Below are 54,370 nucleotides of genomic sequence, written 5' to 3' on the forward strand. Positions count from 1 at the left end.
CCGGCAAGCGGGGCGGCAAGCGGCCAAACAGGCAGGGATTTGAGCATTTTCATTATGGGCCTGGCAAGAGTAAAAAAGGGGAACTGCAGTGCGGACGACAAGAGGGGCCCTAAGCAACCCCACAGCATAACTTGCTTAGCTTAAATGAAAGTTAGGGAATACACATTTCAGGTGCCGGCGACCCGCGCCTGGCCCGCTGTTCAATCACTTTGCCACAGCGCACCTGCTTGCTACCAGTAACTATAGTCCCTTTGGTAACATGCCGTTGCAATTTCCTTGTCTTTTTACAGCCTGAAAGCGTCATACTGCAGGGCACGCCCTCCCGCCACCGACCAAGGACACACCATGAAACGAGCAAGCAGCGCAGCCGTGCGCACCGTATTCGCCATCTTCGCGGGCAGCCTGCTGTGCGCCGCCGCGCACGCGGACACACCGCCAGCGCCGCCAACGCAGGTTGACGCGAACTGGGCCTCCCCGCCCGCGCCCGCCGCGCAGGCACGCTGGCAAGACAGCCTGCCGCCCGCGCCGCCCGTGCAACCACGCGAAGAAAATATCCTGCCCAAGAGCGAATGGATCACCGTCGAGCCGATGAAGGCGCCGGACCGGCGCTGCGATCCCGGCCTCGATGCGCTGTTCTTGCCCAAGGAATGCGGCAAGGAACCCAGCTGGCTGGGCTCGCGCAAGAAATAATCCGGTTTAGATATCGAGGGTGCTGGCGCCCTGCGCCTCCACCACCCTGTTGCGGCCCGCCTGCTTGGCCGCCTGCAGCGCCTCGTCGGCCCGCTTGAACAGGCTGACGGTGCTGTCTTCGGCGCGGATGGTGGTCACGCCCAGGCTGGCCGTCAGCTGCAGCACGGCGCGCTCCGTCTTGACGGGCAGCGCCTCGACGGCGGCGCGGATGCGCTCGGCCACCATCAGCGCATCGGCCAGGGTCGTGCGCGGCAATTGGATGGCGAATTCGGCGCCGCCCAGGCGGCCCATCAGGTCGCTGTCGCGCAGCTGCTGCCGGCACGTGTCGACGATGGTTTTCAGCACCGCATCGCCCACCGGATGGCCATAGCTGTCGTTGACTCTTTTGAAGTGGTCGATATTGAGCACCACCAGCGCCGTCGGCAAGCCGGGCCGGCGCGCCAGCGCCATCCATGGCGCCAGCGCCTGGTAAAAGCCGCGCCGGTTCGGCACGCCCGTGGCCGCGTCCAGCACTTCCAGGCGCGCCAGTTCGCCGCCCAGTTTTTCGCGCGACAGCAGCAGGTAGCCGAAGGCGTTCGTCAGCATCATCAGGTACAGGGCGCCGAAGCCGGCCAGCTGCATCAGCTCCGCATCGAAACCGGGCACGGCGGCGGCCAGCACGCCGCGCGCGGCGATCAGCAGCGACAGGATACCCATGCTGACGACGAGGAAGCGGCGCAGCATGCTCGCCTCGCGCCATTTCAGACACAGCGCGGCCACGCCAGCGAGGAAAAAGCCGGCCACGATGAGCGAACCGCCGGCGCTGCGCAGCAGCGGCGCCACGTCGAACAGGTAGCAGGCGGCAAACAGCCCGATCGCCGCGCCCAGCGCCGGCAATATGTAGCGGCGCCAGCCGCTGCGCCCGGCCGCCTGCCACAGCGCGCCCGCGTCCAGCGCCATGCCGGCAAACAGCAGGCTGTTGCCAAGCAGGATGGAGAGGAAATCGGGCAGCACGCCGCGGAAATACAGCAGGCACCAGGCCACGGCCTGGCATTGCTTGGCCACCGCCCAGGTGGACATGCTGAGCGACTTCTTGCGCTCGTATTCGAAGAAGAACAGGGCCGCGCACAGGCTCAGGTTGCCGAGCGCCAGGGCCAGTACCAGGGTCTTGATATCCATGGGCTACGCCATCGCCGCGCCGCCGCGGCACGCTGTGTCAGATTTCGTGTTCGACATTCGTGCTGCCGTCGCCGATCTTGCTGGCCCACGCCTGCACGAAATACTGCTTCTCCACTTCGCTGGGCGCTTCGTGCCAGAACACGATGAGGGTACCCTTGTGGTCGTGGATCTGCGCCACTTTTTCAATGAAGCCGAGATTGGCGGCCTGGTCCGCCAGCGCCGCCGCGTAACCGTACACGCGCGTCAGCCGCTCGATGCGGTCAGGCTCCGTAAAACTGTTCGTCGCCGTAATGATGGGGTGATCCAAAAACATGCTTGTCTCCATGGTGCCCGACTGCGCGGCCGTGCCGCCGCGCGCCATATACATAGTATACGCAGCATGCTCGGCGCGGATTAATCGGGTATGCTCACGGGAGCTTATCAGATTTCTCTGAATGCAACAAAGCATCTCCCCCAGTCCACTCAGCGAAGTCGTCCCATGCCGGAAAACAGAAGCACCACCCCGCTTGCCCCGCAGGTGCATACCTGTGGCGACCGGCGCCGCCTGGAATTCCAGCCAGGCATGATCCAGAGCGAAATGCTGCTGTCGCGCCCCGACCATCTGCTGCTGCGCTATGCGCGCGCCATGATGTGCTTTACCCTGTTCGTGCCGCGTCCCCGGCATATCCTGATGGTGGGCCTGGGCGGCGGTTCGCTGCTGAAATTCTGCCACCGCCACCTGCCCGACACCCGTATCACGGTGCTGGAATTGCGCGCCGACGTGATCGCCCTGCGCGAGCAATTCATGCTGCCGCCCGACGACGCGCGCCTGCGCATCATCGAAACGGATGCCGTCAGCTATATCCGCCAGCATCCGGGCTGCGCCGACGTGCTGCTGCTCGACGGCTACGACGAAACGGGCTTGCCGCCCGCCCTCGGCAGCGCCCGCTTCTATGCGGACTGCCTGCGCACGCTGCTGCCCGGCGGCGTGCTGGTGGCCAACCTGTTCAGTTATGACGAGCACTATCCCGCCATGCTGGCGCGCCTGATGCTCACCTTCCGCGGCGCCGTGTGCCACTTCGACGACATCGCCGGCAACAACCGCATCATCTTCGCCGCCAGGCCGGACAAGCTCGGGGCGGGCCGCGCCCTGCGCGTCGTGCGCCTGGTGCGCTGGCGCCGCGCATGCGGCCTGGCTTGCCTGAACCGGCTGCTGCCGGCATGGCAGTTGTGGCGCTTGCGCCGGCAATCAGGCGCACGCGACAACTGATAGTCGCCCGCCATGGCCATAGATATTGTTGCTTATTAGCAGCGATCTGGTGCAAAATTCGCATGATGGATGTGGTTTATGACAAACTACGGCCTGCGCGGGCCCGCAGGTGCTGCCGAGCAATTGTGTCCATGAAGTGAGATAGGAAAACCCATGCTGCGTGGCCGCCTGCCATTGTCGATTTCCGCCGCGGCCGCGCTGACCTTCGCCTGCGGCGTCAGCGTGACGGCCGTGCTGTTCGCCGCCATCAGCCAGCTCGAATACGACAAGATGAGCCTGAGCCTGCAGCAGCGCGCCGGCGCCAGGGTGGCCGCCATCGAGCAGGGGCTCGATGACGCCGTCGAGGTGCTGACGACGACGAACCAGCTGTTTGCCGCCGTCGTGCCCGTCACGCGCGAGCAGTTCCACGCCTTCACCACGCCGCTGCTGCAGCGCCACCCGTTCATCCAGGCCTTCAATTTCCACCGTATCGTGCCGCATGCCCAGCGCGACGCCTTCGAGGCCGAGCTGCGGCGCATCGCACCCGATTACGCCATGACGGAAATGCGCGATGGCGTCATCGTGCCCGCGACGACGCGCGCCAGCTATCTGGTGGTCGATTACCTCGAACCCTTGCAGGGCAACCGCCCCGCCTTCGGCCTGAACGTCAGCCCGAACGGCGTGCTGGCGCGCGCGCTGGAGCAGGCCATCATCAGCGGCCAGACCACCGCCACCGGCCTGCTGGCCCTGGCGCAGGGACCGCAGCAGGGCTTCGTCATCGTGCGTCCCGTGTACCGCCACGGCGTGCCGCTGCAAACGGTGCAGCAGCGGCGCGCGGCACTGATCGGCGATACGGCGGTCATCGTGCGGGCCGGGGAGCTGGTGCAGAAGATCCTCGCCGGCGCCGACCTGCTGGGCGACCCGCAGCTCGAACTGAGCGTCTACGCCGACGCCGGCGCCGACCCGCGCCAGATGATCTTCCGGCATGGCCAGGCGCCTGTAGACGAAGCGGGCGGCGCCTGGGAATCGCTGCCGCGCTGGCTGCAATTTGCCTACCACAGCCACTATGACCGGGCCTTCGTTTCCGCCGGCCGGCCGTGGCATGTGCGCGTGGTGGCCCATCCGCGCCCCTTCCTGGCCGACCACCTGGGTTCCCTTTTCACGCTGATCATGGGTCTGCTGTTCAGCATGCTGACGGCCGCCTTCGTGCAGTCGCTGACGCAGCGCTCGCGCCGCGTGCAACTGCTGGTGGAGCAGCGCACGGCCGACCTCAAGCGCAGCAACGAGCTGCTCAGCGCCGACGTGCGCGCGCGCCAGCGCACCGAACGCGCCCTGCAGGAAAGCGAAAAACGCTTCCGCCGCCTGCTGGCCCTGTCCTCGGACTGGTACTGGGAACAGGACGCCAACTTCTGCTTCACCCACATCACCAGCGGTTTCACGGACAAGTCGAACATGCCGCTGGAACGCTTCATCGGCATGACGCGCTGGGACAACAACCCGGAAATGCGCAATTCGCGCTGGGGCAAGCAGCATATCGCCAAGCTGGAAGCGCACCTGCCCTTTTCCAACCTCGAATATGCGATGCAGGACCGCGACGGCCAGCTGCGCTGGTTCAGCATCAATGGCGAACCGCTGTTCAACGAGCTGGGCGAATTTCGCGGCTACCGGGGCACGGGTTCCGAAATCACGGAGCGCAAGCTGGCCGAGCAGCAAATCCAGCACATCGCCCACCACGACGTGCTGACGGGCTTGCCCAACCGCGCCCTGCTGCGCGACCGCCTGGCGCAAGCGATGGCCCTGTCGCGCCGCAAGAACCGCGCCCTATGGGTGCTGTTGATCGACCTCGACCGTTTCAAGTTCGTGAACGACAGCCTGGGTCACAAGGCCGGCGACCTGCTGCTGAAAACCATCGCCACGCGCCTGCAGGCCAGCCTGCGCGAGACCGATACGGTGGCGCGCCTGTCGGGCGACGAATTCGTCGCCATCCTGTGCGAACAGGCCGACGAGGTGCTCAGCGCCGCCATCGTGCAGCGCGTGATGGATGCCGTGGCCCAGCCGGTACTGTTGGATGGCAAGGAATTCTTCGTCACCTGCAGCATCGGCGTGGCCGTCTACGACATGTCGCGCTACGACGCCCCCGGCGACGTGACCCTGAATGGCGAGACGCAGAACCTGATCGAGCAGGCCGACATCGCCATGTACTGCGCCAAGAAACAGGGGCGCAACAACATCAAGTTCTATACGACAGCCATGAACCAGGCCACCCTGGAGCGCCTGCGCATCGAGACGGCGCTGCGCAACGCGCTCGAACGCGAGCAGTTCGTGCTGCATTACCAGCCGCAGGTGGACCTGGCCAGCGGGCGCATCGTCGGCGTGGAAGCGCTGCTGCGCTGGCAGCACCCGGACCTGGGCATGGTGGCGCCGCAGCGCTTCATCGCGCTGGCGGAAGATACGGGCCTGATCGTGCCGATCGGCGCCTGGGTCATGCGCGAGGCGTGCGCGCAGGTGAAACGCTGGCATGCGGCGGGACTGGACACGCTGCGCCTGGCCGTGAACCTGTCGGCGCGCCAGTTCAACGAGCCGAACCTGGTCGCCTCGATCGCCGAAGTGCTGCTGGAAACGGGCCTGCCGCCCGCCTGCCTGGAACTGGAACTGACGGAAAGCCTGTTCATGCACGACGTGGCGCTGGCCGTCAGCCAGCTGCACGACATGAAGGCGCTGGGGGTGCAGCTGTCGATCGACGACTTCGGCACCGGCTATTCCAGCTTCGCCTACCTGCGCACCTTCCCCATCGACGTGCTGAAGATCGACCGCAGTTTCGTCGGCGACGTGGCGCGCGACGCGGACGACGCGGCCATCGTCGTCTCCATCATCGCCCTGGCGCACAACTTAAAACTGCGCGTGGTGGCCGAAGGCGTGGAAACGGCCGAGCAGCTGGACTACCTGCGCCAGCACGGCTGCGACGAGGCGCAAGGCTATTACTTCAGTCACCCGCTGCCCGCGCACGAGGTGGAACTGCTGCTGCGGGCCGAAACGAAGGAAGTGAACGCCGCGGCCTGACGCGCGTGCGCGCAGGCTAGCCCGCCGGCAGCCTGGCGAGCAGCGCCAGTTCCTTCCAGTCGTCAGCGAGGCCGGCTGCCGCCAGAAACTCCGCCACGCCCTCGCTGGCGTCGATGTCGGGCGCGCTGCCCGGCTTGGCCCACAGATTGTCGCACTCGGTGCAAACGACCACCTCCTGCCCCGTCTTTCTGACTTTCGCAAGAATCAGGTCGCCGTATTCGCCGCAGGTAGGACACTCCATTTCCGTCTCCTTCATGCCCGGCCTACAGCTTGTGCTGCAGGAATTCGAGGAAACAGCTGATGCGCTGCGCCAGCTGCGTGTTGCGGTAGTAGACGGCGTGGATCTGCTGGCGGTAGCCCGTGTAGAACGGCTGCAGCACTTTCACCAGGCGGCCGGCGGCGATATCGTCCTTCGTCATGAAATCGGACAGGCAGACGATGCCCTGGTCGTGCAGGGCCAGCTGGCGCAGGGTTTCGCCGCTGGAGGCGGCCAGCGCGGGCACGATCTGCAGGCTGTTGCCCGCTTCGTGGCGCAGCGGCCAGTTGTTGCCCAGGTCGTACTGGGCAAAGCCCAGCAGCGCATGGCCGGACAGCGCTTCCGGCGTGGCCGGTTCGCCGTGGCGCGCCAGGTAGGCGGGCGTGGCCAGCACGTGCAGCGGACTGGCAGTCAGGGCGCGCGCATGCAGGGTCGAGTCGACCAGGGCGCCGATGCGGATGGCGATATCGGTGCGGTGCTCGAGCAGGTCGGCGATCTGGTCGTTGCTGGTCAGCTCCAGGCGGATGTCCGGGTACATGGCGCGAAATTCGGCCACGTGGGGCACCACGCAATGGAGCATGAAGGGCGAGGCGGCATCGACGGACAGGCGCCCGGCCGGTTTCTGGCGGCGGATGCGGATCGACTCTTCCACGTCCTCCATCGAGGCGAGGATGGCGCGCGCCTTGTCCAGGAACAGCTGCCCCTCTTCCGTCAGCTCCATGCGCCGCGTGGTGCGCGTCAGCAGCGACGTGGCCAGCTTGTCTTCCAGGCGCGACAGGGCGCGGCTGACGCCCGACGTGGTTTGCCCCAGGTGCCCGGCGGCCGCGCTCAGGGTGCCGCTGTCGATGACGGTGACGAAAATTTTCAGGTCGTCCGAATTGATATCCATTGCTGCCTTATTGTTGCCTGCATTTCACATATCCCGCCATTATAATGGAATCATGGCAACAGTGAGAGCAAGCAGGCAACGTCAGGCAACGTAAAACAAAATGGCGATAAAATGGCAGCTGCTGCCGGCCAGCACGAACAGGTGCCAGATGCCGTGGCCATGGCGCAGCTTGTGGTCGGTGGCATAGAAAGCGATGCCGCCCGTGTAGCACAGCCCGCCCGCCACCAGCCATAGGAAACCGTTCCACTCGAGCGCCGCCAGCAGCGGCTTGATGCCGATGACGATCAGCCAGCCCATGGCCACGTAAATCACCAGCGACAGGATGCGCGCGCCTTTCGCATACACATATTCCTGCACGATGCCAAACAGCGCAAGGCCCCAGACGACGCCGAACAGCGACCAGCCCCACGGCCCGCGCAGGGTCACCAGCATGAAGGGCGTGTAGGTGCCCGCGATGAGCAGGTAGATGGCGCAATGGTCGAGCCGCTGCAGCACGGCCTTGGCCTTGCCGCGCACGCTGTGGTACAGGGTGGAAGTGAGGTACAGGGTCAGCAGCATGGCCGCGTACACGCTGCAGCTGACGATTTTCCAGGGATCGCCCGTGCGGGCCGCCGCGACGATCAGGATGACGCCGCCGATGGCCGCCAGCGCGGCGCCCACCGTATGGGAAATGCTGTTGAACCGTTCACCGTGGTACATGCTTGACCGCCCGCTGCGTTAAAAACAGGCTCATCCTACACGCTTGGGGAGATCGGGGTGCGCGGTTTGCGCAAGGCAGGCACAGGAAAAGCCGGGGCGCATGCGATTGCCGCCCCGCTTGTTCCTGCTCAAACTATCAAGCCGCTTCCGCCTTCTTGCGCGCGGGACGGCGCGCCGGGGTCTTGCGCGGCGCCTTGGCCGGCTTGTCTTCCGCCACGACGGCCGCTTCCACCGGCGCCGCCTCAATCACGGGCGCCGCTTCCGCCACGGCGTCGGCCGCCTTCCTGGCCGGCTTTTTCGCCGCTGCCGTCTTGCGCGCCGGCGTGCGCTGCTTGGCCTTCGGCTTCGCTTCGGCGGCCGCTTCCACGATCGCTTCGGCTACAGGTTCAGGCACGGGCGCAGGCATGGCTTCCACCACCGCCACCTCGACGGCCTCGGCGCGCGCTTCGCGGGCGCCATCGCCATTCTTGCGGCCGCCACGGCCATTGCGGCGCGAACCACGCTTGGCGTTGCCCTCTTCCGCTGCCACCTCGACCACCGCTTCCACGGCTTCGGCCACTTCATGCACGATCTCCGGCTGCGGCGCGGGCGCATACTGCTCGACGACAGCCGATTCAGCCTCGGCCACCGGCACGAAAGCCTGTGGCGCGGACTCGCCGCGGCGCTGCTCGCTCTGCTTGCGGCCGCCACGGCCGTTGCGGCGCGAATCGCGGCGGCTGCCGCCTTCACGGTGACTGCCCTCTTCCGCCGTCGCGCCCGTCTCGCCGGCGACGATGGCTTCGCTGGAAGCTTCCCCGTTCACGGGCGCAGCGACAGGCACCAGGCCGCTGCTGCGGTAGACATAGGCGCCCGATTTTTCATCGCGGCCAAATTCCAGCAAGCCGCGCGCCTGCGCTTCTTCCAGCAGGTTGCCGAAGGTGCGGAAACCGTAGTAGGACTCGCTGAAGTCCGGCTTGCGGCGCTTGATCGCTTCCTTCAGCATCGAGGCCCAGATCTTGCCGCTGTCGCCCCGCTCGGACACCAGCGCGTCGAAGGTCGCGACGGCCATTTCGATCGCTTCCGTCTTGCGCGACTCGTATTTTTCCTTGCGGCGCACTTCTTCGTCGGGCGAACGCTTGGCCGCCGGGGTTTCGCGCGCGTCGCGCTTGGCGGCCGTGCGGCGGCTCTCGCGCACCAGGTCGTCGTAGAAAATGAATTCGTCGCAGTTCGCCACCAGCAGGTCGGAAGTCGACTGCTTGACGCCCACGCCGATCACCTGCTTGGCGTTTTCGCGCAATTTCGACACCAGCGGCGAAAAATCGGAATCGCCGCTGATGATGACGAAGGTGTTCACGTGGGCCTTGGTGTAGCACAGGTCCAGCGCATCGACGACGAGGCGGATGTCGGCCGAATTCTTGCCGGACTGGCGCACGTGGGGAATTTCGATCAGCTCGAAGTTCGCCTCATGCATGGTGCCCTTGAAGCTTTTATAACGGTCCCAGTCGCAATAGGCCTTCTTGACGACGATACTGCCCTTGAGCAACAAACGTTCCAGGATGGGTTTGATGTCGAATTTTTCGTAATTTGCATCTCGCACGCCGAGCGCGACGTTCTCGAAGTCGCAAAACACGGCCATGCTGAGGTTTTCTGGGGATGACGCCATAAGGGTGAATTCTCGCTGATGATAAGGGCGGACGGGAAGCGCAACGCCTCCCTTTTCGCCTAGTATATTCGCCCATCCCCCGTTTCGGCGACAACTATCGTGCGCGGCGGCCTATTGCGCGCCGCCGGCGGCGCTCGCGCTGGCGCCGGCGACCGGCCAAACGACGCTTTCATCGACCGAATACAGCTGGCATGGCAGGCTGCTGCGGCGCTGGCACGAAGCGAGCGCGCGCACATCGGGACTTTCGCCCTCCTCGGCCCAGCCCCAGGCGCCGCTGGCCGACAAGGCAAAGGCGCGCGGCGCGGTTTTCTCCAGGAAGTCGCGGTAGGCGGCGCGGCCCTGCTCTTCCAGGTAGGGCACGGCGGCGATATCGTCCTGCGGCGCGAAATGCGTGGCGGGCGGCGACGGCGCATCGGCCACGCGGTAGACCTGGCGCACCGGCATGCCGATCTTCTGCAGGAAGCGCTCGGTGGCGGGCAGCCACACGGCCACCCCGTCGCGGCTGCCCAGGGTCAGGTGGGCGTCGCGCTTGAACGGGCCATACGCCAGCAGTTGCGCCCGGCCGCCTGAACCGGTAAAGGAATTGAACAGCCGCCGCGCCAGCGCCGGCGAAAAGTACGAGTCATTCGCGCCATACAGCCACAGGCTGGGAATGTGGTTGTAGGCGCCCAGGGTGGCAAAGGACTTGGCCAGCGCTCCTTGCCAGTCGCAGCCGGGCATGTCGACGCGCAAGCCGCCGGAAAAATTGAGCACGCCGCGCACGCCGGGCAGCACCCGGGTGGCCAGCGCCAGCGCCGCCATGCCGCCATACGACTGCCCCGCGACGACGATGCGCTGCGGGTCGACCCAGCCCTGGCGGCGCGCATACGCCAGCGCGGCGAGCATGTCGCGCGCCTGGCCCTGGGCGTTGCCCAGCATGTCGCAGCCGAAATCGCGGTAAGCGCCAGTGGAGCGCGCAAAACCGGCGCGCATCGGCAGCATCACGGCATAGCCGCGGCGCACGAACTCGGTCGCCATATAGATGAAGCGCTCGCGCTGCTGCAGCCGGGCCGGGCCGGCCTGCTTGCCGTGGTTCATCAGCAGCAGGGGAAACGGGCCGGGGCCGGGGGACGGAACACCGTCGTTTCCAGCGTTTCGCGCAAGCCATCGCCCGCCGGCACCATGATCACCTGCTCGTTCAGGCGCGCATCGAACGGTAGCTGCGAGGGAACAAGCTGGGCTTTCAGGGGCAGGCAAAGCAGGCTGAGCAGCATACCCAGCGAAATGGGGCGAAGCAGGTGGAAAATGGCGCACTCCGTGGATGACTTCCCTGCCAGTCTAGACAGTGAAATAGCACAGAACAATATAAAAAAATTACGTGACACACATATTTTTTGCGGCAACCACCTGCGGAAAAAAATTATTGCCTTGCACCAACCAATTTTCCGTCTGGCGGGAGTAAACTGGAAGCCTTCTGAAGGAGCCGCCATGTCCATCTCCGCCCTCACCACCGGTACCTCGGGGCTCACCGCCAACCAGCGCGCGCTGGATGTGGCCGCCAACAATATCGCCAACGCGAATACGCCGGGCTTCCAGCCGCAGTCGGCCGATTTCCAGGAAGCCAGCCCGGCCGGCACGGGCGTCACCCTCTCGGTCGAAGGGCGCAAGCTGGCCGCCAGCGAAAGCGTCAGCGGCGCCAATGCGACCGCGGCCAAGGCGGCCGAAAGCCGGCCGAACGGCGTGGGCCTCGCTTCCGAACTGACGGATAACCTCGTCTACAAGGCCGGTTTCAACCTGTCGGCGAACGTCGTCAAGGCGGCCGACCAGGCACTGGGCAGCCTGATCGACGTCAAGACCTGAACACAGTGACTATCGGCAAGATAGTCTAGTTTTTCATTTCCAGCGCCAATGGCGCCATCGCCGGCGTGATCAGCGCCAGCAGCCGTTCGGCGGGAATGCCGTCGCGCGCCTGCACCGACAAGCCATGCAGCAAGGCCGCATAGTAGTCGCCCAGCGCCTGCACGTCGGCTTCCCCTTTTAATTCCCCTGCCAGTTGCGCCGCGCGCAGGCGCTCGATGACGGCTTGCGTGCGCGCGCGGCGGTGCTGCGCCAGCCAGTCGGCGATGCCCGCGTTTTCCGCGCTCGTGTTCGTGGCGGCCGTGACCACCATGCAGCCTTGCGGCTGGCCGCTGCGCGTATACAGCAGCACGGCTTCTTCCAGCATGCGCGCCACCGCGTCGCGCACGTTCAGGCTGGCCGCCAGCGCGTGCACGGCAAATGCGCCTTCTCCCGTTTCATACAGCTCCACGGCTTCGCGGAACAGCTGCTCCTTCGAGCCGAACGCCGCATAGATGCGCGCGGAGGCGATGCCCAGCGCCGCCACCAGGTCGGCCATCGATACGCCTTCGTAGCCGCGCGTCCAGAACGCGTCGCGCGCTTTTTCCAGCGCCAGCGCGCGGTCGAATTCCCTCGGTCTTCCTGCCATTTTTATCCTCTGCTTGCGAAGTGGCGGCCAGTATAACGCCTGGCGCCCGCGGCGCGTTCGCGATTTATTTTGCATCCCGGGCTTGACCGCGCCAACAATTTCGCCTATTCTTTGTCGATCGACAAACAATAGGAGCCGATATGAAAACCATCCAAGGACCAAGCCTGCACCTGGCACAATTCGCCGCCGACACGGCGCCCTTCAACACCCTGCCCGCCATCGCCGAGTGGGCGGCAGGCATGGGCTTCAAGGCCCTGCAGATTCCCGCCTGGGATGCGCGCCTGTTCGACGTGGCACAGGCCGCGCACAGCCAGCAATACTGCGACGACCTGGTCGCCATGCTGGCCAGCCATGGCCTGGTCATCAGCGAACTGACGACGCACATCCTCGGCCAGCTGGTGGCCGTGCACCCGGCCTACGACGCGCTGTGCGACAGCTTCGCCCCGGCACATCTGCACGGCCAGCCGGCCGCGCGCACCGAGTGGGCCATCGAGCAAGTGAAATTGGCGGCCATGGCGTCGAAACGCCTGGGCCTGACCGACATGGGCACCTTCTCCGGCTCGTTCGCCTGGCCCTACCTGTTCCCGTTCCCGCAGCGCCCGCCCGGCCTGATCGAGGCGGCCTTCGACGAACTGGCACGCCGCTGGCTGCCCATCCTCGACGTGTGCGAGGAACAGGGCATCAACCTGTGCTACGAAATCCATCCCAGCGAAGACCTGCACGACGGCATCAGCTTCGAGATGTTCTACGAGCGCGTGGGCCGCCACCCGCGCTGCAAGATGCTGTTCGACCCCAGCCACTTCGTGCTGCAGCAGCTGAACTACCTGGAATTCATCGACATCTACAAGGACCATATCCGCATGTTCCATGTGAAGGATGCGGAGTTCAATCCGACGGGTCGGCAAGGCATCTACGGCGGCTACCAGTCGTGGGAAAACCGCGCCGGGCGCTTCCGCTCGCTGGGCGACGGCCAGGTCGACTTCAAGGCCATCTTCTCGAAGATGGCGCAGAACGACTACGCGGGCTGGGCCACGCTGGAATGGGAATGCTGCCTGAAGGACCAGGAAGTGGGCGCGCGCGAAGGCGTGGCCTTCATCAATGCCCACATCATTCCCGTGACCGACAAGATCTTCGACGACTTCGCCGGCGCCCCCGTCAGCGCACAACAGATCAATACCCTGCTCGGCATCGAGCATCACTAATCAAGGAAACATATGAACGACTTCATTCACGACTACGTGCGCATCGACGGCCAGCGCCTGCATTGCGTCATCGCCGGCGAAGGCAAACCCGTGCTGCTGATCCCCGGCTGGCCGCAAACCTGGTATGCGTGGCGCCACGTGATGGCGGCGCTGGCCGCCAGCGGCTACCAGGCCATCGCCATCGATCCGCCGGGCAGCGGCCATTCGAGCCGCCCGGCCGATGGCTACGATACGGGCACCATTGCCGCCACCCTGCACCGCGCCATGCTGGCCCTGGGCCACACGCAGTACGACGTGGTTGGCCACGACATCGGCATGTGGGTCGGCTATGCGCTGGCCAGCGATTTCCCGCAGGCCGTGACGAAACTGGCGCTGACGGAAGCCGTGATTCCCGGCCTGGCCCCGGCGCCGCCGATTTTCGTCGCGCCGTCGGATAACATCTTCCTGTGGCACTTCATGTTCAACCAGGTGCTCGATTTGCCGGAAATGCTCACGGCGGGCAAGGAACGCGAATACATCCGCTTCATCCTTGACCGCTGGTCCTACCGCCGCGACAAGGTGGCCGTCGACGTGTATGCGGACGCGTATGCCACGCCGGGCGCGCTGCGCGCCGGCTTCGCCTACTACCGGGCGATTCCGGAAACCATCCGGCAAAACCTCGAACGGGCGAAGACGCGCCTGGCCATGCCGGTGCTGGCCATCGGCGCCGACCACGCCACCAACGACGCGCCGCTGCTGACCATGCAGGGCAAGGCGGACATCCTGCAAGGCGCCATCGTTGCCGAATGCGGCCACTTCATCATGGAAGAACAGCCGGAAGCGTTCATCGCCCACCTGCTGCCGTTCCTGGCCGGAGAGCCCGCATGAGCCTCGATCCGCTGATCGCCGCCTGGCTGGACCAGACCAGGGATGCGCCGCCGCCCGCCTCGCTGGCGGACCTGCGCGCGGCCACGGAAACGGGACTGCGCCAGCTGCACGGGCCATTGGAAGACGTCGCGTCCGTCACGGATTACGTGCTGCCGGGCGAGCATGCGCTCACCGTGCGCGCCTACGTGCCCGCCGGCGCGGACACGGGCCAGCCTTTGCCGGCCATCGTCTTCGCGCATGGCGGAGGATGGTGTCTGTGCTCGCTGGAGCTGTACGACAATCCCTGCCGCGCGCTGGCCAACGCCACCGGTTGCGTGATCTTTTCCGTCGACTACCGGCTGGCGCCCGAGCACAAGTTTCCCGTGCCGCTGAACGACTTTTACGGGGCCCTGTGCTGGGTCGCCGAGCAGGCGGAGATGCTGGGCATCGATGCGAAACGGCTGGCCGTGGGCGGCGACAGCGCAGGCGGCAACCTGGCGGCGGCCGCCGCCCTGATGGCGCGCGACCAGGCGGGACCCGCGCTGGCGCACCAGTTGCTGCTGTACCCGGCGCTTGATTTCGCCTTCGACACGCCGTCCTACCAGCGCTATGCGGAAGGCCACTCGCTGACGCGGGAAGCGATGCGCTTTTGCTGGTCGGCCTACCTGAACGAGCCGGCTGACGGCGCGCAGCCCTACGCGGCGCCCCTGCAGGCCGCGTCGCTCAAGGACCTGCCGCCGGCGACCGTGCTGGTATGCGAATACGACCCGCTGCACGACGAAGGCGAAGCCTATGCGCGGTATTTGCGCGACAACGGCGTGGCGGCGCAATGCGTGCAGCTCGACGGCATGATCCATGCATCGATACACATGCTGGGCCTGACGCCAGCGGCGCGCGGCTTGTTCGACGTGGCGGGCAAGGCCATGCGGCAAGCGCTGGCGGCATAGAAAAAACGCGCCGGGGATGGCTCCACGGCGCGTTTTTTAGTATCAGCTGCGCATCACTCCACCAGCTTGCGCACCTCGATGGCGTTCAGCCACTTCACATGGCGCGGACCCGTACGGATATCCTTGGCCGAGATGAGGGCGATTTCGCCATCGCTGTCGTCGAGGGCCTTGCCGTTTTTTTCATAATAGACGATCACGCCCTCGCCGGCCGGCGCGTTATACAGCTCGCCCCAGGAAAACACCACCGCATAGCCATCGGTGGCCGTGGCGATGATGGCGAGCTTCTTGACGTCGTTGTGGCCGGGCGCGTCCAGCGCCGCCTTGTCGAGGATGTCGCGCAGGCGCACGCCCTTGTAACTGGTGATGGTTTCGGCCTTGTCGCCATTGTGGCGCGTGACGGCGATGTCTCCGCCATTGGCCGGCGGCAGCTGGCGCAGGCCGGCCACTGTCAGGGTCAACGGCGCTGCCACCTTGCCCGTCACGGTGAGCGTGTGGCTCATATTCTCGCGCGCCGGCGCCGGGCCGGCCCATGCGGGGGCCGCCGCCAGCAGCGCCGCCGAAACGAGGCTCGTCAGTATGGTCTTCAACATGCTATGTCCTTTCATGGAACAATCAAAAAATCAGAACTGGTATTGCGCATTGGCCAGCCAGGTGCGGCCCGCGCCGGGAAAACCGTCGGCCAGCGCGTAGTTGCGGTCAGCCAGGTTCGCCACGCCCGCTTCCAAGGTCAAGGCCGGCAGGGGACGGTACACGGCCTTCAGGTTCACTGCCGCAAAACCGCCCAGCTCCAGCGTGTTCGAGACCCAGCGCCCGCTGTTCGCTTCCGCGATGGCCACCACGTCGACCTGGCGCGCCGCGTGCAGCACGGCGTGCGCCGTCAGCTTGTGGCGCGGCACGTCCGTCAGGCGGATGGCGCGGTCGCTGACGTTCTTCATCTCCGTGTACGTGTAATTGCCGCCGAAATCGAGCCAGGCGCCGGCGCGGCCGCGCACGCCCAGTTCCACGCCGCTGATGTGCGCCCTGCCCGCGTTGCGCATCTGCGAACGCACGCCCGCCACGTTCGCCACGCTCTGGATCTTGTCCTTCACGTCGCTGTAGAACAGCGCCGCTTCCAGGCTGGCACCCTGCATGCTTCCTTGATACCCCAGCTCGTAATTCATCGCCTGCTCGGCGCGCAAGGCCGGGTTTTCGATATACGTGCCCAGGCGCTGCGAGTAGCGGTCCTTCAGGGTCGGCAGGCGCGACTTGCGCGCCACGGTGGCATACACACGCGAGTCAAGACCGGTCTTGTGGAACAATCCCGCCTGCAGGTCGGTGGCCGATTGATTATCGGGCAAGGTGTAGGCATTGCCGGCGCTGTAGACCGTGTCCGGACGCAGTGCGTTGCGCGAGGCGCCCAGCGACAGTTCCGTCGCCGCATTGAGGGCGATGCTGTCTTCCGCGCCCAGGGTCCACAGCGCGTCCTTGTACCAGGTGGTGCGCACGCCCTTGCCATCGCGTTCCTGGTGCTCGTCGGCCTTGTAGCTGGCCACAAGGCGCAGGCTGTGCGCGGCCAGGCGGAACGATTCGAGCTCCACCGCGCCGCCGTTCGTGCGGTCGTTATAGATGCTGCTCCCGCCGCTGACGCTGCCCTGGCCGCTGGTCTTGATCGTGCTGTAGCTGCCATTGGTGAACGAGGTGATTTCATTGTCATAGCTGTCGTGGTACAAGCGCAGTTTCAGGCGTTCCTGCCGGCCCAGGCGCGTCTGCGAGACGAGATACACGCTTTCCTTGTTCCAGTATGGCCATTGCCAGTAGCGCGCGCCAACGGGATTCGTCGATGGCGGCTGGCCCTTTTCGCCATGCTGCTTGTAGTAACTGAGCGCATACTCGTCGCCCGCCTGCGCACCATCGGGCGTGTAGCCCACCTTGAACGACAGCTTGTGGTCCTTGCGATAGGCGTTATTGCGCATGCCGCCGCCTTCCGTGGCCGTGGGGCGGAAATCGGACGACAGAGGAAAGCCGTCGCTGTCGATATACGACACGCCCGCCTGCAGATACCACAGGCCTTGGTTCGTGCCCGCGTTGGCCGACACCTGGCGCTCGCTGCCCGAACCGAATCCCACTGACGCATCGCCTTCCATCAAAGCCGTCGGTTTGCGCGACACCAGGTTGATGGCGCCGCCCAGGGTATTGGCGCCGTAGGCCACGGAACTGAAGCCCTTGGCCACCTGGATGGCGGCCAGGTCGGACGTCGTGAAGCGATTGAAATCGACGTAGCCGTCATACGGCACGTAGACGGGAATGCCGTCGATGTACAGCGGCACCTGGCGCGCATCGAAGCCGCGGATGGCCACGGTTTTCTCGTTGCGCGCATTGGTCGACAGCGACACGCCGGACAGCAAATTCAATGCGTCGCCCACGTTGTCGCGGTTAAAGCGGCGCATCTCGGCGCGGCTCACTTGCGCGCCCACCTGCTGTTCCATCTGGCCTGCCTGTTCACGCTGGCCTACCACCGTCACCGTGCCCAGCACGAACGCCGCCGCCTCATCCTTGCCGCTTGTCTGCTGCGCCTGCGCCATCTGCGCCAGCGCCAGCATCACGGCGCCTGCCAATACCTGTTTCACCATCGTCATCTTGCTCTCTTCCGTTATATATCGTCTTATATAGCGATATGCAAAAAAAGCGGCCACGCATGCGGCGGCCGTCATCCAACGGCGCAATATACAGATGTATATAACGATACTCAAGCGGCAAGGGAAAAAGCCCTCGCGCAAGTCAATTCCTCACGTTTTTTCATGCACCGCAGCATTTCGCTGTGCGAACGAATGTTTCACAAAACGATTGACACGTCCAATTTGGCTAGGCAAACTGATTTCCAGGGAGTTCGAAAATGAATGCAAATATGACAAATATTCAGGCCGCAACGGATCCGGAAATCATCGTCTTCGGCGATGACGAGGAAGGCAAGGACCGCCAGTTCGTCAACGCGCTGGCGCGGGGCCTGGAAGTGCTCCGCTGCTTTCGCCCCGGCGAAGTATTCCTGTCGAATGCGGACATGGCCAAGCGCACGGGCATCCCCAAGCCCACCATTTCGCGCCTCACCTACACCCTCACCAAACTGGGCTACCTCAATTATTCGGACAACCTGGGCAAGTACCAGCTGGGCGCCGGCGTGCTGGCCCTCGGCTACCGCATGCTGTCGAACCTCGACGTGCGCAAGATGGCGCGTCCGCTGATGGAGGAACTGGCCGAACATGCGCAGGCGTCCGTGTCGCTGGGTACGCGCGACCGCCTCAGCATGGTCTACGTGGAAACGTGCCGCAGCAGCGCCAACGTCACCCTGCGCCTCGACGTCGGCTCGCGCATTCCCCTGATGACGACGGCCATGGGCAAGGCCCTGCTGTGCATCCTGCCGCAGGCCGAACGCGACTACCTGATGGACCACGCCAGGGTACATGAGACGGAGCGCTGGCCGCGCATCAAGGCCGGCATCGAGCAAGGCTTCAAGGATTACCAGGACCGGGGCTTTTGCATCTCCGCCGGCGAGTGGCAGAACGACGTGCATGCCGTGGGCGTGCCCATGCTGGGTGCCGACGGCGAACAGGTGATGGCCTTCAATTGCGGCGGCCCCGCCTTCCTGCTGTCGCGCGAAAAACTCGAATCCGACCTGGGACCGCGTCTGGTGGCCCTGGTCAAGACAGTGGAAAAAAACCTGGGCCGCGGTTAGACTGCGCGCCCCCTCTCAACGACAGATCAACTCAAAGCGCCGAGGAAACCGATGATACGCGACGAAGAAACCCTGAACATCCTGCTCGACAGCATCGCCCGTTTCGTGCGCGAAGTGCTGGTGCCGAACGAGGCGCTGGTGGCCGAGACGGACACGATCCCGCCCGCCATCGTGGCGCAGATGCGCGAGCTGGGCCTGTTCGGCCTGTCCATCCCTGAAGCCTACGGCGGCCTGGAACTGAGCATGGAAGAGGAAGTGCGCGTCGCGTTTGAGATCGCCCGCACCTCGCCCGCCTTCCGCTCGCTGATCGGCACGAACAACGGCATCGGCTCGCAAGGCATCGTCATCGACGGCACGGAAGCGCAAAAACAATACTATCTGCCCAAGCTGGCGGCCGGCGAGATCATCGGCTCGTTCGCCCTGACGGAAGCGGGATCGGGGTCGGATGCCGCCTCGCTGCGCACGACGGCCGTGCGCGACGGCGACTTCTATATCCTCAACGGCAGCAAGCGCTACATCACCAATGCGCCCGAGGCCAGCATTTTTACCGTCATGGCCCGCACGGACCCCGTCAAGCGCGGCGCCTCGGCCATTTCCGCCTTCATCGTGGAAAAGGATACGCCAGGCCTTTCCCTGGGCAAAATAGATAAGAAAATGGGCCAGCAAGGCGCGCATACCTGCGACGTCATCTTCGAAAATTGCCGCGTTCCCGCCGCGAACATCATCGGCGGCAAGGAAGGCGTGGGTTTCAAGACAGCCATGAAGGTGCTCGACAAGGGCCGGCTGCACATCGCCGCCGTCTGCGTGGGCGCGGCCGAACGCATGCTGGCCGACGCCCTCGCCTACGCCATGGAGCGCCAGCAGTTCGGCCAGCCCATCGCCGAATTCCAGCTGATCCAGGCCATGCTGGCCGACAGCAAGGCGGAAATCTACGCGGCGCGCAGCATGGTGCTCGACGCGGCGCGGCGGCGCGACAACAAGGAAGACATCTCGACGGAAGCGTCGTGCTGCAAGCTGTTCGCCTCCGAAATGTGCGGCAGAGTCGCCGACCGCTCCGTGCAGATCCACGGCGGCGCCGGCTACATCAGCGAATACGCGGCCGAACGCTTCTACCGCGACGTGCGCCTGTTCCGCATCTACGAAGGCACGACGCAGATCCAGCAGATCGTCATCGCCCGCAACATGATCAAGGCAGCGCAAAAGTGAAGGAGGCCGCGATGGACATTCCCGCCCTGCTGGCCCACTTGCCGGCGCGCCTGTCGGCCATCCCCATCTATTGGGCGGCGCGCGCGCCGGACGCGCCCGCGCTGCATGAAGGGGGCCGCAGCTGGACCTACGCCCAGCTGCGGCACAGTGTGGACAGCGCCGCGCAGCTGCTGCGCCGACTGGACGTGCGCGCCGGCGACCGCCTGATGGTGGTGGGCGAGAACTGTGCGCTGCAGGTGGCGCTGATCTTTGCCGCCGCCAGCATCGACGCCTGGATCGTCAACGTCAATGCACGGCTGTCGGCGCGCGAGATCGACACCATCGCCATGCATTCCAGTGCGCGGCGCGTGCTGTTCCTGTCCGGCGCTTCGCCGGAAGCGGCCACGCATGCGGCGCGTCTGGGCGCGGCCAGCGCCACGGTCGACGGCATGGGCGAGCTGCTGGCGGGCGACTTGAACGAGGCGGCCATCGCGGAAGACACGGTGCCCGGCAACGAACAGGTGGCCGCGCTGATCTACACGACGGGCACGACGGGGCAATCAAAAGGCGTGATGCTCACGCACCGCAACCTGCTGTTCATCGCCGCCGTCTCCAGCACCCTGCGCGGCTTGAGCAGCACCGACCGCGCCTACGGCGTGCTGCCGATTTCCCACGTGTACGGCCTGGCATCGGTGGCCCTGGGCACCCTGTATGCGGGCGCCGCGCTGTACCTGGTGCCGCGCTTTTCCGTCGACGGCCTGCTCTCGGCCCTGAAGGACGACGGCTTGACCATCGTGCAGGGCGTGCCCGCCATGTACGCCAAGCTGCTGCAAACCCTGGGCGGCGCCGACACGCCGCTGCCGACCCGGCTGCGCTTTGCGTACGCGGGCGGCTCGCCGCTGGCGCCGTCGCTCAAGCGCGACGTGGAGAAACTGCTGGGCACCGCGCTGCACAATGGCTACGGCATGACGGAAAGCGCCCCCACCATCAGCCAGACGCGCCTGGAAACGCCGCGCCGCGACGACTCCGTGGGCATGCCGATCCCCGGCGTGGAAGTACGCGTGGTGGACGTGGCCGGCAAGGATGTGGCGCCGGGCGAGCCGGGGGAACTGTGGATACGCGGGCCGAACATCATGGCCGGCTATTACCGCGAGCCGGCCATGACGGCGGCCACCATGCGCGACGGCGGCTGGCTCAATACGGGCGACATGGCGCGCCAGGACCCGGACGGCGCCCTCTTCATCGTGGGTCGCACCAAGGAACTGATCATCCGCTCCGGCTTCAATGTGTATCCGCTGGAAGTGGAAACGGCGCTCAACGCCCACGCTTCCGTGGTGCAGTCGGCCGTGGTGGGACGCACCCTGGCCGATGGCAACGAGGACGTCATCGCCTACGTGGAGCTGGACCCGCGCCAGCCTGCCAGCGTGGCAGAATTACAGGCCTGGCTGGCGCAGACCCTGTCGCCGTACAAGTGCCCGTCCGCCATCATCGTCATGGAAGCGCTGCCGGCGGCCGCCACGGGCAAGATTTTAAAGGGGCAGCTGCGGCAAATGGCGCAGAATGCACGATAAGTTGACCATGCAGTACCAGACCCGACAATAAAACCAAGCCACATCACCGGAGGAGACACGATGAAACGCACCTACACACGCATCGCCATGGCAGCGCTGGTCGCCAGCGCCTGGATGGCGCACGCCAGCGCCGACGAATTCCTGGTCGGCGCGGAAATCCCGCTGACGGGCAACCTGGCGCGGGTCGGCGCCGGCATGCAGGAAGGGATCATGGTCGCGGCCGAGGTATTCAACAAGACCAACGGCAAGCACACCATCAAGATCATCACCGTCGACGACGAATCGGCGCCCGCCAAGGCCATCGCCGCCGTGGAAAAGCTGGCCAGCCAGGGCGTGGTGGCCATCACGGGCGGCTATGGCTCGAACAATATCTCTCCCGCCTCGGACACGGCGAATAAACTGGGCCTCGTCTACATCACCTCGGGCGGCGTGGACGACAGCCTGGTGGCCAGCGGGCGCAAGAATTTTTCCGCATCAATAACACGGCCGGCTATGAAAAAGCCATGCTGGGACTGCTAGCCGACGTGGGCGCCAAATCCGTTTCCATCGTGTATTCGACCAAGGACGCCACCACGGGCCTGGCGAAAGACGTGGAAAAGGCCCTGGCCGCCAAGGGCGTGAAGGTGACGACGCACTCGTTCGACCCGGCGATCACGGACTTCAAGCCCATCATCAACAAGATCAAGCTGCAGGATAAATCCGAAGTGGTGGCCATGGTCGGCTACGAAAACGATTACGTGGGCATCATCCGCGCCGCCCGCGTGCTGAAACCGAAGATCAAGGCCATGGTGGGCGTGTGGTCGCTGGCCACGCCGAAGATGGCGGCCGACTTCCCCGACCTGATGCCGAATGTCTTCGGCACTGCCCTGCTGCCCTTCCCGACGGAATTCAAGACAGCCGACGGCAAGGCCTTCAGCGACGCCTACAAGCAGCTGTACAAGAAGGAGCCGGACTACCTGGGCCAGTTCGGCTATGTGCAGTCGATGCTGCTGTTCGAAGCGATCGCGCGCGCGGCCGACAAGGGCACGCTGAAGAAAGGCGGCGTGGCCGACGAGATGCGCAAGACGGACCGCGAAACCCTGATCGGCCGCGTGCAGTTCGCCGCCAACGGCGACAACCAGAACTTCGTGCACCGCATGGCGCAGCACCAGGACAAGAAGGTGGTGATCGTCTGGCCGAAGGAGCACGCGACGGGCAAACTGGCCTACCCTGCCCTGCCCTGGTAGGCAGCCTCCCGCTGCACACGCGCGCGCCCGCAGGACGCGCACCGATGAACGGCGGTCCTGGTGCCTCTTCGCGACGCACCAGGGCTGTCTGACGGGATGACGACATGACAGAATTAATCTTGCAAGCCCTGTATTCGGGCTTGCTGCAGGGCGGCTCCTACGCCCTGATCGCACTGGGACTGGCGCTGGTGTTCGGCACCATGAAAGTGATCAACCTGGCGCACGGCGAACTGGTGCTGCTGGCCGCCTACATCGCCTACAGCGTGGAATCGGGCCTGGGCCTGGGCCCCATGTTCGCCATTCCCATCGCGCTGGTGATCGTCAGCCTGACATCGGTCGGCGTCTACCTGATCGTCAGCCGCATCAAGAAGGACCGCGAAATCAATTCGCTGATCCTCACCTACGGCATCGGCGTCATCCTCACCAATTTCATTTTGCTGGTCTGGAAGGCCGACATCCGCTCGACCTCGTCGAGCTGGCTGCAGGAAGGCTTCGAGATCGGCCCGTTTTTCAGCATGCGCAGCGAAGTGATCTTCTTTGGCGTCAGCCTGCTGCTGATGGCGGCCCTGTGGCGCTGGCTGTCGACCAGCTGGTATGGCCGCGCCGTGCGCGCCGTCTCCAGCAACCGCGACGCGGCCAAGCTGATGGGCATCGATCCGGGCCGCACGGAACTGGTCTCGTTCCTGGTCGCCGGCATCCTGGCCGCCTTCGCCGGCGTGGCCCTGTTCAGCTATGGCGTGATCCAGCCGGCCTACGGCGGCGCGCTGACGGTGAAAGCCTTCATCATCACGGTGCTGGCCGGCATCGGCTCGATACCGGGCGTGCTGATCGCCGCCGTGCTGCTGGGCGTGGCCGAAGCCTTGACCGTCACCCTGGCCAGCTCCGCGCTGCAGGAATTGTCCGGCATGGTGCTGTTCCTGCTGGTGTTGTTCATCATGCCGAACGGCCTGTTCGGCGCACAACGGAGGCGCGGATGAAGCGCTCGACACTGATTTCAACGGCCGGCCTGCTGCTGGCCGCGTATGTCGCCGTGCCGCTGGCCTTGGGCGCCAACCAGTATGTGATGAGCATGGTGGTGGCGGCGCTGGTCATCGGCGGCGTAGCCATGTCCTGGGCCCTGCTCGGTAATTTGGGCGGCATGGTCAGCTTCGGCCATGCCGCGTTCTTCGGCGTGGGGGCGTATGTCTCCGCGCTGGCCACCGTGAAACTGGGCTTGCCCGTGTTTGCCGCCATGCTGCTGGGCGGCGCGGGCGCGGCCATCGCCGCCGTCATCATGCTGCCCGTGCTGCGGCTGCGCGGGCCGTATTTTGCGCTGGCCATCCTCGCCTACGCCCACATCTTCCGCATCCTGGCCACGGAATGGAGTGCCGTGACGGGCGGCGCCGGCGGCATCAACAATATCCCGGCCTTGCCCACCGTCTTCGGCTTCGACCTGGCCAGCAAGACGGGCGCCTACCTGGTGGTGCTGACCCTGGTGGTGGCGTGCGCCTTTGCCTACGGCCGCATCCGCGCCAGCCATTACGGCATCGCTCTGCGCGCCATGCACGACAGCGAAGACGCCACGCGCGTCGTCGGCGTCAACAGCACCTTGCTGAAAGGCGCGATGCTGCTCGTGTCGGCCTTCATGGCGGGCCTGTTCGGCGCCTTCAACGCCCACTACATCAACTTCCTCGAGCCCGACTACGCCTTCAACAGCCTGTGGGTGACTTTGCCGATCGTGGCGGCCATCTTCGGTGGCTACCGCACCATACTCGGCCCCGTGCTGGGCGCCGTCGTGGTCTACCTGGTCGACCAGCTGATCTTCAAATCGCTGATCCCCACGGGTCACCAGCTGGTGCTGGGCGTGCTGCTGGTGGCGATGATCGTCTTCAGTCCGAACGGCTTGCTGCCGCTGCTGAAAAAAGCGCTGGGTAAGGAGAAAGCACATGCTTGAACTCGATAATGTGTCCGTGCGCTTCGGCGGCCTGACGGCCGTCGACAGCGTCACCCTGAACGTGGGCAGCCACGACGTGATCGGCCTGGTGGGCGCGAACGGCGCCGGCAAGACCACCCTGTTCAATGCCATTTCCGGCCTGGTGCGTCCCACCAGCGGCGGCATCCGCTTCGAGGGACGCGACATCATGGCCACTCCCATGTACCAGCGCGCCCGCCTGGGGCTGGGCCGCACCTTCCAGATTCCGCAGCCGATGCATGAACTGACGGTGCGCGAAAACCTCGTCGTGGCGCAGCGCTTCGGCACCGGCAAGGTGGACATGCGCAAGATCGACGAAATCCTCGATTTCACGAGCCTGGCGGACAAGGCCGGGCGCGACGCGGCCAGCGAACTGGCGCTGACGGAACTCAAAGCGCTGGAAGTGGCCAAGGCGCTGGCGACCAACCCGAAACTGCTGCTGTTAGATGAAGTGCTGGCGGGCCTGGAAACGAACGGCAAGCGCCGCTTCATGGGCATGCTCAAGGACTTGCACGCCGCCTTTGGCGTGGGCATCGTCATGATCGAGCATGACATCGAGACCATCAGCAATCTGTGCCAGCGCGTGGCCGTGCTCAATTTTGGCCAGCTGATCGCCGACGGCACGCCGGATGCCGTCTTCCGCGATCCGGCCGTCATCGAAAGCTATACGGGAGCAGCGCATGCTTAACATAGAAAATCTGCGCGCCGGCTATGGCGCCATCAACGTGCTGTGGGACGTGTCGCTGTCGATCCGGAAGGGCAAGCTGACCACCATCATCGGACCGAACGGGGCCGGCAAGACGACCCTGCTGCGCGCCATCATGGGTTTGCTGCCCGTGGGCGCGGGCAGCATCGCGCTCGACGGCGTGGCCATCAACGGCACGCCGACGTGGAAGATGAGCGACGCGAGGGTCACGATGATCCCGGAAGGCCGCATGACATTCCGCGACATGAGCGTGGAAGAAAACCTGATCATGGGTGCGTTTCCGAAGGAGCACCGCAGCCGCATGCCGGCGCGCCTGGCCGAAGCCTACGCCATGTTCCCGCGCCTGCACGAGAGGCGCCGCCAGCTGGCCGGCTCGCTCTCCGGCGGCGAGGCGCAGATGCTGGCGATGGCGCGGGGCCTGATGTCGGACCCGTCATTATTGATCATCGACGAACCGTCGCTGGGCCTGGCGCCGCTGGTGGTCAACGAGCTGTTCGAGATCCTCGCGCGCCTGAACGACGGCAAGCGCACCATCATTTTAGTGGAGCAGAACACGGCGCGCGCCGTCGGCGTGGCCGATCACGTCTACCTGATGCAAAGCGGTAAGGTGGCGCTGTCGCAGGCGGCGGTCGATGTCGACCTCGAGCACCTGCATGCGCTGTATTTTGCGCGCTGAGCGGCCTGCGGCCATCACTCCTCGTCGTCGTCCTCGTCGTCGGCCAGCTTGTCAAACACCTGCAGCTCGGCCTTGCTCAGTCCCGTCATCACAAAGGGATCATCGGCGGGAAAGCGGCCCGTATCAACCAGCATGCGCAGCTTGCTCAAGCGCTCGCCCAGCGCCAGCGCCTGCGCCTGGGGATCGGCGTCGGCCTGCCCGATCGCGCGCGTCACGGACTCGGGAAACTCCCATAGTTCGGCGATCCGTACCGACAGGATGCGCGCTTGCGCAAATACCTGGGCAATGAAGGCGTCCGATTGCGGAAAGGCATCCGGCGCATGCATCTGGTCGATCAGCCGGAAGGCCACCACCAGGCCGACATTGGCCATCAATCCCGCCAGATAGGCGTCGAAGGCGTTGGCCTGCATGGCCGGCGCGACCAGGTTGGCCGCCAGCGCGCATTTCTCGGACTGGCGCCAGATCAGCGGCGCCGTGCGTATGGTCAGGCCGCCGCTTTGCATGCTGACGATGGGACGGAAGGCGACGCGGGCAAGCAGCATGCGCATGCCGTTTTGCCCCAGCAGCATGATGGCGCCTTCCATGTTGTTGATCGACGGGCTGGCGTTGTAGCGCGAATGGTAGCAGGGCCGGTTCGCTTCGCGGTAGACCTCGGCGACCAGCAGCACGTCCTGGGCCAGCTGGGCCGACAGCTTGGCCGCGCTCATGTTTTCATCTTGCAAGGTCCGCATCAACTGGGGAATGATGGCCGGAATGCGCGGTATCAGCGCGGCGCCGGCGACCGGTTCGCGGGCCAGGCGCGCCAATTCGTCCAGAATCTGCCGTTCCGCCTCCGCCGGCGCCTGCGCCGAACCGGCGGCCGCCAGCCAGCGGTAGTAGACGGCATCGATTTCGGCGATGGTCGCCGGCTGCCGCGCCATCTCGGGCGCCGCCGCTGCCGTGAGGGGCGCCGCCTTGTTTTTGTCGTCGCCGCCGTTCAGTAATTTTCCTATCCAACCCATGTTATTCTTCCAGCCCTATGTGCATCACTATCGCGAAATCCGCTGCGCGATTTTACTTGATGACGGCAGCGCCGGTGCGGCGGGCGTGGCCGGCCTTGTCCATCTGCCGCAACATGCTAAAGTGGCACGACATGAACCCTGCCCTGCCCAACCAGCGATCCAGCATGAACAATCCATTTGCGCACTACCTCACCAGCCAGGCGTACAACAACGCCTGGGCCAACCACCGCCTGCTGAAAGCGTGCGGGCAGCTGACCCTGGCCGAGTTCCAGGCCACGCGCGTCAGTTTTTTCCCACCATCCAGTTCACGCTGAACCACATCCTCACATGCGACTGGTTTTATCTCGACGCGCTCGAGCGCGAGCTGCGCGGCGAAGCGCCCCATGCCGACTGCTATGTCTTCTTTGCACAGGACGAGCCGTACACGGATTGCGCCACGCTGCAGGCGGCGCAGCAGGCGTCCGATGCGCGCCTGATCGCCCATTGCCGCAGTCTGTGCGACCTTGACCTGGCGCGGCCCGTGACGATCCTGCGCGACACGCCGCAAGTGGACACGCGCCTGCGCCTGCTGGCGCATGTGTTCCAGCACCAGATCCACCACCGGGGGCAGGTGCACGCCATGCTGGCCGGCACGCGCGTCGCGCCGCCCCAGCTCGACGAGTTCTATTGCGCCGGCGAAGCGCACGAGCGGGCGCAGGATTTTGCGGAACTGGGCTGGACGGAAGACGAGGTGTGGGGCCCGCGCTGAGTCACTCCTCGGCGTGGCAGCAGACGCATAGCTTGTTGCCGTCGAGGTCGCGGAAGTAGGCGCCATAGTAATGGGCGTGATAATGGGGCCGCAATCCGGGCGGCCCCTCGCACACGGCACCCAGCGCCAGCACGGCCTGGTAGCAGCGGTCCACCTGCGCGCGGCTGGCGGCCAGCAAGGCCGTCATCTGGCCATTGCCGGACGTAGCCGGCAAGCCGTCGTGCGGCGCCGTCAGCACGAACAGGGGACGCGGCGCCTGCCGCCCCATCCAGCCCGCCCAGGGCTTGGCCGGATCATGAAATTTTTCGATCAGATCGAGTTCTCCCAGCAAGGCCGTATAGAAGGCGTAGGCGCGGGGAAAGTCGTTGGTGCCAAGGCAGAGATGGGATAGCATGCTGCTCCTTCATGAATGCAAGCGGGTGTGCGGCGGAATGCGCCAGCTGATTATAATGGCGCATCTCTTTCGGACCAGATCCCATGCCAGACCTCGACCGCCTCCAACTGCTTCCCCTACCAGCGCCGACCTCCCCGGCTTGCTCGCCTTCGAACTGGACAACCGCGCCTATTTTGAATCCTGGGTCACGGCCCGCGCGCCGTCCTACTACCACGAGGAAGCCATCGCCGCCGCCATCGAACAGGCGCAGCGCGAGCGCGAGCAAGACCGCGCCTACCAGTACCTGGCCAAGCTGGACGGGCAGATCATCGGCAGGGTCAACCTGACGGCCGTCACGCGCCCGTATTTCAACAAGGCGGCGCTCGGTTACCGCATCGGCGAACGGTTTGGCGGACGCGGCTACGCCACGCGCGTCGTGGCCCTGCTGCTGGAAGAAGCGTTCGGCCCACTGGAACTGTGGCGCCTGGAAGCGACGGCGCGGCCGCAAAACCTGGGCTCGGTCGCCGTCATGCAGCGCAACGGCTTTCACCAGTACGGGCGCTCGGAAAAAGCCATGCTTTTCCAGGGCGACTGGTCGGACTTGCTGTATTTTGAACGGCGCAACGGCAACGCCAAGGACTGACACGCGGCATTTTCCTGCGTCAACGCGACTTTCCCCCTATTGGGCGCGACTTTGTCACAGCACAAAGCAGGACGATATTGGACTGATAACGTCAAGGTTCGGGAATTTTTAATATCTTGCCAAGTCCAACATGAAACTGCATCGACACCTGTTCGCACATGTGCTGCTGATACTGGCATTGGCCATCGCCATCTTCTTCGCCGCCATCGTGCTGGCACGCATCACACTGTGGGCGGAAACGCAGGAACTGCCGGTCTATCTCGTACAGGGCATGCATCTGGTTGGCAAAGTGCTGTTTTTTCTGGACGGCTGCATCGTCGTTGCCGTCAGCACCATTCTGGCCGTCAGGCTGTTCCACTTGCTCACCAAGGAGGATTTATGAACAACTTTCAGTACCTGCTGACCCTGCAGCACCCGCACCGCTTCTGGTACAGCGCCATCGTCATCGCCGTGGCCTCGGCCATCCTGCTGGGCCCCTGGCTCGACAGCATGCCATGGCTGGTGGCAATCCCCTTCGTGGCCGGCGGCTTGCTGGTGGCGCTGGGCGAACTGTGGGATGAAATGCACGGCAAGCGCCTGCACAACGGCAGCGACGACACGCATGCGCCATGCCGGCATCCATGAGACTGACGGGGTGACGCCTGCACGCAACATCGGCCAGCGCATGCGGCGCATTTAAGACTGGCTTCAGTCTCGCCGTGCATCGTGATATGGCGCCAGCGGCAAGGGCGCCTTCCTTCCCCATCACGGGCACAGCCCAGCGAAAGAGCCGACATGAGCACATGGATGCGCGCCAACAAAGGTTTTTTGATGTTTCTCCTGCTGTTCGGCGTGTTCCGCACGGCCGTGGCGGACTGGAATCCCATCCCGTCGGCATCCATGCGTCCCAACCTGCTCGAGGGCGACGTGGTCTTCGTCAACCGCCTCGCCTTCAACCTGAAAGTGCCGCTTACCGACATCGTGCTGCAGCGCCTGGGCGAACCGCAGCGCGGCGATATCGTCACCTTTTCCTCGCCGAAAGACGGCACGCGCTTGATCAAGCGCATCATCGCCCTGCCCGGCGACACGGTGGAAATGCGCAATGAACAGCTGGTCATCAATGGCCAGCCCGCCCAGTACACGGCGCTCGATACGGCGCCCGAAACCATCGCCCACCTGGGCCAGCTGACGGCGCAGCGCATCAGCGAACGCAACCAGACCGAGCAGCACCGCATCCAGGTCTTGCCGCAAATCACAGGCGCCGCCCGCAGCTTCGCCCCCGTGACGGTGCCAGCCGACCATTTCCTCATGCTGGGCGATAACCGCGATAACAGCGCCGACTCGCGCTACTTCGGCTTCGTGCCCCGTGCATTGCTGATCGGCAAGGCCGAGCGCATCCTCGTCTCGGCCGATATCCAGGAGCATTGGCAGCCGCGGCTGCAGCGTTTCGGCATGAAGCTGGAATAAATGTTGCCCATGCAACGGCGCCGCGCTTTTCGGTTAGCATGGCGCATCATGCACAACTTTCCCTCATCCAGCCAGCAGCCCGCCAGCGACGATCCCGCCCTCAAGCAGCTGGCGCAGTTCCTGCAGCGCCATCCCGACGTGCTGCTGCTGACGGGCGCCGGCATCAGCACGGCGTCCGGCATACCAGCTTACCGCGACACGGAAGGCGTGCGGCGCGGCAATGCCCCCGTGCAAGGCCCCGATTTTCGCCGCCAGGAAGCCGTGCGCCGCCGCTACTGGGCGCGCAGCATGGTGGGCTGGCCCACCCTGGCGCGCGCCACGCCGAATCCCGGCCACCTGGCCATCGCGCAACTGGCACGGCATCAGCAGATCGGCGGCCTGGTCACGCAAAACGTGGATGGCCTGCATCAGCAGGCAGGCAGCGCCGCCGTCACGGAGTTGCATGGCAGCATACATGGCGTTGTATGCCTCGATTGCCGGGCCCGCCACACGCGCCGTCTGATCCAGGATCAGCTCGAACGCGACAATCCCCAGATGCTGGGCGCCACGGCCACGCCGGCGCCCGACGGCGACGCCTTGCTGGAGCCATCGCAGCTGGCCACCTTCCACGTGCCTGCGTGTCCCCGCTGCGGCGGCACCCTGCAGCCCGACGTGGTGTTTTTCGGCGATGGCGTACCCGCCGCCTGCGCGGCCGAGGCCGAAAGCAAGATGCATGCGGCCAGCGCCCTGCTGGTGGTGGGTTCGTCCGTCATGGTGTATTCGAGCTTTCGCCTGTGCCGCATGGCGGCCGAAACGGGCAAGCCCGTGGCCGCCATCAACATGGGCAAGACGCGCGCCGACCATTTGCTGGCATTCAAGACCGATGCCCCGGCACAGGACATCCTGCCTGCATTAGCGGCCATGCTGGGCTGATCCCGTGCCGGCCGCGCGCCGCTCTGGCTATACTGTGCAATTAACGAGGAGAATTCATGCTGGAACTGTTGAGTGAACACGCCTGTTTTGGCGGCGTACAACGCTTTTATCGCCACGACGCGCAAGCCATCGGCTTGCCCATGCGTTTCTCGGCCTTCATTCCCGACACGGCGCCGGGCAGCGCCGTCACCGCCAAACGCCCCGCCCTGTTTTACCTGGCGGGCCTGACCTGCACGGAAGAAACGTTCATGATCAAGGGCGGCGCGCAGCGCGTGGCAGCCGAAGAAGGCTTGATCCTGATCGCCCCCGACACCAGCCCCCGTGGCGCGAATATCGCGGGCGAGACGGATGCCTGGGATTTCGGCGCGGGCGCCGGCTTTTACGTGGATGCCACCGAGGCGCCCTGGAGCAGCCACTACCGCATGTACAGCTATATCCTGGAATTGCGCGCCTTGCTGGAGCAGGAACTGGCGATCGATGCGCAACGCACGGGCATTTTCGGCCACTCGATGGGCGGCCATGGCGCGCTGGTGCTGGCCTTGCGCAATCCTGCGCTGTTCCGCTCCGTCTCCGCCTTCGCCCCCATCGCCGCGCCGAGCCAATGTCCGTGGGGCAAAAAGGCATTCACGGGCTACCTGGGCAGTGACGCGGCCAGCTGGCAGCAGTACGACGCCAGCGCGCTGATGCGTGGCCTGCGGGGCCGGCCGCCACTATTCCCCGAAGGCATCTTGATCGACCAGGGCCTGGCCGACAAATTCCTGCCCGAGCAACTGTACCCCGAGGTATTCGAAGCGGCGTGCCGCGATGCCGGCCAGCCCTTGCGGCTGCGCCGCCATGCCGGCTATGACCACGGCTATTACTTCATCGCCAGCTTCATGGAAGAGCACGTGCGCTTCCATGCGCGGAATCTGCGCGCCCTTGGCTGACGCACTTGCAGGACTCACTTGCCTGACGCACTTGCCTGATTGAATTACTGCGCCGTACTGGTATGCCCGTTGAAATGGCGCGTGTACCAGTCCGTGGCCAGCAGGGCCGCCTGATGGCGCGTGTCGGGGCCGCCAGGGGCGGCGATCTGTTCCAGTTGCTTGTCGCAGCGCAAGGTGGCAAACGCCATGCGGTTCAGGCCCGCTACGTCGGGGTCGCGCCCGCCCACGATCAGCAACGATGGCACGCGCACGTTTTCCAGCGCCGCCTTGCCCGCCATTTCCACCTGGCCATCGCAGACGGCCAGCGCGGCGATCTCCGCGCTGCGCCAGGCCGCCAGCTGCATCACGACGGCCGCGCTGGTGCCATAGCCATACAGGCCGCAGGGCAAGCGCCGCGTGGACGGGTCGACTTGCAGCCAGCCCAGGGCTTTTTCCAGCTGGCGCGCCAGCAGCACGATATCGCTGCGCACGAAATACGCATGGCCATTGCTGCCGCCGCCAGGCCCGACACCGCCCTGATCGAAGCGCAAGGTGGCGATGCCCGCCCGCAGAAAATCCTGGGAGGTGGCATGGCTGGAGGCGCCCAGGTAGTCGCTGTCGGCGCCCGCGCCGTGGGCGAACAGGACGATGCCCACGGGCCGCTCGGGCATTTCAAGCACGCCGTCCATTTGAAGTTCATCGGCCGTGATGCTGACAAATTGTTCTTGCATGGCTGCCTCCGCTATCGAGCTGAAATCGGACTGACATCAAGCTGCTGTTGCGTTGATCTTGCCGGAACGGGCACCGCCTGCGCGCCCTGAGCGGCAAACCTCAGTGTACCAGCCTGCGTCCGTTCATGCGCGGCGCACGTCAAATTCGCCACACACCCGCATCAGACGGCGCCGTGCCGGTCCAGCCCCTTCAGCACCGCTTCCGGGCGGATCGGCAAATGCCGCACGCGCGAGGCCACGGCGGCGAAGATGGCGTTGCCGATGGCCGGCGCCACGGCTGTCGTGGGCGGCTCGCCCATGCCCGTCGAAGTTGCCGTGCTGGCCACGAATTCGATGTCGAGCTCGGGCACGTCGGCCATGCGCAACGGCGTGTAAGTGTTCAGGTTGGTATCCTTCACTTCGCCATTCAGGAAGGCAGTGCCTTCATGCAAGGCCATGCTCACGCCCCACAGGGCGCCCCCTTCGGCCTGCGCCAGCGCGCCATCGGGGTCGACGATGCTGCCAGCGTCGATCACCATGAACAGTTTTTCGACTTTCACCATGCAAGTGCTGCGGTCCACTTTCACCCGCGCCACGCACGCCGTCCAGGTGGGCATGTCGCGTTCCTGGCCGAACGTGGCGGCGATGCCCAGCCCCGTGTCGGGCGGCATGGCCGTGCCCCAGCCCGCCTTGTCCGCCGCCCGCCGCAGCACGTGGGCCAGGCGCGCAGCGCCGCCGACGGCGTTCGGCGCGCTGCCCGCATTGCGGCCCGTCGCCTGCAGCAAGGACAAACGAAACGCCAGCGGGTCGACCTTGGCCGCCTGCGCCGCCTCGTCCATGAAACTTTCCACAGCCCAATTCGTCCAGCCCGGCCCCACGGAGCGCAGCCAACCGGGGCGGAAACTGCTGTTGGCCAGGTCGTTCGACACGGCCCGCACGCGCTGCGCGCCCACCGCATACCAGTGGTCGGCGCCGGCGATGGCGAACGGGTCGTATGGATGGCCTTGCTTATCCTTGGCCAGCAAGGCGGGGATCAGCGCTTGCGTGGGCCAGCCCGCGCTGGCCTCGTGCACCATCGCCGACACCTTGCCGGCCTCGTCGAACGCCATGCGCACATGCTGCACGGACGGCGAACGGGGCGAATCGAAACGGGCATCGTCGGCCCGCGTGCAGATCATCTTGACGGGGCGCCCCACGGCTTGCGCCGCCAGCGCGGCCGGCACGCAATAATCGCCGTTCAGGCGCCGCCCGAAGCCGCCGCCAAGCAGATAGGTATGCAGCATGACCTTGCTCTCCGGCACCTTCAACGCCTGCGCCAGCACGGGCAGGATCAGCGATTGCCATTGATTGCCCGCATGGATATGCCAGACGCCGTCGATCTCCTGCGCCAGCGCATTCACGGGTTCCAGCTGGAAATGCAGCACGGTGCTGGTCGTGTAATGGCGTTCCAATTGCAGGCTGGCATCCTTGAACGCTTGCTCCACGCCATCATCGTCGACCACGCGGGCGCCCAGGCTGGCGTCGGCCAGCTGCTTGCCCGCATAGCTGACGATATCCTGCTCCGACACGTGGGCCGCCGCGCCGGCCCGCCATTTCACCTGCACCAGGTCGGCCGCGCGCATGGCGGCAGCATACGTTTCGGCCACCACCATGACCCAGCCGGGCACCGTGCCGCTGGCGTCCTGCAGCGCCACCGAGCGCAGATAGCCCTGCACTTTCTTTGCCGCCGAGTCGTCGATGGAGACCACCCTGGCGCCGTAGCGCGTGGGCGGGATCTTCGGGCGCGCAAACAGCATGCCCTCCACCTGCGCATCGATGCCGTACACGGCGGTGCCATTGATTTTCGCGGGGATGTCGAGCGCCGGCACCTGCTGGCCGATCAGGCTGCGCTGCTGCGGCGTTTTCAGCACGATGGCGTTCAGTTGCCCGGGCGTGTACTGGCGCGCCAGCTTGCCACGGCGCACGATGTCGCCATAGCTGATCGAGCGCCCCCTGCCATGCACGACGCCCAGCCGGGCGTGGCAGGCGGACACGGGCACGCGCAGCAGGCGCGCGCCCTCCTCGACCAGCGCGAGGCGGCCGGCCGCACCGGCGCGGCTGAGCGGATCGAAATTCTGCCAGACGGACCAGCTGCCGCCCGTCACCATCAAGCCCCATTTCGGATCCGTGTCCACGTAATGCAGGCGCACCTTGCTCCAGTCCGCTTCCAGCTCCTCGGCGACGATGCGCGCCAGGGCCGTGCCGATGTGCTGGCCCATTTCCGCCTTGGCGATATTGACGGTGATCATGCCGTTGCGGTCGATCTCGAACCAGATGGTCGGATCGAACACGGGCGCGGCAGATTTGGCGGGCGGCGCAGGCGGCGCCTTGCCGGCGGCCAAGGTACTGTCGGCGCGCAGGAAAGCCAGCGTAAACCCCGTGCCGGCGGCGGCGATCAGGAAACCGCGCCGGCCCGGCAACGGGGGACGAGCGGAAGAATTTTCTTTAGGCAACTTAAACACCGGGCGTCTCCCCCATGCCGGCCGCCAACTTGATGGCCTTGCGGATGCGCACATACGCCATGCAGCGGCACAGATTGCCGCTCATGACGGCATCGATATTCGCATCCGTCGGCTGCGGATAGTCTTTCAACAAGGTAGCAGCCTGCATGATCTGGCCCGACTGGCAATAGCCGCACTGGGGCGCCTGCGTGGCGACCCACGCGCGCAGCAAAGGGTGCGTGCCATCGGGCGAGAGGCCTTCGATGGTGGTGATGGCGCAGCCGGCCACGGCGGCAATCGGCGTGATGCACGAGCGCATGGCGCGGCCATCCACGTGCACGGTGCAGGCGCCGCACATGCCGATGCCGCAGCCAAACTTCGTGCCTTTCAAGTTGACTTCGTCGCGCAACACCCACAGCAGGGGCGTCCCGGCATCGGCCTCGGTGCCGAAGGGCTGGCCATTCACGGTGATGTTATACATAAGTGTTATAGATAAGTGTCATACATAAGAAACTTTCATGGTTACTTGCCGGCGCGCGTACGCGCCACGGCCGCTTCCAGGTTCGTCCAGGCCGGCTGGTGGCTACGGCTGCGGCGCAGATAGGCGGCCAGCTGGGCCACGTCGTTGTCCGTCAGCGAAGCGGCAAAACCCGGCATCAGCACGCCGGGCATGGCGGCGTCCTTGCCGATGCCGTGCAATATCACCTGGATCAGGTTGGCGGGGTCGGGCGCGCTGACGGCGCTGTTCAGGCTCAGCTCCGGGCGCAAGGCCGCGGGTTTTCCATCGCTGTTCGAATGGCACGATGCGCAGGCGGCCACGTACAGGCTGGCGCCACGGTCGTTGTCGACCAGGCTGACGCGCTGCGAGCGTTCGATGCCGGATTTCACCACGGCATCCGCATCCACCTTGCGCTGCTCGGCCCCTGCCACGCCGGCAAAATACACGGACAAGGCACGGATATCGCTATCGGGCGACGCGCCCATACCTTCGTGCACGACGGCCGACATGGGCCCGGCCGCCACGCCGTGCAGGGCCGTCGCCCCCGTGCGCAAAAAGCCGTACAGCTCGTCCTGCGTCCACGGCAGGGGCGCCGTATTGGCGCTGGTCAAGGCCGGCGCATACCAGTGGTCGATGGCCGCGCCCAGATAGGCCGAGCCGGCAAGCTCGGCGCCCAGCGCATTGCGCGGCGTGTGACAGGCGGCGCAATGGGCCAGGCCTTCGGCCAGGTAGCGGCCCCGGTTCCAGTCCTGCCCTTGCGCCGGGTCCAGTTGATAGCTTACCGGCTTGAAAAACAGCAGCTTCCAGCCCGCCTGCAAGGGCCGCAGGCTCAAAGGGAAAGGCACGCTGTTGGCGGGCGCGGCCGCGTACACGGGCGGGCGCGTCATGAAATACGCGTACAGGGCCGTGAGGTCGGCGTCCGAGACCAGGTTGAAATGGGGGTACGGAAAGACGGGATACAAATGCGCACCATCGCGGCCCACGCCTTCGCGCATGGCCCGCTGGAAGGCGGCCGGCGACCAGCGGCCGATGCCCGTTTGCCGGTCGGGCGTGATGTTCGTCGCATAGATCGTGCCGAACGGCGTGGCCAGGCCGTGGCCGCCCGCGTACTCGGCGCCGCCCTTGGCCGTATGGCAGGCGGCGCAATTGCCCATGCCGGCCAGGATGCGGCCCCGCTCCACCGCTTGCGGGGAGAAGGCCGTGGCGGCGGGCGGATCGATGGGCGCCAGCGCGGGGCGCCAGTAATACAGGTAGGCGGCCAGCGCCGCCACGACGAGCAATGCCAGCGACAGCAGCAGGCCGGTGAAGATTTTCTTGAGCAAAACAGGAGTCCGGTAAAAGGCTGGGTACGCACCTGCCGCGCACGGACGGCGGCGGCAGGCGATTGCGACAATCTTACCGCGATTGTGACTTGTTGTATGTACGCAATGACACGCAGGTCGTGCCGCAGGCGGGCTGCGCCTTATAATCAGCGTTTCAGCACGCCGCCGCTTCTTCATGCATACCGTTACCATCATCCTCATCCTCGTGTTGACCGTCGTCCTGTGCGGCTTTCTCGCCCGCTCGCGCTGGGTCAAGCTGCCACTGCCGCTGATCCAGATCGCCGGCGGCACGGGATTGGCCGTGTTTGGCGTGCAAGTGCCGCTCGATCCCGACATTTTCTTCCTGCTCTTCATTCCGCCGCTGCTGTTTCTCGATGGCTGGCGCATTCCCAAGGGCGCCTTCTTTTCCGACGCGCGCTCGATCCTGATGCTGGCCATCGGCCTGGTGCTGTTTACCGTGCTGGGCATGGGTTTCTTCATCGACTGGCTGATCCCCAGCGTGCCGCTGGCCGTCGCCTTCGCGCTCGGTGCCATCCTGTCGCCGACGGACCCCGTGGCCGTCTCCGCGATCGCGGCCGGCAACCCGATCCCGCCGCGCCTGATGCATATCCTCGAAGGCGAGTCCTTGCTCAATGACGCCTCGGGCCTGGTCTGCTTCACGTTTGCCGTGGGCGCCATGATGACGGGCGGCTTTTCCATCGGCGCCGCCTCGCTGAGTTTCCTGCAGGAAGCAGGCGGCGGCATCGTCATCGGCCTGGCCATCTCGTGGGGCGTGGGCCTGGCGAATAAATGGCTGGTGAGCAAGGTCGGCGAAGAGCCGGGCCTGCAAATCCTGATCAGCATCCTGATCCCGTTCGCCGCCTACCTGGGCGCCGAGCAAATCCACGGCTCGGGCATCCTGGCCGCCGCCACGGCGGGCGTGTCCATGCATTACGCCGACCTGATCGGCCGCCCGCTGGCCGCCACGCGCACCCAGCGCAAGGCCGTGTGGGATACCGTGCAACTGGTCCTGAACGGCGTGATCTTCGTCATGCTGGGCGCGCAGCTGCCCGCCACCGTGGCCGGCTTGCCCGCCGCCTCCATGGAAGTGGGCGCCGGCAGCGCCTGGAAGCTGCCCCTGTTCGTCATCGCCATCACGGTGGGGCTGACCTTCATGCGCTTCCTCTGGGTCTTCATCTCGATGAAGCTGACCCTGTTCAAGCACCACAAGAAGGTGGCGGGCGAACCGAAGGATGCGGCGCTGCTGGCGCGCCCCAGCCTGCGATTGCTGCTGGTGGCCTCGTTCGCGGGCGTGCGCGGCGCGCTGACCCTGGCCGGCATCCTGACCCTGCCGCTGTTCCTGCCCGACGGCACGCGCTTTCCGGCGCGCGACCTCGTCATCTTCCTGGCCATGGGCGTGATTCTGCTGTCGCTGCTGCTGGCCAGCGTCACCTTGCCCCTGCTGACCAAGGGCCTGGTGTTCGCGCCGCCCGCGCGCCGTTCGACGGAAGAGCGCAACGCCCGCGCCGCCGCCGCCGAAGCGGCCATCGCGCGGCTGGAAAAAGTGTGCGAAGGCATCGACAAGAATGACAAGCAGCAAGTCGTCACGGAAGCGGCCAACCGCCTGATCGAAGCCTACCGGCGCCGCCTGGCGTATGGCGAAAGCAGCAACGACGAGGCGATGCGGCTGCAGGAACTGGCCAAGGCCGAGCGGGCGCTGCGCCTGGAAGCGCTCAATGCGGAGCGCGATGAGCTGTTCCGCCGCCGCATTTCGGGCGAACTGGACGACACCATCCATTTGCGCCTGCTGCGCGAAATCGACTTGCTGGAGGCGACACTGGAAGAATAGCAACACATTGGCGCGCCACGGCAGTGTTGGTAAGTAATTCTCATGGTAAAGAATGCAAGTTTTCACATTCGTGTTTATAATGCAAGGTTGATGGCGTCATGCCGTGATTTACTTTCAACATGGACTTCCGTACAGTCTGTGTTGTTGAGTAACTATTTGAATAGCCACCCCACCTGCATAAAGACACCGACGCCGTGCCTTCCTTCCCCCGCCACCGGCAGCGCTCCGCGCCGCCCGTCCTGCTTGCCGTTGTGCTGCTGGCCTCGCTGCTCGCCTGCAGTGCGCTGGCGCCGTGCGCGGCGTGGGCGCAAACGGGCGCGGCGGCCGACGCCAGGCGTCCCGCCGAAGTGGCCCAGGTCCTGTTTGGCATCATCAGTTATGTACGCTGGCCCGTGGCGCGCCAGGAAGTGCGCATCTGCATGCTCGGTACACCACGCTACGGGGCGGCCATCGTCGACACGCCCGCTTCCAGCCTGGGACCGCGCATCCGCGTGAAAATCCCGGCGCAGGCAAGCGCGGCCAGCGAATGTGACGTCGCCTACCTGGGCAGCCTGCCCGAGGGCGAACGCGAGCATCTGCTGGCGCAGATCATCGGCAAACCCATCCTCTCGGTCGCCGAGCCCGGCACGTCGTGCGCCGTGGGCACCATGTTTTGCCTGCGCCTGAACGAGGCGCAGATCGGCTTTGACGTCAACCTCGACGCCATCGCCCGCAGCGGCCTGCGCGTGCATCCGAACGCCTTGCAAATTGCACGTCGCAAGGGACCGCCGCCATGAACGCCCGCATGAGCAACAAGCCCGCGCGCCTGCCCCGGCGCACGCTCGACAGCGTGCTGCGGCGCGCCCACCTGAGCGTGTCGCTGATCGCCGTGCTGGCGGCCGGCCTGACCCTGACGGCCGTGGCGCTGCTGGCCCTGCGCGTGTATTCGGACCAGAACCTGCGCCTGGTGGCCCGCTCGATGAGCTACACGGTGGAAGGAGCCGTCGTCTTTGGCGACTCCATGGCCGCCAAGGAAGCGCTGGCCCTGATCGGCGTCAATGAGGACATCGACCAGGCGCAGGTGAGCGACACGGCCGGCAAGGTCCTGGCCCGCTGGGAACGGGGCCAGCATGGCACCCGCTATTACATCGAACGCGCGCTGACGGGCTGGATGCTGCCCGATTCGCTGACCTTCCCCATCACGCGCAATGAACAGGCCATCGGCAGCATCACCCTGGTGCCGCACAGCCGCAGCCTGCTGCCCTTCCTGCTCAGCGGCCTGTCCTGTCTGCTGGCTTGCCTGGTGCTGAGCCTGGTCGTCGCCGTGCGCCTGTCGCGCCGCATGGAAACGGAGATCACGTCGCCCCTGCGCCACCTGGCGGAAACGGCCCACCGCGTGCGGCGCGACCGCTCGTTCGAACTGCGCGTGCCGCCTGCCAACATCGCCGAACTGAACCAGATCAATGACGACTTCAACGCCCTGCTCGACGAACTGGAAGCATGGCAAAGCCATCTGCAAAAGGAAAACGCCTCGCTGTCGCACCGCGCCAACCACGACAGCCTGACGGGCCTGTCGAACCGCGCCTTCATGGAAGCGGAACTGGAACGCGCCATCCTCGAAGCGCGGGTCGGCAATGGCAAGGTGGCCGTGCTGTTCCTCGACAGCGACCGTTTCAAATACATCAACGACACCTTCGGCCACGCCTCGGGCGACCGCGTGCTGGTGACGATCGCCGCGCGCATCAAGCAGCAATTGCGCGAGGGCGACCTGGTGGCGCGCCTGGGCGGCGACGAATTCGCCATCCTGCTCAAGCCGCTGCGCAACAGCAGCGACGCCATGCACATCGCCGACAACATCATCGCCGCCATGGCGCAAGCCATTGAACTGCCCACCGGCAACAGCATCGTCAGCTCGCTGACCATCGGCGTGGCCGTCTTCCCCGATCACGCCATCGACGCCGTCTCGCTGGTCGGTGCGGCGGACGAAGCCATGTACCGCGCCAAGCAGGCGCAGCGCGGCACGCGCCAGGTGGCGCGCCTGCCGCACCCCCACACTCACCCCTGAACCAAGGAGCAACACCATGCAATTTATCTACAAGCAATTATGCCGCGGCATCCTCGGCCTGTTCATGCTGGGCCTGCTGGCCGCCTGCCAGAGCACGCCAGAGACCAAACCGCTGTTCAATGCCGAGCAAGTCGCCGCCCTGAAGGAGCAAGGCTTCAACCAGACGGACGAAGGCTGGGAGCTGAGCTTTACCGACAAGCTGCTGTTCGAATTCGACGCCGCCAAGCTGACGCCGCCGAGCCGCAACGCCATCCAGAAAATCAGCGCCGCCCTGCTGAAAGTGGGCATCACGCACATGCGCGTGGAAGGCCATACGGATAACGAAGGCACGGAAGCGTACAACAACAAGCTGTCGCTGGCGCGTGCCAACGTGGTGGCCGACGCCATGAGCGCATCGGGCATTCCACGCGACAACATCAGCGTCAAGGGCCTGGGCATGAGCAAACCGGTGGCCTCGAACGCCAGCAAGACGGGCAAGGCGGAAAACCGCCGCGTCACCGTCATCGTTTCGGCGCCTTGAACATGGGCGTGCCCGCCGTGCGCTGGGTCGTGATGGGCGTGTCCGGCTGCGGCAAGAGCGCCGCCGGCAGCCTGCTGGCAGACGCCTTGCACGTGCCCTACGTGGAAGGCGACGACGTGCATTCCCCGGAAAACGTGGCCAAGATGGCCGCCGGCATCCCGCTCGACGATGCCGACCGGGCCGGCTGGCTGGCCGCCCTGCGCGAGCGCATCGCCACGGCGCGCGCGCAGGGCGACGGCCTCGTCGTCTCCTGCTCGGCCCTGAAACGCGCCTACCGCGACGTGCTGCGCGAGGGCGATCCGGCCCTGCGCTTCGCCCACCTGGACGGCCCGCGCGCCGTGCTGGAAAGCCGCTTGCGGCGCCCCGGCCATTTCATGCCGGCCAGCCTGCTCGACAGCCAGCTGGCCACCCTGCAGCCCCTGCAGGCGGACGAAGCCGGCATCGTGCTCGACATCCGCCAGCCGCTGGCGGTGCTGGTCGCACAGATCCTGCAAGCGCCCTGACAGGCAGCCGCGCGGCTGGACAGCCCGCAGCCCCCTGTGTAGACTGGCGCGCACTTTCATGAGGGATTTTTATGAGCACACCAACGACAAAACCAGCACCGGGCCCGGAATTCTGGGAGCGCGCCGACCAGGTCATCGCCCTGGCCAATGAACAATGCATGCATAGCGGCGGCAATGAAGTGGCCACCTCGCTGCTGTACGCGGCCGCCCGCTTCAACGCCTTCCTCGTCGCCAGCAAGAGCAACGACGTGGCCAAGATGCAAGCTGAGAAGGAAGGCGCCGTGGCCTTCTTCACGGAACAGTACAAGCGCATGCTGACCGACAACTTCAACGACTACATCACCAACTTCGACAAGTACACGCAACCGTCGTCGGCCCCCAAGGGTTGATGTCCACAGCCAGCCTGGACGGCCACCGCGCCCGCGCCACCCACGCGGGCAGCGTGCTGGACGGCACGGTGCGCTACGCGCCGCTGCAATCGCTGTGGCTGACGGCCATGCTGGCCGGCGCCGTGACGGGCGCCCTGTGCTTCTTCAGCTGGGCCGGTCTGCTGCTGTTTGCGGCCGGCACGGCCATCGTCCTGCTGTTCGGCCATTCGCTGGGCAGCCACCGCAAACTGATCCACAACAGCTTTGCATGTCCCCAGTGGCTGGAGTATGTACTCGTCTACCTGGGCGTGCTGGTGGGACTCAGCGGCCCGCTGGGCCTGCTGCGCCAGCACGAACTGCGCGACTACGCCCAGCGCCTGCCCGCTTGCCATGCCTATCTGCGCCACGGCGCCGGTTTCTGGCGCGATGCTTGGTGGCAACTGCACTGCCGCCTCGACCTCGACCATCCGCCGCACATCGCCATCGAGCCGCGCATCGCGCACGACCGCTTTTACCGTTTTCTGGAAACCACCTGGATGCTGCAGCAACTGCCGTGGGCCATGCTGTGCTTCGTCTGGGGCGGCTGGGGCTTCGTCTGCTGGGGCGTGTGCGCGCGGGTCAGCGCCGGCGTGCTCGGCCACTGGCTGATCGGCTATTTCGCCCACAACCATGGCCAAATGCACTTCCATGTCGACGGCGCCGCCGCACAAGGCAAGAATATCCGCCTGACGTCGCTGCTGACCATGGGCGAATGCTGGCACAACAACCATCATGCGTATCCGGGCTCGGCCAGGCTGGGCCTGCTGCCGGGCGAATGGGACCCGGGCTGGTGGATGCTGCTGCTCCTGCGGCGCCTGGGCCTGGTATCCGCCCTGCGCCTGCCGCAGGACCTGGCGCCGCGGCCGGAACTGCGCCGCCTTGATGGCGCTGGCGGTCAGGCGGCGTCGCCGCCGGCCAGGTAATTGTTCTTGACGCGCACATAGTGCTCGGCCGAATAGCGCAGGTAGGCGATTTCCGCCTCCGTCAGTGCGCGCACCTTGGCGGCGGGGCGGCCCACGTACAGGTGGCCGCTTTCCAGCACCTTGCCCGGCGACACCAGGCTGCCCGCGCCCAGCATCACGTGTTTCTCCACCACCACGTCATCCATGACGATGCTGCCCATGCCGATCAGGCACTCGTCGCCAATCGTGCAGCCGTGCAAGATCACGGAATGGCCGATGGTCACGTATTTGCCGATGGTCAAAGGTGACCCGTCGGGCTTGGCTGCATTCTTATGCGACACATGGCCCATGGAAAAGTCCTGGATATTGCTGCCCTCGCCGATGACGATGCGGTTGACGTCGCCGCGCAGCACGCTGTTGCACCAGATGGAACAGTCGTCGCCGATCCGCACATCGCCGATCACTTGCGCCGTGTCATGCAGGTAGACTCGTTCGCCCAGCACGGGGCGGGTATTCAGGTAGGAACTGACAGGCATCGTCTTCTCGCTTCTTTGATATTAAACAACAGGTTTCCCACCCGGCCGGCGGCCGGCGCAAAAATCGCCAGGCCATGGGCCAGGGAAGTGATCCCGGGCATCGGTCATATCGTTCGGTGGTGCCGACGGGCACGGGCGCAGCAATTGTATGCGGCGGCTGGCAACATGGGCAAGCTATCTGACGATGCCGCTGTCAAGCCGCCTTGCGCCAGCCATGCATCAGCCCATGCGCAGCCAGCCCCGCCGCCAGTCCCCACAGGGCGCCGCCCACGCCCAGCAGGGTCACGTTCGCGGCCGTCGCGAGAAACGTGATCAGCGCCGTTTCGCGCATGCGCACGTCGGCCATCGCCTGCGCCAGGCTGTTGCCGATGGCGCCCAGCAGGGCCAGTCCCGCCAGCGCCGTAATAAAACTGCGCGGCAAGACCATGAACAGACTGGCCAGGGTGACGCCGAAGATGCCCACGAGGATGTACAGCACGCCGCACGCCAGCCCGGCGACGTAGCGTTTCGACGGGTCGGCATGCGCATCCTTGCCCGTGCAGATGGCTGCCGTGATGGCGGCTACGTTGAAGGCGTGCGCGCCGAACGGCGCCATGAGCAGCGAGCCGAGCCCCGTCACCGTCAAAATCGGATTGGCGCTGACCTGGTAACCGTCATTGCGCAGCACCAGCATGCCGGGCATGTATTGTCCCGTCAGGGTGATCAGGAACAGGGGCAGCGCCACGCCCAGGAGCGACGCCATGGAAAAGCGCGGCATCTCGAACACGGGCGCGGCCAGGGCGAGTTCGATGCCTTGGACATCGATGCGCCCCTGCGCCAGCAGCAGCGCCAGGCCGGCCAGCATGATGCCCACGACGGCAAAACGTGCCGTGAAACGGCGCAGCACGGCGTACGACAGCAGCAAGACCACCACCAGCACCGGGTCGGCGCTGGCGCCGCCGAAGGCGTTCACGCCAAACTGCAGCAGGATGCCGGCCAGCAATCCGGCCGCGATGCCGCCCGGTATCAGCCGCACGAGGCGCTCGAAGGCGCCGGACATGCCCAGCAGAATGAAGGCGATGGCGGACACGATATAGGCGCCGATCACCTCGGCATACGGCGTGTGCGGCATGACGGTGGCCAGGAAGGCCACGCCGGGCGTGGACCAGGCCGTGATGACGGGCGCGCGGTAGCGGTAGCTGAGCCAGATGCCCGTCACGCCCACGCCGATGCTCAGCGACCAGACCCAGGACGCCGTCTGCGCCGCGCTCAGCTGGGCCAGCTGGGCCGCCTGGAACACCAGCACGAAGGTGCCGCCATAGTTGACGAGGACGGAGATGAAGGCCGCCATGATGGGGGCGCCAGGTCGCGCCAGCGCGCCCGGTCGTCCATCGCGGTGGTGGTGTTGGTTGCTGTCATGTGTATGCCCCTGCCATTGAAATGGAGCATCTTAATGGGCGCATGGACTGCCCAGGCAGGCCAATTTACTGACATACAACAGACCACTTGCGCGCTCACCCCAGCGCGCGGGCCAGTCGGACGATGCCGCTGTCGATCTCGTGCGGCGTGAGCGCCGCAAAGCCCAGCAGCCAGCCGCCACGCGCCGGCGGCGTCGCGTACAGGCGGCTCAGGCCCGGCAGCACGATGCCCGCCTGCGCCGCCAGGCGTATCGTGTCCAGCTCGTCCCTGCCCTCGTGCAGCAGACACGGCATCTGCAAGCCGCCCGGCGGCAGCTGCGCCGCGACCACGTGCGGCAAATGCCGCTGCACGGCCTGCGCCATCGCATCGCGGCGCACGGCGTAGACCTTGCGCATGGCGCGCACATGGGCCGCGAAATGGCCATCGGCGATGAAACGGGCCAGTGTCAGCTGGTCCAGCTGCGGCGTGTGTCCATCGAGAATGCTGCGCGCATATGTCATCGGTTTCACCAGCGCGGGCGGCAGCACCATGTAGCCGATGCGCAGGCCCGGGTACAGCGACTTGGCGAAGGTGCCCAGGTAAATCGTGCGCTGCCGCGTGTCGAGCCCCTGCACGCAGGCCGTCGGCAAGCCGGCATAGTGGAACTGGCTGTCGTAGTCGTCCTCGATGATCCAGCCCTGGCGCTCGGCGGCCCAGGCGGTCAGGGCGAGGCGGCGCCCGAGCGCCAGGGTGGCGCCCGTCGGATACTGATGCGACGGCGTGACGTACACCGTGTTGGCCCCGCTGCGGTCGGCCCGCAGGTGATCGATCGACAGGCCATCGACATCGACGGGCACGGGCACGACCTGCAATTGCGCCATCTCGAACGCCTTGCGCGCGCCGAAATAGCCTGGGTCTTCCATCAGGATGGGGCCATGCGCGTCGGCCAGCACTTGCGCGCACAGGTACAGGGCCTGGCGCGTGCTGCTCAGCACCAGCACCTGGCCGGCCGTGGCCCGCGCGCCCCGCTCCAGGTTCACATAGTCGGCGATGGCCTGGCGCAGCGGCTCGGCTCCTTGCGGGTCGCCGTGCAGCAGCACATGGTGTTCGCCGGCGGCCTGGCGCCGCAAGCGCTCCCACACATCGAGCGGAAAGGCCCGCGTTTCCGGCAAGCCCGTGGCGAAGGCCTGCACGCTTTGCTGGTCGGCCACGCCGCCGCTGGCGAGAATCTGCGCGCCGCGCGCGCTGAGCGCCACCGGCTGCGCGGACAAGGGTTGCAGCGTCGTCGCAGGCTTGCCCAGCAAGCTGGCGCCTATCGACGCCGAGACAAAACTGCCCGATCCCGCCTGGCGCTGCAGATAGCCGTCGAGGCGCAGCTGCGCATACGCCATTTCCACCGTATCGCGCGACACGCCCAGCGACTGCGCCAGCGCGCGCGTGGCCGGCAGGCGCAGGCCGGGCGCCAGCACGCCGTCGAGTATCAGCTGGCGCAGCGCGCGCTGCACCCGCACGCGCAAGTCGAGGGCCGCCAGTTCGGGGGCGGCGACGCGGATTTTCAGGGTGTCGAGTTCGAACCGCGGCGTCATATGGCCTTGGCGCGGACGGCCTCCACGGCAGCCACGCTGCTGGCATGCGAAAAGCCGTGCTGCTGCAGCACCGCCACCAGCTGTTCGCCGGCGCAGCCCAAACGCAGGTTTTCCGCTACCCAGTCCTGCCACTCGCGGCTGATGTCCGGCATCGGTTCATCTTCCAGCGTGAGACCGAGTATGCAGCTGGCCAGCAAGCCGTTGATGCGCTTCGTGTCGATCAGGTGCTGCACCACCGCGTGGCCCGAGTGGGGAAACGGATGCAGGGTGCAGCGGCCGAACGGTGCCAGGCGCTGCGCGTGCATGGCATCGAGGTTCACCGATTCGCTGGCGCTGGCGCCCGGATTGACCGCGTCGGGCCGCGTGCCGAACAGCAGGTGCAGCTGCGTATGCTCCGTCGCCCTGGCGCGGCACAGGGCCGCCAGGTCGTAATATCCCGAGGCTGGCGGATCCTGCGCCAGCGATTCCATCACGGGCAGCCAGCGCAGCTCATGGTACAAGCGCGCCTGCTGCACGTCGAGGAAGGACAAGGGCCCGAAGGCGACGATCTGCTGCGCATCGAGCAGCAAGCCAAACATGACGGCCGCATACGCGCCCATCGACTGGCCCAGGGTGGTGATGGTACCTGGCGCGATGCGGCGCACCAGCTCGCGCAAGGCTTGCGCCGATTCATCGACATGGCTGCCCAGCCCTGCGATGCGGCGGTGATACCAGGCATTGCCCGAATCGCGCACGAGGATCTTGTTCAGATGCTGGCCGCTGGCCTGCTCCAGCTTTCTCAGGCGCCCGTAGAAATCGAAGGCGGGACGCGTGGTCCATGAGACGAAGCCGAAGGCGATGACCAGCGGCGCGCCGGGCACGATGCGGTCGACCAGCACGTCGTCGGCACTGGTGGCGACCAGTCGATTATCCAGCGCTTGCGCTTGCAGCATCGGCCCGGCTCCCCGATCAAAGATAAAACAGCAGAAAGCATGAGTTTAATACCAGTGCTGGCAAAATGGAAACAATCGCCGCTGCGGTATGCTGGCAGGCGCAAATAATCTGCTAGTCTGGCGGCTATTCCCCTCGACACTGGAGTCACCATGCTGCATCACCTCAAATACCTGTCCCTCGCCGCCGCCATCGCCATGGCGAGCGGCTGCGCCGCCACCTCCGGCAGCGCCAAGCCGGACACGGGCCTGACGCCCACGTACAGCCTGACGAATACCTACTGGAAGCTGACGCAGCTCGCTGGCGCCGACGTGACGATGGCGCCGGGGCAGGAGCGCGAAGTGCGCATCACCCTCACCGACGATGGCAAGGTCCATGGTTTTACGGGCTGCAACCGCGTGATGGGTGGCTATGCCTTGACCGGCAATACCCTGCGCTTCACGCAGCTGGCCGGCACGCGCATGGCCTGCCCGCCGCCGCTGATGCAGCTGGAAAGCGCCGTGCTGGCCAATTTGAACAGCGTGACGGGCTACCGTTTCGAAGGCGAGTACCTGATCCTGCTCAAGGATGGCGCGCCCGTGGCCAGGTTTGAATCGGTCTACCTGTGAAATAAAAACCGGCTGCCGTTACAATGGCTTCCAGCCCATCAATTGGAAGGAAGCCATGTCCGCACTGCCCTCGCCGTCGTCATCCCCAACACCATCGGCCGCCGGCCGCTACCGGGCTTTTCTTTTTGACATGGACGGCACCGTCATCAATTCCATCGCCGCCGCCGAACGCATCTGGGGCACCTGGGCGCAGCGCCAGGGCCTCGACGTGGCGGCCTTCCTGCCCACCATCCATGGCGCGCGCTCGGTCGACACCATCGCCAAGCTGCGCTTGCCCGGCGTCGATGCGCAGCGCGAATCGCAGGGCATCACGGATGCGGAAATCATCGACGTGGAAGGGATTATCGAAATCGCGGGCGCGCTGCGCTTTTTGCAGTCGCTGCCGCCCGCGCAATGGGCCATCGTCACCTCGGCGCCGCGCGCGCTGGCGACGGCGCGCCTGAAGGCGGCCGGCATGCCCATTCCCGCCATCATGGTGACGGCGGAAGACGTCAAGGCGGGTAAACCAAAGCCCGATTGCTACCTGCTGGCGGCGCAAAAACTGGGCGTGGCGCCCTCCGACTGCCTGGTGTTCGAGGATGCGTCCGTCGGCATCGAGGCGGGCGAGGCGGCCGGCGCGAAGGTCATCGTCGTCACTGCCACGCATGCGCACCCGCTGGCCACGCGCCACCCGGCCATCGCCAGCTACGAGGGCATCGTGGCGACCGTCGATGGCGACGGTTTTATTGTCCTGGCCGAGACGGTTGCAGCACCCGCGACAAGATAGCCTGCTCCAGCGCGGCGAAGGCCGCATGGCCGCGCTGGCGGGGGCGCGGCAAGTCCACCCTCACGTCCATGGTGATCTGCCCATCCTCGATCAAGAGCACGCGGTCGGCCATGGCCACGGCTTCGGCCACGTCGTGCGTCACCAGCACGGCCGTGAAACCGCGCGCCAGCCACAGCGACTCGATCAGCTGCTGCATCTCGATGCGCGTCAGGGCGTCGAGCGCGCCCAGGGGTTCGTCCAGCAGCAGCAACTGCGGTTCGTGCACGAGGGCGCGCGCCAGCGCCACGCGCTGCTTCTGCCCGCCCGACAGGGCCGATGGCCAGTCGTCCGCCCGCTCGGCCAAGCCCACCGTCCACAGCGAGGCGGCCGCCGCGCCGACGGAACGGGGCAGGCCCAGGGCCACGTTGTCGAGCACCGTCTTCCACGGCAGCAAACGCGGTTCCTGGAACATGATGCGGATGTCCGGCGCGCCCACGCCGCTGCCGATGGCGACCCTGCCTTCATCGGCGCTTTCCAGGCCCGCGATCGCGCGCAGCAAGGTGCTCTTGCCGCAGCCGCTGCGCCCCACGATGGCGACAAATTCTCCCGCTTCCAGCTGCAGGTCGACGTTGTTCAGCACGGGGCGGCTGGTGTAGGATTTGCTCAGCTTCGTCAGTTCCAGGGGAACGCCACGCCGCTGCAAAGGAGCGGATGGCGCCGCCTTCGCCTGCGGCGGCGCGCTGGCAGGGTCGTACTGCACGAAGTGCGACAGGAAATCCGTTTCGATCTGGATGGGGGCGAGCAGCATGGTATTTTCTTTCCTCATTAGCGGTAGGCGGGATTCCAGCGCAGGCAGTGGCGTTCCAGCCGGCGCGAGAACAGATCGGCCAGCTTGCCCAGCAAGGCGTACAGCAAAATCCCCACCAGCACCACGTCCGTTTGCAAAAATTCGCGCGCATTCATGGTCATGTAGCCGATGCCGGCCTGCGCCGAGATGGTTTCGGCGACGATCAGCAGCACCCACACGAGGCCCAGCGAAAAGCGCACGCCGACCAGGATCGAGGGCATGGCGGCCGGCAGGATCACGTCGCGGTACAAGGGCCAGCCGGACAAGCCATAGCTTTTCGCCATTTCGATCAAGCCCTGGTCGGCCGAGCGGATGCCGTGGAAGGTATTCAGGTAGACGGGGAAAAACACGCCGACGGCCAGCAGAAACAGCTTGGCCGTCTCGTCGATGCCGAACCACAGGATCACCAACGGAATCAGGGCCAATGCCGGGATGTTGCGCACCATTTGCAAGGTCGTGTCGAGCAGGGTTTCCGCGTGGCGGAAGCTGCCCGTCAAAAGACCCAACAGCAGGCCCAGGCCCGCGCCGATGGCAAAACCGACGGTCGCGCGCCACAAGCTCGTCTTCAGGTGCAGCCACAATTCGCCCGATGCGGCCAGGTGCCAGAAGGCTTTCGCCACGGCCCACGGCTCGGGCAGAATGCGGCTCGACAGCCAGCCCCACTGCGCGGCCAGCTGCCAGGCCAGCAGCAGCGCCACGGGCAAGGCCCATGGCGCCAGCGCGTGACGCAGCGAAGGCCACGGCGCGGCGCTTGTCCGTTTTGTGGTGCCGGCCGCCATCTCAGGCCGCCTTTTTCTGCGCTGCGGCCGGCACGATATTGCTGGCCATGACTTCGCCGAAGGGGCCGCTCAAGGATTGTTCACCCACGGCCTTGCCCTTGCCCAGCAGCGGGAACACCAGTTCGGCGAAGCGGTACGACTCTTCCAGGTGCGGGTAGCCCGAGAAAATGAAGGTGTCGATGCCCAGGTCCGCATACTCCTGCATGCGCGCCACCACGGTCGGACCATCGCCGACCAGGGCGGTGCCCGCGCCGCCGCGCACCAGGCCCACGCCGGCCCACAGGTTGGGCGACACTTCCAGCTTGTCGCGCCGCCCGCCGTGCAGGGCCGCCATGCGTTGCTGGCCCACGGAATCCATCTTGCCGAAGGCCGCCTGCGCCTTGGCGATGATGTCGTCGTCCAGGTGGCTGATCAGTTCATCGGCCGCGCGCCAGGCCGCTTCGTTCGTTTCGCGCACGATCACGTGCAATCGGATGCCAAACCGGACCGTGCGGCCTTTTTTGCTGCCCGCGCGCGAATGTCGGCGATTTTCTCGGCAACGGCGGCGGGCGGCTCGCCCCACGTCAGGTACACGTCCATCTGCTCGGCCGCCAGTTCATGCGCCGGCTCGGACGACCCGCCGAAATACAGGGGCGGATACGGCTTCTGCACGGGCGGATACAGGGTTTTCGCGCCCTTCACCTGGATATGCTTGCCCTCGAAATCGTAGCCGGCCGCGCCGCCCTCGCCCGCCAGGGTGGCGCGCCACACCTTGATGAATTCATCGGAAATTTCATAGCGCTTGGCGTGGTCGGCAAACAGGCCGTCCGCTTCCAGCTCGCCCTGGTCGCCGCCGGTGACGACGTTGATCAGGAGCCGCCCGTTCGACAGGCGGTCGAAGGTGGACGCCATGCGCACGGCCAGGCCGGGCGTGGACAGGCCGGGCCGCACGGCCACGAGGAATTTGAGTTTTTGCGTCACGCTGATCAAGGACGACGCCACCACCCACGCGTCTTCGCAGGACCGACCCGTGGGCAGCAGCACGCCGTCGTAGCCGAGCGTGTCGGCGGCCACGGCCACCTGGCGCAGATAATCGGCATCGACGGGGCGCGCGCCCTGCGACGTGCCCAGGTAGCGGCTGTCGCCGTGGGTGGGGATAAACCAGAAGACATTCAATGACATGATATTTGTTCCTTATTTTGCGCTGGTGACCAGCTGGCGCGCCGGCAGCAGCGCGTCCTTGACGACGATCGGTTTCGGGATCAGCTTCAGGCTGGAAAACGCATCGGCCACCCGTTGCTGCGAGGCGATGACGTCGGGCGACACGGGTTTGACGCCGTACGCATAGCGCGAGGCGGCCAGCGCCACGACATCCTTGCCCAGGCCAGTCTGCGCCGACAGGATCGCCGCCACTTCCTCCGGGTTGTTGCGGCCCCAGTCATCGACCTTGGCCACTTCGTCAAGCACGATGCGCAGGATCTCGGGATGCTTTTCCGCATACGCGCGCGAGGCGAGATAAAACTGGTAGTTCGCCACCAGGCCCTTGCCGTCGGCCAGCACGCGCGCGCCCAGCTGCTTTTCGGCGGCCGCCAGGAACGGGTCCCAGATGGCCCAGGCATCCACGCTGCCCCGCTCGAAGGCGGCGCGCGCATCGGCCGGAGGCAGGAAGACGGGCTGGATGTCGGCATAGGCGACACCGGCCTTTTCCAGCGCTTTCAACAGCAGGTAATGCACGTTCGAGCCCTTGTTCAGGGCGATTTTCTTGCCCTTCAAGTCGGCCAGGGTGCGCAGACCCGAACCCTTGGGCACGACGATGGCTTCGCTGGCGGGCGACGCCGGCTCATTGCCGACATACACCAGGTTGGCGCCGGCCGCCTGGGCAAAGATCGGCGGCGCCTCGCCCACGGTGCCGAAATCGATGCTGCCCACGTTGAGGCCTTCCAGCAGCACGGGGCCGGCCGGGAACTCCGTCCATTTCACGCCCACGCCCTGCGCTGCCAGGCGTTTTTCCAGCGTGCCGCGTCCCTTCAACAAGGTCAGGGTGCCGTATTTCTGGTAGCCGATACGCACCTGCACCTGTATCTCCTCCTTGGCCTGTGCCTGCGCAGCGGCCGGCATGCCGGCCGCCATCACGCCGGCGGCGGCGACAAACAGCAGGCCCAGAGTGGTACGGCGCGAGAGGCGTTGTGCGTGGCGGTGTGTCATGGCGGTTCCTTGGTCGGTGAATAATCAGGCGGCTTGATAGTGGCGCGCGTAAGGCTGGTCTTGCAGCGAACGCACGGGGTGCGGGACTTCTGCCGGCGCGGGCGGACGCCGGTCCTGCAGCACGAACAGGCCGGCAGAAAGCTCCTCGATGCCGGCCTGCACGCGTTCGGCGATCGGCGCGTCCAGGCTCAGGCCTCCTTCTTCGTGCCACGCCAGCTGCTGCGCATTGGCATAAATGCTGGTAAACACCTGCTTGGCGCCCAGCGCATGCAGTACGGGACGCAGCGCATAGTCGAGCGCCAGGGTGTGGGCATGGCCGCCGCCCGTGGCCAGCGGCAGCACCAGCTTGCCGGCCAGGCCATCTTGCGGCAGCAGGTCGAGGAAGGCTTTCAGCAATCCTGTATACGACGCCTTGTAGATGGGCGTGGCGATCACGATGGCGTCGGCGTCGGCCACGGCGCGCACGGCGCGGGAGATCGCCGCGTCGTCGTAGTCGGCCAGCAGCAAGGCGCGCGCCGGCAGGTCGCGCACATGCAGCTTGGCGTAGCTGTGGCCCTGCAGCGCCAGCTGTTCGCCGATATGCAGCAGCAGGCGGCTGGAACTCGATGGGAGTTGCGGGCTGCCGCCCAATAACAAGATGCTCATGTGATGCCCGTCCCTGTACGTGATGGTTTGATTTGGCTACTTGGATGCCTGCAGCCTATCGCCATCAGCGGCCCGGTAAAACGAATGCTTTCGCGCTTCGATATGCGTTTTTTGTCTATCCGGGCCTGACGCCCCGCACGCCATGGCGCCGGCAGCCGCGCGGCTTTTTTCGCATATGCATGCGCGGTTTTCTTCGTGTACGGCGCACGCGGAGCGGTGCAATATCGGCCTCATCGTCTTTCTGGAATGTCACTCATGTCTAGCGTTTTTCTCCATGCCGCCCGTCCCCAGCCGCCTGTGCCGGCCCCCTGCGGGACGCCATCAGCATCGCCACGTCGCTGGCCGCGCGCCTGGCCGAAACGGCCAATGCCCGCGACCAGGCCGGCGGCCATGCGGCGCAGGAACGCGAATGGCTGCGCGAGTCAGGCTTGCTGACCCTGTCGATTCCCGTGGAATTCGGCGGCCAGGGCGCGTCGTGGCCCCTCGTGTATCAGGTGATCCGCATCCTGGCGCGGGCCGACAGCGCGCTGGCGCACGTCTTCGGCTTCCACCATCTGCAACTGGCGGGCCTGCAGCTATACGGCAGCGCGCAGCAGCAGCGCCGCCTGCTCACCCTGACCGTCGACGAACGCCTGTTCTGGGGCAATGCCTTGAATCCCCTCGACAAACGGGTCACGGCCAGCGACAGCGATGACGGCTATCTCCTCGACGGCATCAAGAGCTTTTCTTCCGGTTCCGTGGGGTCGGACTGGCTGACCGTCTCCGCCTGGCATGCGCCCACGCAG

At 65.8% G+C, this 54,370-nt stretch carries 58 protein-coding genes and 2 pseudogenes (2 of these 60 only partly in view); 33 read left to right on the top strand and 27 right to left on the bottom strand.

Annotated elements, in window-relative coordinates; genetic code table 11:
- A protein-coding gene (locus ACRHIG_RS22715; protein ID WP_475416219.1) for a calcium:cation antiporter crosses the window boundary here: on the bottom strand, window positions 1-53 show its start. 1,030 nt of this gene lie to the left of the window's left edge; only the first 53 of its 1,083 coding nucleotides appear in the window; it begins with the start codon at window positions 51-53; the stop codon falls past the left edge of the window.
- A gap of 292 nt (window positions 54-345) precedes the next feature.
- Between ACRHIG_RS22715 and ACRHIG_RS22720 the strand changes: the two genes are divergently transcribed.
- Window positions 346-690, top strand: a complete 345-nt coding sequence (locus tag ACRHIG_RS22720; protein WP_475416220.1) for a hypothetical protein — start codon at window positions 346-348, stop codon at window positions 688-690.
- Window positions 691-696: 6 nt separating this feature from the next.
- Here the strand turns inward: ACRHIG_RS22720 and ACRHIG_RS22725 are convergent, their stop codons facing one another.
- Window positions 697-1,848 (bottom strand): GGDEF domain-containing protein, encoded by a 1,152-nt coding sequence (locus ACRHIG_RS22725; protein ID WP_475416221.1) that lies wholly within the window; start codon window positions 1,846-1,848, stop codon window positions 697-699.
- A 37-nt stretch (window positions 1,849-1,885) separates the two neighbouring features.
- Window positions 1,886-2,161 (bottom strand): hypothetical protein, encoded by a 276-nt coding sequence (locus ACRHIG_RS22730; RefSeq protein WP_077402750.1) that lies wholly within the window; start codon window positions 2,159-2,161, stop codon window positions 1,886-1,888.
- Between the two features lie 165 nt (window positions 2,162-2,326).
- Between ACRHIG_RS22730 and ACRHIG_RS22735 the strand changes: the two genes are divergently transcribed.
- Window positions 2,327-3,097: a spermine/spermidine synthase domain-containing protein gene (locus ACRHIG_RS22735; protein ID WP_475416222.1), complete on the top strand. Its 771-nt coding sequence runs from the start codon at window positions 2,327-2,329 to the stop codon at window positions 3,095-3,097.
- 153 nt (window positions 3,098-3,250) lie between these two features.
- The gene (locus ACRHIG_RS22740; RefSeq protein ID WP_489627989.1) at window positions 3,251-6,136 is read left to right on the top strand and encodes a bifunctional diguanylate cyclase/phosphodiesterase; all 2,886 of its coding nucleotides are present in this window, start codon (window positions 3,251-3,253) and stop codon (window positions 6,134-6,136) included.
- Between the two features lie 16 nt (window positions 6,137-6,152).
- Here ACRHIG_RS22740 and ACRHIG_RS22745 read toward each other — a convergent pair whose 3' ends face one another.
- The 6 genes from ACRHIG_RS22745 to ACRHIG_RS22770 form a co-directional block, all read right to left on the bottom strand.
- Window positions 6,153-6,377 (bottom strand): hypothetical protein, encoded by a 225-nt coding sequence (locus tag ACRHIG_RS22745; protein WP_489627990.1) that lies wholly within the window; start codon window positions 6,375-6,377, stop codon window positions 6,153-6,155.
- A 22-nt stretch (window positions 6,378-6,399) separates the two neighbouring features.
- Window positions 6,400-7,281, bottom strand: coding sequence for a LysR substrate-binding domain-containing protein (locus ACRHIG_RS22750; protein ID WP_475416225.1), 882 nt, complete (start codon window positions 7,279-7,281; stop codon window positions 6,400-6,402).
- An 81-nt stretch (window positions 7,282-7,362) separates the two neighbouring features.
- Entirely contained in the window at window positions 7,363-7,980 is a 618-nt protein-coding gene (gene trhA, locus ACRHIG_RS22755; RefSeq protein WP_070222989.1) for a PAQR family membrane homeostasis protein TrhA, read from the bottom strand.
- 136 nt (window positions 7,981-8,116) lie between these two features.
- A complete protein-coding gene (locus ACRHIG_RS22760; protein ID WP_489627991.1) occupies window positions 8,117-9,622 on the bottom strand; it encodes an NYN domain-containing protein in 1,506 nt (501 codons plus the stop codon).
- A 111-nt stretch (window positions 9,623-9,733) separates the two neighbouring features.
- On the bottom strand, window positions 9,734-10,699 hold the full coding sequence (locus ACRHIG_RS22765) for a dienelactone hydrolase family protein (RefSeq protein ID WP_489627992.1): 966 nt from the start codon (window positions 10,697-10,699) through the stop codon (window positions 9,734-9,736).
- Entirely contained in the window at window positions 10,699-10,875 is a 177-nt protein-coding gene (locus ACRHIG_RS22770; RefSeq protein WP_489627993.1) for a hypothetical protein, read from the bottom strand. The genes ACRHIG_RS22765 and ACRHIG_RS22770 overlap by 1 nt, the downstream gene beginning before the upstream one ends.
- Window positions 10,876-11,089: 214 nt before the next feature.
- Here ACRHIG_RS22770 and ACRHIG_RS22775 point away from each other — a divergent pair, with 214 nt between their 5' ends.
- On the top strand, window positions 11,090-11,461 hold the full coding sequence (locus ACRHIG_RS22775) for a flagellar basal body protein (protein WP_489627994.1): 372 nt from the start codon (window positions 11,090-11,092) through the stop codon (window positions 11,459-11,461).
- A gap of 25 nt (window positions 11,462-11,486) precedes the next feature.
- On the opposite strand, the gene ACRHIG_RS22780 is transcribed toward ACRHIG_RS22775, so the two are convergent.
- On the bottom strand, window positions 11,487-12,086 hold the full coding sequence (locus tag ACRHIG_RS22780) for a TetR/AcrR family transcriptional regulator (protein ID WP_489627995.1): 600 nt from the start codon (window positions 12,084-12,086) through the stop codon (window positions 11,487-11,489).
- Window positions 12,087-12,226: 140 nt separating this feature from the next.
- Here ACRHIG_RS22780 and ACRHIG_RS22785 point away from each other — a divergent pair, with 140 nt between their 5' ends.
- The 3 genes from ACRHIG_RS22785 to ACRHIG_RS22795 are packed head-to-tail and all read left to right on the top strand — an operon-like array spanning window position 12,227 to window position 15,081.
- Window positions 12,227-13,288 (top strand): sugar phosphate isomerase/epimerase family protein, encoded by a 1,062-nt coding sequence (locus tag ACRHIG_RS22785; RefSeq protein WP_489627996.1) that lies wholly within the window; start codon window positions 12,227-12,229, stop codon window positions 13,286-13,288.
- Between the two features lie 12 nt (window positions 13,289-13,300).
- Window positions 13,301-14,155 (top strand): alpha/beta fold hydrolase, encoded by an 855-nt coding sequence (locus tag ACRHIG_RS22790; RefSeq protein WP_489627997.1) that lies wholly within the window; start codon window positions 13,301-13,303, stop codon window positions 14,153-14,155.
- A complete protein-coding gene (locus ACRHIG_RS22795) occupies window positions 14,152-15,081 on the top strand; it encodes an alpha/beta hydrolase (RefSeq protein WP_489627998.1) in 930 nt (309 codons plus the stop codon). Before ACRHIG_RS22790 ends, ACRHIG_RS22795 begins: the two co-directional genes overlap by 4 nt.
- A 53-nt stretch (window positions 15,082-15,134) precedes the next feature.
- Here the strand turns inward: ACRHIG_RS22795 and ACRHIG_RS22800 are convergent, their stop codons facing one another.
- Together ACRHIG_RS22800 and ACRHIG_RS22805 are read right to left on the bottom strand one after the other, a co-directional pair.
- On the bottom strand, window positions 15,135-15,671 hold the full coding sequence (locus tag ACRHIG_RS22800) for a molybdopterin-dependent oxidoreductase (protein ID WP_489627999.1): 537 nt from the start codon (window positions 15,669-15,671) through the stop codon (window positions 15,135-15,137).
- A 30-nt stretch (window positions 15,672-15,701) separates the two neighbouring features.
- Entirely contained in the window at window positions 15,702-17,696 is a 1,995-nt protein-coding gene (locus ACRHIG_RS22805) for a TonB-dependent receptor plug domain-containing protein (protein WP_489628000.1), read from the bottom strand.
- A gap of 269 nt (window positions 17,697-17,965) precedes the next feature.
- Here ACRHIG_RS22805 and ACRHIG_RS22810 point away from each other — a divergent pair, with 269 nt between their 5' ends.
- The 8 genes and pseudogenes from ACRHIG_RS22810 (at window position 17,966) to ACRHIG_RS22845 (ending at window position 26,105) form a co-directional block, all read left to right on the top strand.
- A complete protein-coding gene (locus ACRHIG_RS22810) occupies window positions 17,966-18,790 on the top strand; it encodes an IclR family transcriptional regulator (RefSeq protein ID WP_489628001.1) in 825 nt (274 codons plus the stop codon).
- A gap of 51 nt (window positions 18,791-18,841) precedes the next feature.
- Complete coding sequence (locus ACRHIG_RS22815) at window positions 18,842-19,996, top strand: acyl-CoA dehydrogenase family protein (RefSeq protein ID WP_034782861.1); 1,155 nt, start codon at window positions 18,842-18,844, stop codon at window positions 19,994-19,996.
- Between the two features lie 11 nt (window positions 19,997-20,007).
- A complete protein-coding gene (locus ACRHIG_RS22820; RefSeq protein WP_489628002.1) occupies window positions 20,008-21,546 on the top strand; it encodes a class I adenylate-forming enzyme family protein in 1,539 nt (512 codons plus the stop codon).
- A gap of 60 nt (window positions 21,547-21,606) precedes the next feature.
- Window positions 21,607-22,772 (top strand): annotated as a pseudogene (locus tag ACRHIG_RS22825) (ABC transporter substrate-binding protein).
- A 104-nt stretch (window positions 22,773-22,876) separates the two neighbouring features.
- Entirely contained in the window at window positions 22,877-23,749 is an 873-nt protein-coding gene (locus ACRHIG_RS22830; protein ID WP_489628003.1) for a branched-chain amino acid ABC transporter permease, read from the top strand.
- Entirely contained in the window at window positions 23,746-24,705 is a 960-nt protein-coding gene (locus ACRHIG_RS22835) for a branched-chain amino acid ABC transporter permease (RefSeq protein WP_489628004.1), read from the top strand. The genes ACRHIG_RS22830 and ACRHIG_RS22835 overlap by 4 nt, the downstream gene beginning before the upstream one ends.
- On the top strand, window positions 24,698-25,411 hold the full coding sequence (locus tag ACRHIG_RS22840) for an ABC transporter ATP-binding protein (protein WP_475416239.1): 714 nt from the start codon (window positions 24,698-24,700) through the stop codon (window positions 25,409-25,411). The genes ACRHIG_RS22835 and ACRHIG_RS22840 overlap by 8 nt, the downstream gene beginning before the upstream one ends.
- Window positions 25,404-26,105: an ABC transporter ATP-binding protein gene (locus ACRHIG_RS22845; protein WP_489628005.1), complete on the top strand. Its 702-nt coding sequence runs from the start codon at window positions 25,404-25,406 to the stop codon at window positions 26,103-26,105. The genes ACRHIG_RS22840 and ACRHIG_RS22845 overlap by 8 nt, the downstream gene beginning before the upstream one ends.
- Before the next feature lie 14 nt (window positions 26,106-26,119).
- Here the strand turns inward: ACRHIG_RS22845 and ACRHIG_RS22850 are convergent, their stop codons facing one another.
- Window positions 26,120-27,106, bottom strand: coding sequence for an HDOD domain-containing protein (locus ACRHIG_RS22850; RefSeq protein WP_489628006.1), 987 nt, complete (start codon window positions 27,104-27,106; stop codon window positions 26,120-26,122).
- A 164-nt stretch (window positions 27,107-27,270) separates the two neighbouring features.
- Between ACRHIG_RS22850 and ACRHIG_RS22855 the strand changes: the two genes are divergently transcribed.
- Together ACRHIG_RS22855 and ACRHIG_RS22860 are read left to right on the top strand one after the other, a co-directional pair.
- A complete protein-coding gene (locus ACRHIG_RS22855) occupies window positions 27,271-27,420 on the top strand; it encodes a hypothetical protein (RefSeq protein ID WP_489628007.1) in 150 nt (49 codons plus the stop codon).
- 5 nt (window positions 27,421-27,425) lie between these two features.
- Window positions 27,426-27,854 carry a DinB family protein gene (locus ACRHIG_RS22860; RefSeq protein ID WP_489630859.1) on the top strand — a complete coding sequence of 143 codons (429 nt, stop codon included), beginning with the start codon at window positions 27,426-27,428 and terminating at the stop codon, window positions 27,852-27,854.
- A gap of 1 nt (window position 27,855) precedes the next feature.
- Here the strand turns inward: ACRHIG_RS22860 and ACRHIG_RS22865 are convergent, their stop codons facing one another.
- Window positions 27,856-28,248 carry a VOC family protein gene (locus ACRHIG_RS22865; RefSeq protein ID WP_489628008.1) on the bottom strand — a complete coding sequence of 131 codons (393 nt, stop codon included), beginning with the start codon at window positions 28,246-28,248 and terminating at the stop codon, window positions 27,856-27,858.
- Between the two features lie 55 nt (window positions 28,249-28,303).
- Between ACRHIG_RS22865 and ACRHIG_RS22870 the strand changes: the two genes are divergently transcribed.
- The 6 genes from ACRHIG_RS22870 to fghA all read left to right on the top strand — a co-directional run bounded on the left by ACRHIG_RS22870 (window position 28,304) and on the right by fghA (window position 32,154).
- Window positions 28,304-28,870 carry a GNAT family N-acetyltransferase gene (locus ACRHIG_RS22870; protein WP_489628009.1) on the top strand — a complete coding sequence of 189 codons (567 nt, stop codon included), beginning with the start codon at window positions 28,304-28,306 and terminating at the stop codon, window positions 28,868-28,870.
- 160 nt (window positions 28,871-29,030) lie between these two features.
- A complete protein-coding gene (locus ACRHIG_RS22875; protein WP_489628010.1) occupies window positions 29,031-29,252 on the top strand; it encodes a hypothetical protein in 222 nt (73 codons plus the stop codon).
- Window positions 29,249-29,494 (top strand): hypothetical protein, encoded by a 246-nt coding sequence (locus tag ACRHIG_RS22880; protein WP_475416246.1) that lies wholly within the window; start codon window positions 29,249-29,251, stop codon window positions 29,492-29,494. Before ACRHIG_RS22875 ends, ACRHIG_RS22880 begins: the two co-directional genes overlap by 4 nt.
- 150 nt (window positions 29,495-29,644) lie before the next feature.
- Window positions 29,645-30,316 carry a signal peptidase I gene (gene lepB, locus ACRHIG_RS22885; RefSeq protein ID WP_489628011.1) on the top strand — a complete coding sequence of 224 codons (672 nt, stop codon included), beginning with the start codon at window positions 29,645-29,647 and terminating at the stop codon, window positions 30,314-30,316.
- A gap of 48 nt (window positions 30,317-30,364) precedes the next feature.
- Window positions 30,365-31,228: an NAD-dependent protein deacetylase gene (locus ACRHIG_RS22890; protein WP_489628012.1), complete on the top strand. Its 864-nt coding sequence runs from the start codon at window positions 30,365-30,367 to the stop codon at window positions 31,226-31,228.
- Between the two features lie 56 nt (window positions 31,229-31,284).
- Entirely contained in the window at window positions 31,285-32,154 is an 870-nt protein-coding gene (gene fghA, locus ACRHIG_RS22895; protein WP_489628013.1) for an S-formylglutathione hydrolase, read from the top strand.
- Window positions 32,155-32,198: 44 nt separating this feature from the next.
- Here fghA and ACRHIG_RS22900 read toward each other — a convergent pair whose 3' ends face one another.
- The 4 genes from ACRHIG_RS22900 to ACRHIG_RS22915 form a co-directional block, all read right to left on the bottom strand.
- Window positions 32,199-32,864: a dienelactone hydrolase family protein gene (locus tag ACRHIG_RS22900; RefSeq protein ID WP_436577103.1), complete on the bottom strand. Its 666-nt coding sequence runs from the start codon at window positions 32,862-32,864 to the stop codon at window positions 32,199-32,201.
- A gap of 161 nt (window positions 32,865-33,025) precedes the next feature.
- Window positions 33,026-35,302: a xanthine dehydrogenase family protein molybdopterin-binding subunit gene (locus tag ACRHIG_RS22905; RefSeq protein WP_489628014.1), complete on the bottom strand. Its 2,277-nt coding sequence runs from the start codon at window positions 35,300-35,302 to the stop codon at window positions 33,026-33,028.
- A gap of 34 nt (window positions 35,303-35,336) precedes the next feature.
- The gene (locus ACRHIG_RS22910) at window positions 35,337-35,804 is read right to left on the bottom strand and encodes a (2Fe-2S)-binding protein (protein WP_489628015.1); all 468 of its coding nucleotides are present in this window, start codon (window positions 35,802-35,804) and stop codon (window positions 35,337-35,339) included.
- Window positions 35,805-35,845: 41 nt separating this feature from the next.
- Window positions 35,846-37,144 (bottom strand): cytochrome c, encoded by a 1,299-nt coding sequence (locus tag ACRHIG_RS22915; RefSeq protein ID WP_489628016.1) that lies wholly within the window; start codon window positions 37,142-37,144, stop codon window positions 35,846-35,848.
- A 175-nt stretch (window positions 37,145-37,319) separates the two neighbouring features.
- Between ACRHIG_RS22915 and ACRHIG_RS22920 the strand changes: the two genes are divergently transcribed.
- The 7 genes from ACRHIG_RS22920 to ACRHIG_RS22950 all read left to right on the top strand — a co-directional run bounded on the left by ACRHIG_RS22920 (window position 37,320) and on the right by ACRHIG_RS22950 (window position 43,369).
- Window positions 37,320-38,972 (top strand): Na+/H+ antiporter, encoded by a 1,653-nt coding sequence (locus ACRHIG_RS22920; protein WP_489628017.1) that lies wholly within the window; start codon window positions 37,320-37,322, stop codon window positions 38,970-38,972.
- 194 nt (window positions 38,973-39,166) lie between these two features.
- Entirely contained in the window at window positions 39,167-39,748 is a 582-nt protein-coding gene (gene yfiR / locus ACRHIG_RS22925) for a regulatory sequestration protein YfiR (protein ID WP_489628018.1), read from the top strand.
- Window positions 39,745-41,016 carry a diguanylate cyclase DgcN/YfiN gene (gene dgcN, locus ACRHIG_RS22930; protein WP_489628019.1) on the top strand — a complete coding sequence of 424 codons (1,272 nt, stop codon included), beginning with the start codon at window positions 39,745-39,747 and terminating at the stop codon, window positions 41,014-41,016. Before yfiR ends, dgcN begins: the two co-directional genes overlap by 4 nt.
- 16 nt (window positions 41,017-41,032) lie before the next feature.
- Window positions 41,033-41,536: an outer membrane lipoprotein YfiB gene (gene yfiB / locus ACRHIG_RS22935; RefSeq protein ID WP_475416257.1), complete on the top strand. Its 504-nt coding sequence runs from the start codon at window positions 41,033-41,035 to the stop codon at window positions 41,534-41,536.
- A 2-nt stretch (window positions 41,537-41,538) separates the two neighbouring features.
- Window positions 41,539-42,039 carry a gluconokinase gene (locus ACRHIG_RS22940; protein ID WP_475416258.1) on the top strand — a complete coding sequence of 167 codons (501 nt, stop codon included), beginning with the start codon at window positions 41,539-41,541 and terminating at the stop codon, window positions 42,037-42,039.
- Window positions 42,040-42,110: 71 nt separating this feature from the next.
- Window positions 42,111-42,428 carry a DUF3144 domain-containing protein gene (locus ACRHIG_RS22945; RefSeq protein ID WP_092712778.1) on the top strand — a complete coding sequence of 106 codons (318 nt, stop codon included), beginning with the start codon at window positions 42,111-42,113 and terminating at the stop codon, window positions 42,426-42,428.
- Window positions 42,428-43,369 (top strand): acyl-CoA desaturase, encoded by a 942-nt coding sequence (locus ACRHIG_RS22950; protein ID WP_489628020.1) that lies wholly within the window; start codon window positions 42,428-42,430, stop codon window positions 43,367-43,369. Before ACRHIG_RS22945 ends, ACRHIG_RS22950 begins: the two co-directional genes overlap by 1 nt.
- On the opposite strand, the gene ACRHIG_RS22955 is transcribed toward ACRHIG_RS22950, so the two are convergent.
- The 4 genes from ACRHIG_RS22955 to ACRHIG_RS22970 form a co-directional block, all read right to left on the bottom strand.
- Complete coding sequence (locus tag ACRHIG_RS22955; protein WP_475416260.1) at window positions 43,342-43,884, bottom strand: gamma carbonic anhydrase family protein; 543 nt, start codon at window positions 43,882-43,884, stop codon at window positions 43,342-43,344. The genes ACRHIG_RS22950 and ACRHIG_RS22955 overlap by 28 nt on opposite strands.
- 193 nt (window positions 43,885-44,077) lie before the next feature.
- Window positions 44,078-45,238: a benzoate/H(+) symporter BenE family transporter gene (locus ACRHIG_RS22960; protein WP_489630860.1), complete on the bottom strand. Its 1,161-nt coding sequence runs from the start codon at window positions 45,236-45,238 to the stop codon at window positions 44,078-44,080.
- A gap of 139 nt (window positions 45,239-45,377) precedes the next feature.
- Window positions 45,378-46,847 (bottom strand): MocR-like pyridoxine biosynthesis transcription factor PdxR, encoded by a 1,470-nt coding sequence (pdxR, locus tag ACRHIG_RS22965; RefSeq protein ID WP_489628021.1) that lies wholly within the window; start codon window positions 46,845-46,847, stop codon window positions 45,378-45,380.
- Window positions 46,844-47,779: a hypothetical protein gene (locus ACRHIG_RS22970; protein WP_489628022.1), complete on the bottom strand. Its 936-nt coding sequence runs from the start codon at window positions 47,777-47,779 to the stop codon at window positions 46,844-46,846. The genes pdxR and ACRHIG_RS22970 overlap by 4 nt, the downstream gene beginning before the upstream one ends.
- A 150-nt stretch (window positions 47,780-47,929) precedes the next feature.
- Here ACRHIG_RS22970 and ACRHIG_RS22975 point away from each other — a divergent pair, with 150 nt between their 5' ends.
- The gene (locus tag ACRHIG_RS22975) at window positions 47,930-48,385 is read left to right on the top strand and encodes an META domain-containing protein (RefSeq protein ID WP_489628023.1); all 456 of its coding nucleotides are present in this window, start codon (window positions 47,930-47,932) and stop codon (window positions 48,383-48,385) included.
- A 55-nt stretch (window positions 48,386-48,440) separates the two neighbouring features.
- A complete protein-coding gene (locus tag ACRHIG_RS22980) occupies window positions 48,441-49,151 on the top strand; it encodes an HAD-IA family hydrolase (RefSeq protein WP_489628024.1) in 711 nt (236 codons plus the stop codon).
- Here the strand turns inward: ACRHIG_RS22980 and ACRHIG_RS22985 are convergent.
- The 5 genes and pseudogenes from ACRHIG_RS22985 to ssuE all read right to left on the bottom strand — a co-directional run bounded on the left by ACRHIG_RS22985 (window position 49,108) and on the right by ssuE (window position 53,585).
- Window positions 49,108-49,938 carry an ATP-binding cassette domain-containing protein gene (locus ACRHIG_RS22985; RefSeq protein ID WP_489628025.1) on the bottom strand — a complete coding sequence of 277 codons (831 nt, stop codon included), beginning with the start codon at window positions 49,936-49,938 and terminating at the stop codon, window positions 49,108-49,110. The genes ACRHIG_RS22980 and ACRHIG_RS22985 overlap by 44 nt on opposite strands.
- A 17-nt stretch (window positions 49,939-49,955) precedes the next feature.
- Window positions 49,956-50,756 carry an aliphatic sulfonate ABC transporter permease SsuC gene (gene ssuC, locus ACRHIG_RS22990; RefSeq protein WP_489628026.1) on the bottom strand — a complete coding sequence of 267 codons (801 nt, stop codon included), beginning with the start codon at window positions 50,754-50,756 and terminating at the stop codon, window positions 49,956-49,958.
- Window position 50,757: 1 nt separating this feature from the next.
- A pseudogene (ssuD, locus tag ACRHIG_RS22995) lies at window positions 50,758-51,911 on the bottom strand (FMNH2-dependent alkanesulfonate monooxygenase).
- An 18-nt stretch (window positions 51,912-51,929) separates the two neighbouring features.
- On the bottom strand, window positions 51,930-52,940 hold the full coding sequence (locus ACRHIG_RS23000) for a sulfonate ABC transporter substrate-binding protein (protein WP_489628027.1): 1,011 nt from the start codon (window positions 52,938-52,940) through the stop codon (window positions 51,930-51,932).
- A 24-nt stretch (window positions 52,941-52,964) separates the two neighbouring features.
- Window positions 52,965-53,585 carry an NADPH-dependent FMN reductase gene (ssuE, locus tag ACRHIG_RS23005; protein WP_489628028.1) on the bottom strand — a complete coding sequence of 207 codons (621 nt, stop codon included), beginning with the start codon at window positions 53,583-53,585 and terminating at the stop codon, window positions 52,965-52,967.
- A gap of 326 nt (window positions 53,586-53,911) precedes the next feature.
- Between ssuE and ACRHIG_RS23010 the strand changes: the two genes are divergently transcribed.
- Window positions 53,912-54,370: the start of an acyl-CoA dehydrogenase family protein gene (locus ACRHIG_RS23010; protein ID WP_489630861.1), read on the top strand. Its footprint extends 684 nt past the window's final position; the window shows 459 of its 1,143 coding nt (coding positions 1-459); its start codon is at window positions 53,912-53,914; its stop codon lies beyond the right edge, outside the window.

Source organism: Janthinobacterium sp. C22 (assembly GCF_057919405.1).

Bases quoted from the DNA above. Each gene is read 5' to 3' on its own strand.
- trhA (WP_070222989.1), bottom strand. From the start codon at position 7,980: ATGTACCACGGTGAACGGTTCAACAGCATTTCCCATACGGTGGGCGCC.
- lepB (WP_489628011.1), top strand. From the start codon at position 29,645: ATGAGCACATGGATGCGCGCCAACAAAGGTTTTTTGATGTTTCTCCTG.
- ACRHIG_RS22840 (WP_475416239.1), top strand. From the start codon at position 24,698: ATGCTTGAACTCGATAATGTGTCCGTGCGCTTCGGCGGCCTGACGGCC.
- ssuE (WP_489628028.1), bottom strand. From the start codon at position 53,585: ATGAGCATCTTGTTATTGGGCGGCAGCCCGCAACTCCCATCGAGTTCC.
- ACRHIG_RS22900 (WP_436577103.1), bottom strand. From the start codon at position 32,864: ATGCAAGAACAATTTGTCAGCATCACGGCCGATGAACTTCAAATGGAC.
- ACRHIG_RS22880 (WP_475416246.1), top strand. From the start codon at position 29,249: ATGAACAACTTTCAGTACCTGCTGACCCTGCAGCACCCGCACCGCTTC.
- ACRHIG_RS22805 (WP_489628000.1), bottom strand. From the start codon at position 17,696: ATGACGATGGTGAAACAGGTATTGGCAGGCGCCGTGATGCTGGCGCTG.
- pdxR (WP_489628021.1), bottom strand. From the start codon at position 46,847: ATGACGCCGCGGTTCGAACTCGACACCCTGAAAATCCGCGTCGCCGCC.
- ACRHIG_RS22720 (WP_475416220.1), top strand. From the start codon at position 346: ATGAAACGAGCAAGCAGCGCAGCCGTGCGCACCGTATTCGCCATCTTC.
- ACRHIG_RS22830 (WP_489628003.1), top strand. From the start codon at position 22,877: ATGACAGAATTAATCTTGCAAGCCCTGTATTCGGGCTTGCTGCAGGGC.
- ACRHIG_RS22725 (WP_475416221.1), bottom strand. From the start codon at position 1,848: ATGGATATCAAGACCCTGGTACTGGCCCTGGCGCTCGGCAACCTGAGC.
- ACRHIG_RS22920 (WP_489628017.1), top strand. From the start codon at position 37,320: ATGCATACCGTTACCATCATCCTCATCCTCGTGTTGACCGTCGTCCTG.
- ACRHIG_RS22970 (WP_489628022.1), bottom strand. From the start codon at position 47,779: ATGCTGCAAGCGCAAGCGCTGGATAATCGACTGGTCGCCACCAGTGCC.
- ACRHIG_RS22845 (WP_489628005.1), top strand. From the start codon at position 25,404: ATGCTTAACATAGAAAATCTGCGCGCCGGCTATGGCGCCATCAACGTG.
- ACRHIG_RS22975 (WP_489628023.1), top strand. From the start codon at position 47,930: ATGCTGCATCACCTCAAATACCTGTCCCTCGCCGCCGCCATCGCCATG.
- ACRHIG_RS22870 (WP_489628009.1), top strand. From the start codon at position 28,304: ATGGCGCATCTCTTTCGGACCAGATCCCATGCCAGACCTCGACCGCCT.
- ACRHIG_RS22815 (WP_034782861.1), top strand. From the start codon at position 18,842: ATGATACGCGACGAAGAAACCCTGAACATCCTGCTCGACAGCATCGCC.
- ACRHIG_RS22785 (WP_489627996.1), top strand. From the start codon at position 12,227: ATGAAAACCATCCAAGGACCAAGCCTGCACCTGGCACAATTCGCCGCC.
- ACRHIG_RS22940 (WP_475416258.1), top strand. From the start codon at position 41,539: ATGGGCGTGCCCGCCGTGCGCTGGGTCGTGATGGGCGTGTCCGGCTGC.
- ACRHIG_RS22730 (WP_077402750.1), bottom strand. From the start codon at position 2,161: ATGTTTTTGGATCACCCCATCATTACGGCGACGAACAGTTTTACGGAG.
- ACRHIG_RS22745 (WP_489627990.1), bottom strand. From the start codon at position 6,377: ATGGAGTGTCCTACCTGCGGCGAATACGGCGACCTGATTCTTGCGAAA.
- ACRHIG_RS22810 (WP_489628001.1), top strand. From the start codon at position 17,966: ATGACAAATATTCAGGCCGCAACGGATCCGGAAATCATCGTCTTCGGC.
- ACRHIG_RS22780 (WP_489627995.1), bottom strand. From the start codon at position 12,086: ATGGCAGGAAGACCGAGGGAATTCGACCGCGCGCTGGCGCTGGAAAAA.
- ACRHIG_RS22890 (WP_489628012.1), top strand. From the start codon at position 30,365: ATGCACAACTTTCCCTCATCCAGCCAGCAGCCCGCCAGCGACGATCCC.
- ACRHIG_RS22865 (WP_489628008.1), bottom strand. From the start codon at position 28,248: ATGCTATCCCATCTCTGCCTTGGCACCAACGACTTTCCCCGCGCCTAC.
- ACRHIG_RS22790 (WP_489627997.1), top strand. From the start codon at position 13,301: ATGAACGACTTCATTCACGACTACGTGCGCATCGACGGCCAGCGCCTG.
- ACRHIG_RS22985 (WP_489628025.1), bottom strand. From the start codon at position 49,938: ATGCTGCTCGCCCCCATCCAGATCGAAACGGATTTCCTGTCGCACTTC.
- ACRHIG_RS22835 (WP_489628004.1), top strand. From the start codon at position 23,746: ATGAAGCGCTCGACACTGATTTCAACGGCCGGCCTGCTGCTGGCCGCG.
- ACRHIG_RS22945 (WP_092712778.1), top strand. From the start codon at position 42,111: ATGAGCACACCAACGACAAAACCAGCACCGGGCCCGGAATTCTGGGAG.
- ACRHIG_RS22795 (WP_489627998.1), top strand. From the start codon at position 14,152: ATGAGCCTCGATCCGCTGATCGCCGCCTGGCTGGACCAGACCAGGGAT.
- ACRHIG_RS22740 (WP_489627989.1), top strand. From the start codon at position 3,251: ATGCTGCGTGGCCGCCTGCCATTGTCGATTTCCGCCGCGGCCGCGCTG.
- ssuC (WP_489628026.1), bottom strand. From the start codon at position 50,756: ATGGCGGCCGGCACCACAAAACGGACAAGCGCCGCGCCGTGGCCTTCG.
- ACRHIG_RS22910 (WP_489628015.1), bottom strand. From the start codon at position 35,804: ATGTATAACATCACCGTGAATGGCCAGCCCTTCGGCACCGAGGCCGAT.
- ACRHIG_RS22950 (WP_489628020.1), top strand. From the start codon at position 42,428: ATGTCCACAGCCAGCCTGGACGGCCACCGCGCCCGCGCCACCCACGCG.
- ACRHIG_RS22980 (WP_489628024.1), top strand. From the start codon at position 48,441: ATGTCCGCACTGCCCTCGCCGTCGTCATCCCCAACACCATCGGCCGCC.
- ACRHIG_RS22770 (WP_489627993.1), bottom strand. From the start codon at position 10,875: ATGCTGCTCAGCCTGCTTTGCCTGCCCCTGAAAGCCCAGCTTGTTCCC.
- fghA (WP_489628013.1), top strand. From the start codon at position 31,285: ATGCTGGAACTGTTGAGTGAACACGCCTGTTTTGGCGGCGTACAACGC.
- ACRHIG_RS22800 (WP_489627999.1), bottom strand. From the start codon at position 15,671: ATGTTGAAGACCATACTGACGAGCCTCGTTTCGGCGGCGCTGCTGGCG.
- ACRHIG_RS22750 (WP_475416225.1), bottom strand. From the start codon at position 7,281: ATGGATATCAATTCGGACGACCTGAAAATTTTCGTCACCGTCATCGAC.
- ACRHIG_RS22735 (WP_475416222.1), top strand. From the start codon at position 2,327: ATGCCGGAAAACAGAAGCACCACCCCGCTTGCCCCGCAGGTGCATACC.
- ACRHIG_RS22855 (WP_489628007.1), top strand. From the start codon at position 27,271: ATGAACAATCCATTTGCGCACTACCTCACCAGCCAGGCGTACAACAAC.
- yfiB (WP_475416257.1), top strand. From the start codon at position 41,033: ATGCAATTTATCTACAAGCAATTATGCCGCGGCATCCTCGGCCTGTTC.
- ACRHIG_RS23000 (WP_489628027.1), bottom strand. From the start codon at position 52,940: ATGACACACCGCCACGCACAACGCCTCTCGCGCCGTACCACTCTGGGC.
- ACRHIG_RS22850 (WP_489628006.1), bottom strand. From the start codon at position 27,106: ATGGGTTGGATAGGAAAATTACTGAACGGCGGCGACGACAAAAACAAG.
- dgcN (WP_489628019.1), top strand. From the start codon at position 39,745: ATGAACGCCCGCATGAGCAACAAGCCCGCGCGCCTGCCCCGGCGCACG.
- ACRHIG_RS22820 (WP_489628002.1), top strand. From the start codon at position 20,008: ATGGACATTCCCGCCCTGCTGGCCCACTTGCCGGCGCGCCTGTCGGCC.
- ACRHIG_RS22775 (WP_489627994.1), top strand. From the start codon at position 11,090: ATGTCCATCTCCGCCCTCACCACCGGTACCTCGGGGCTCACCGCCAAC.
- ACRHIG_RS22760 (WP_489627991.1), bottom strand. From the start codon at position 9,622: ATGGCGTCATCCCCAGAAAACCTCAGCATGGCCGTGTTTTGCGACTTC.
- ACRHIG_RS22955 (WP_475416260.1), bottom strand. From the start codon at position 43,884: ATGCCTGTCAGTTCCTACCTGAATACCCGCCCCGTGCTGGGCGAACGA.
- ACRHIG_RS22765 (WP_489627992.1), bottom strand. From the start codon at position 10,699: ATGAACCACGGCAAGCAGGCCGGCCCGGCCCGGCTGCAGCAGCGCGAG.